The 49,656-nt window shown below is 62.9% G+C and carries 39 protein-coding genes; 14 read left to right on the top strand and 25 right to left on the bottom strand.

Annotated elements, in window-relative coordinates:
• The 3 genes from VFZ66_03275 to VFZ66_03265 form a co-directional block, all read left to right on the top strand.
• On the top strand, positions 1-1,545 hold a 1,545-nt coding region (locus VFZ66_03275; protein ID HEX6288181.1), incomplete at its 5' end, for a hypothetical protein.
• 70 nt (positions 1,546-1,615) lie between these two features.
• Positions 1,616-2,467, top strand: coding sequence for a TIR domain-containing protein (locus tag VFZ66_03270; protein ID HEX6288180.1), 852 nt, complete (start codon positions 1,616-1,618; stop codon positions 2,465-2,467).
• Positions 2,468-2,778: 311 nt separating this feature from the next.
• On the top strand, positions 2,779-3,642 hold the full coding sequence (locus VFZ66_03265; GenBank protein ID HEX6288179.1) for an MBL fold metallo-hydrolase: 864 nt from the start codon (positions 2,779-2,781) through the stop codon (positions 3,640-3,642).
• A gap of 38 nt (positions 3,643-3,680) precedes the next feature.
• Here VFZ66_03265 and VFZ66_03260 read toward each other — a convergent pair whose 3' ends face one another.
• The 11 genes from VFZ66_03260 to VFZ66_03210 form a co-directional block, all read right to left on the bottom strand.
• Positions 3,681-5,483: an ABC transporter ATP-binding protein gene (locus tag VFZ66_03260; protein HEX6288178.1), complete on the bottom strand. Its 1,803-nt coding sequence runs from the start codon at positions 5,481-5,483 to the stop codon at positions 3,681-3,683.
• A gap of 109 nt (positions 5,484-5,592) precedes the next feature.
• Positions 5,593-7,335, bottom strand: coding sequence for an ABC transporter ATP-binding protein (locus tag VFZ66_03255; protein ID HEX6288177.1), 1,743 nt, complete (start codon positions 7,333-7,335; stop codon positions 5,593-5,595).
• Positions 7,336-7,551: 216 nt separating this feature from the next.
• Positions 7,552-8,808 carry a vWA domain-containing protein gene (locus VFZ66_03250; GenBank protein ID HEX6288176.1) on the bottom strand — a complete coding sequence of 419 codons (1,257 nt, stop codon included), beginning with the start codon at positions 8,806-8,808 and terminating at the stop codon, positions 7,552-7,554.
• Between the two features lie 35 nt (positions 8,809-8,843).
• Positions 8,844-9,776: a type II secretion system F family protein gene (locus tag VFZ66_03245; protein ID HEX6288175.1), complete on the bottom strand. Its 933-nt coding sequence runs from the start codon at positions 9,774-9,776 to the stop codon at positions 8,844-8,846.
• Between the two features lie 36 nt (positions 9,777-9,812).
• On the bottom strand, positions 9,813-10,763 hold the full coding sequence (locus VFZ66_03240) for a type II secretion system F family protein (GenBank protein ID HEX6288174.1): 951 nt from the start codon (positions 10,761-10,763) through the stop codon (positions 9,813-9,815).
• Between the two features lie 144 nt (positions 10,764-10,907).
• Positions 10,908-12,296: a CpaF family protein gene (locus VFZ66_03235; GenBank protein ID HEX6288173.1), complete on the bottom strand. Its 1,389-nt coding sequence runs from the start codon at positions 12,294-12,296 to the stop codon at positions 10,908-10,910.
• A gap of 56 nt (positions 12,297-12,352) precedes the next feature.
• The gene (locus VFZ66_03230) at positions 12,353-13,636 is read right to left on the bottom strand and encodes an AAA family ATPase (GenBank protein HEX6288172.1); all 1,284 of its coding nucleotides are present in this window, start codon (positions 13,634-13,636) and stop codon (positions 12,353-12,355) included.
• Positions 13,637-13,663: 27 nt separating this feature from the next.
• The gene (gene cpaB / locus VFZ66_03225; protein HEX6288171.1) at positions 13,664-14,455 is read right to left on the bottom strand and encodes a Flp pilus assembly protein CpaB; all 792 of its coding nucleotides are present in this window, start codon (positions 14,453-14,455) and stop codon (positions 13,664-13,666) included.
• A gap of 74 nt (positions 14,456-14,529) precedes the next feature.
• On the bottom strand, positions 14,530-16,833 hold the full coding sequence (locus VFZ66_03220; protein HEX6288170.1) for a pilus assembly protein TadG-related protein: 2,304 nt from the start codon (positions 16,831-16,833) through the stop codon (positions 14,530-14,532).
• 13 nt (positions 16,834-16,846) lie between these two features.
• Positions 16,847-17,407 carry a TadE family protein gene (locus VFZ66_03215; GenBank protein HEX6288169.1) on the bottom strand — a complete coding sequence of 187 codons (561 nt, stop codon included), beginning with the start codon at positions 17,405-17,407 and terminating at the stop codon, positions 16,847-16,849.
• The gene (locus VFZ66_03210) at positions 17,404-17,883 is read right to left on the bottom strand and encodes a TadE/TadG family type IV pilus assembly protein (GenBank protein ID HEX6288168.1); all 480 of its coding nucleotides are present in this window, start codon (positions 17,881-17,883) and stop codon (positions 17,404-17,406) included. The genes VFZ66_03215 and VFZ66_03210 overlap by 4 nt, the downstream gene beginning before the upstream one ends.
• Before the next feature lie 640 nt (positions 17,884-18,523).
• On the opposite strand from VFZ66_03210, the gene VFZ66_03205 reads away from it, so the two are divergent.
• On the top strand, positions 18,524-19,306 hold the full coding sequence (locus VFZ66_03205; protein ID HEX6288167.1) for an enoyl-ACP reductase: 783 nt from the start codon (positions 18,524-18,526) through the stop codon (positions 19,304-19,306).
• 22 nt (positions 19,307-19,328) lie between these two features.
• On the opposite strand, the gene VFZ66_03200 is transcribed toward VFZ66_03205, so the two are convergent.
• A complete protein-coding gene (locus VFZ66_03200; protein HEX6288166.1) occupies positions 19,329-19,673 on the bottom strand; it encodes a hypothetical protein in 345 nt (114 codons plus the stop codon).
• Positions 19,674-19,852: 179 nt separating this feature from the next.
• Here VFZ66_03200 and VFZ66_03195 point away from each other — a divergent pair, with 179 nt between their 5' ends.
• Positions 19,853-20,917: a ParB/RepB/Spo0J family partition protein gene (locus VFZ66_03195; GenBank protein HEX6288165.1), complete on the top strand. Its 1,065-nt coding sequence runs from the start codon at positions 19,853-19,855 to the stop codon at positions 20,915-20,917.
• A gap of 259 nt (positions 20,918-21,176) precedes the next feature.
• Here VFZ66_03195 and rho read toward each other — a convergent pair whose 3' ends face one another.
• A complete protein-coding gene (gene rho / locus VFZ66_03190; GenBank protein ID HEX6288164.1) occupies positions 21,177-22,424 on the bottom strand; it encodes a transcription termination factor Rho in 1,248 nt (415 codons plus the stop codon).
• A gap of 441 nt (positions 22,425-22,865) precedes the next feature.
• Complete coding sequence (glpX, locus tag VFZ66_03185; protein HEX6288163.1) at positions 22,866-23,870, bottom strand: class II fructose-bisphosphatase; 1,005 nt, start codon at positions 23,868-23,870, stop codon at positions 22,866-22,868.
• A 214-nt stretch (positions 23,871-24,084) separates the two neighbouring features.
• On the opposite strand from glpX, the gene VFZ66_03180 reads away from it, so the two are divergent.
• The 5 genes from VFZ66_03180 to VFZ66_03160 all read left to right on the top strand — a co-directional run bounded on the left by VFZ66_03180 (position 24,085) and on the right by VFZ66_03160 (position 31,319).
• A complete protein-coding gene (locus VFZ66_03180) occupies positions 24,085-25,851 on the top strand; it encodes a right-handed parallel beta-helix repeat-containing protein (GenBank protein HEX6288162.1) in 1,767 nt (588 codons plus the stop codon).
• Between the two features lie 78 nt (positions 25,852-25,929).
• Positions 25,930-29,100 carry an N-acetylmuramoyl-L-alanine amidase gene (locus VFZ66_03175; GenBank protein ID HEX6288161.1) on the top strand — a complete coding sequence of 1,057 codons (3,171 nt, stop codon included), beginning with the start codon at positions 25,930-25,932 and terminating at the stop codon, positions 29,098-29,100.
• Positions 29,101-29,463: 363 nt separating this feature from the next.
• The gene (locus tag VFZ66_03170) at positions 29,464-29,994 is read left to right on the top strand and encodes a hypothetical protein (GenBank protein HEX6288160.1); all 531 of its coding nucleotides are present in this window, start codon (positions 29,464-29,466) and stop codon (positions 29,992-29,994) included.
• Positions 29,991-30,638 carry a glucosaminidase domain-containing protein gene (locus VFZ66_03165; protein HEX6288159.1) on the top strand — a complete coding sequence of 216 codons (648 nt, stop codon included), beginning with the start codon at positions 29,991-29,993 and terminating at the stop codon, positions 30,636-30,638. The genes VFZ66_03170 and VFZ66_03165 overlap by 4 nt, the downstream gene beginning before the upstream one ends.
• Before the next feature lie 6 nt (positions 30,639-30,644).
• On the top strand, positions 30,645-31,319 hold the full coding sequence (locus tag VFZ66_03160; GenBank protein HEX6288158.1) for a M23 family metallopeptidase: 675 nt from the start codon (positions 30,645-30,647) through the stop codon (positions 31,317-31,319).
• Positions 31,320-31,429: 110 nt separating this feature from the next.
• Here VFZ66_03160 and VFZ66_03155 read toward each other — a convergent pair whose 3' ends face one another.
• The 7 genes from VFZ66_03155 to VFZ66_03125 form a co-directional block, all read right to left on the bottom strand.
• Complete coding sequence (locus VFZ66_03155; GenBank protein HEX6288157.1) at positions 31,430-32,575, bottom strand: DUF3048 domain-containing protein; 1,146 nt, start codon at positions 32,573-32,575, stop codon at positions 31,430-31,432.
• Positions 32,575-33,999: a DUF4129 domain-containing protein gene (locus VFZ66_03150; protein HEX6288156.1), complete on the bottom strand. Its 1,425-nt coding sequence runs from the start codon at positions 33,997-33,999 to the stop codon at positions 32,575-32,577. The genes VFZ66_03155 and VFZ66_03150 overlap by 1 nt, the downstream gene beginning before the upstream one ends.
• A gap of 75 nt (positions 34,000-34,074) precedes the next feature.
• Positions 34,075-35,325: a DUF58 domain-containing protein gene (locus tag VFZ66_03145; protein ID HEX6288155.1), complete on the bottom strand. Its 1,251-nt coding sequence runs from the start codon at positions 35,323-35,325 to the stop codon at positions 34,075-34,077.
• Positions 35,326-35,550: 225 nt separating this feature from the next.
• A complete protein-coding gene (locus VFZ66_03140; GenBank protein HEX6288154.1) occupies positions 35,551-36,930 on the bottom strand; it encodes a sigma-54 dependent transcriptional regulator in 1,380 nt (459 codons plus the stop codon).
• 235 nt (positions 36,931-37,165) lie between these two features.
• Positions 37,166-38,446 (bottom strand): UDP-N-acetylglucosamine 1-carboxyvinyltransferase, encoded by a 1,281-nt coding sequence (murA, locus tag VFZ66_03135; protein ID HEX6288153.1) that lies wholly within the window; start codon positions 38,444-38,446, stop codon positions 37,166-37,168.
• A 157-nt stretch (positions 38,447-38,603) separates the two neighbouring features.
• Positions 38,604-39,680, bottom strand: a complete 1,077-nt coding sequence (locus tag VFZ66_03130; GenBank protein HEX6288152.1) for a hypothetical protein — start codon at positions 39,678-39,680, stop codon at positions 38,604-38,606.
• A 36-nt stretch (positions 39,681-39,716) separates the two neighbouring features.
• Positions 39,717-40,442, bottom strand: coding sequence for a DAK2 domain-containing protein (locus VFZ66_03125; GenBank protein HEX6288151.1), 726 nt, complete (start codon positions 40,440-40,442; stop codon positions 39,717-39,719).
• A gap of 277 nt (positions 40,443-40,719) precedes the next feature.
• Between VFZ66_03125 and rlmD the strand changes: the two genes are divergently transcribed.
• On the top strand, positions 40,720-41,979 hold the full coding sequence (gene rlmD / locus VFZ66_03120; GenBank protein HEX6288150.1) for a 23S rRNA (uracil(1939)-C(5))-methyltransferase RlmD: 1,260 nt from the start codon (positions 40,720-40,722) through the stop codon (positions 41,977-41,979).
• Positions 41,980-42,014: 35 nt separating this feature from the next.
• On the opposite strand, the gene VFZ66_03115 is transcribed toward rlmD, so the two are convergent.
• From VFZ66_03115 to VFZ66_03105, 3 genes are read right to left on the bottom strand one after another with little or no spacing between them, the layout of a single operon-like run.
• The gene (locus tag VFZ66_03115; protein HEX6288149.1) at positions 42,015-42,179 is read right to left on the bottom strand and encodes a hypothetical protein; all 165 of its coding nucleotides are present in this window, start codon (positions 42,177-42,179) and stop codon (positions 42,015-42,017) included.
• Positions 42,180-42,217: 38 nt separating this feature from the next.
• Positions 42,218-43,105 (bottom strand): hypothetical protein, encoded by an 888-nt coding sequence (locus VFZ66_03110; GenBank protein ID HEX6288148.1) that lies wholly within the window; start codon positions 43,103-43,105, stop codon positions 42,218-42,220.
• Between the two features lie 8 nt (positions 43,106-43,113).
• Positions 43,114-43,620, bottom strand: coding sequence for a PspC domain-containing protein (locus VFZ66_03105; protein ID HEX6288147.1), 507 nt, complete (start codon positions 43,618-43,620; stop codon positions 43,114-43,116).
• Positions 43,621-43,826: 206 nt separating this feature from the next.
• Here VFZ66_03105 and VFZ66_03100 point away from each other — a divergent pair, with 206 nt between their 5' ends.
• On the top strand, positions 43,827-44,564 hold the full coding sequence (locus VFZ66_03100) for an SH3 domain-containing protein (GenBank protein HEX6288146.1): 738 nt from the start codon (positions 43,827-43,829) through the stop codon (positions 44,562-44,564).
• 129 nt (positions 44,565-44,693) lie between these two features.
• Here the strand turns inward: VFZ66_03100 and lon are convergent, their stop codons facing one another.
• Positions 44,694-47,198, bottom strand: a complete 2,505-nt coding sequence (gene lon / locus VFZ66_03095; protein ID HEX6288145.1) for an endopeptidase La — start codon at positions 47,196-47,198, stop codon at positions 44,694-44,696.
• A 137-nt stretch (positions 47,199-47,335) separates the two neighbouring features.
• On the opposite strand from lon, the gene VFZ66_03090 reads away from it, so the two are divergent.
• Together VFZ66_03090 and VFZ66_03085 are read left to right on the top strand one after the other, a co-directional pair.
• On the top strand, positions 47,336-48,076 hold the full coding sequence (locus VFZ66_03090) for a response regulator transcription factor (protein HEX6288144.1): 741 nt from the start codon (positions 47,336-47,338) through the stop codon (positions 48,074-48,076).
• A gap of 56 nt (positions 48,077-48,132) precedes the next feature.
• Positions 48,133-49,335: an ATP-binding protein gene (locus VFZ66_03085; GenBank protein HEX6288143.1), complete on the top strand. Its 1,203-nt coding sequence runs from the start codon at positions 48,133-48,135 to the stop codon at positions 49,333-49,335.
• Positions 49,336-49,656 lie beyond the last annotated feature (321 nt).

The following is a 49,656-nucleotide window of genomic DNA, read 5'->3' as shown; positions in this document are numbered from 1 at the left end:
GAGACAATCGCTGAAGACGGCGTGGAAGATGTGTTCGACCTGACCGAGCCGCTTACGCACTCGTTCATCGGGAACGGAATCGTTTTACACAATTGCGGTGAGCAACCGCTTCCAGCCTTTGCGATCTGTAATCTCGGTGCAATTAATTTAAGCCGCTTCGCCTACGATGGCGAGGTGCTGTGGGACGATCTGCGCAAGGCCGTGCGCTACGCCGTGCGCTTCCTCGACAACGTGATCGACGCGACGCCCTACTTCTTCGAGGAGAATAAGCAGCAGCAGGAGAGCGAGCGGCGCGTGGGCCTCGGCATCATGGGCCTGGCCGACATGTTGATCCGCCTCAAGATCCGCTACGGCTCGCCGGAGTGCATCGCGTTCCTCGATCAGCTTGGCGAGGTGATCGCCAGCGAGGCGTACCTCGCATCAGCCGACAACGCAGTTGAGAAGGGTGCCTTCCCGATGTTCGACGCCGACAAGCTCTTGCAGAGCGGCTACATGCGGGCGATGCCTGAGCAGGTGCAGCAGACCGTGCGCGAGAAGGGGCTGCGCAACGTCACGCTGCTGACGGTCGCGCCGACGGGCACAACTGGCACGATGGTCGCCACGTCGACCGGCGTCGAGCCGTACTTCTCGTGGAGCTACTTCCGCAAGAGTCGCCTGGGCGTCCACGAGGAGCGCGTCGCGGTGGTCGAGGAGTGGGAGCGAGAGCATCCGGGGCAGCCGCTGCCGGACTACTTCGTCAATGCGATGGAGCTATCGCCCAAGGAGCACGTCAGGGTGCAGGCCGCGCTCCAGCGCTGGGTCGATAGCGCGATCTCCAAAACCTGCAACGTGCCCAACGACTACACGATCGAGCAGACGCGCGAGCTGTACGAGTACATGTACCGGCTTGGCTGCAAGGGCGGCACGATCTACCGCGACGGCTCGCGCGATGAGCAGGTGCTCAATCTCAAGAAGGAGGAGAAGAAGGCCGAGGCTCCCGCAGCCGAGAAGCCTGGGCAGAAGCTTACGGAGCTGTGGAATCAGCCCAAGATCCGCCCACGGCCCAAGCTCTCGCGCGGCGTGACGATCCAGAAGGAGAGTCCGCTCGGCTCGGTCTTCGTGACGGTCAACGACGATGACTCGGGCGAGCCGCTGGAGGTCTTTGTCACGGCGGGCAAGGCCGGCTCCGACGTGACGAGCATGGCCGAGGCGCTGGGCCGTCTCGCGTCGCTGGTGCTGCGCGTGGCCTCGCCGCTGACGCCCAAGGAGCGGCTGAGCCAGATCGTCCACCAGCTGAAGGGCATCGGCGGGGCGCGCTCGATGGGCTTCGGCAAAGATCGCGTGCGCTCGCTGCCAGACGCGGTCGCACAGGCGATCGAGGAGTGCTGCACGCCCGGCGATGGCGCTGCGGACGACGATGGCCCGGCGGTCGAGCACAAGCCCGTGCAGATACAGCTCACGCTGCCGTCGATCCGCGCCGATCTGTGCCCTGAGTGCGGCGAGGCGTCGTTTATCCACGAGGAGGGCTGTATGCACTGCAATGCGTGCGGGTTTAGCCAGTGCTAAGGTGATGTGATGGTGTGCTCCCCGCGCTCACAACGGCGTGGGCGTGGGGAGTAAATAGGAGAAGTTTATTATGTCAGTTCAGATTATCCAGAATAAGCTTGAGCAAACACAACGCGATATTAATTTACTTCAACAGAAGTTGACTGATGAGACTAAGAAAGAGTCCTTGACAAGTGAGCGCATGCTCAGAGTTAAGCAAAGCATTTCTCGAACTACCAGTCCATCTACTGTTCGAAATAAGCTAAGTGAGATCGGTCGGCTTGAACGTGATATTGTTGCTATTCAAAAGAAGAAGGCAGAAATCAGTAAACGGATCACATCAAAAACTGCTGATCTGAACAAAATGCAGCAGCAACTCCTTAACGAGCAAGGGCGTGAGTATAAAAAGCTACAAGACATGTTTAAGCAAGGAGATGAGAAGATGAGAAGAATGCAAGCTGAGCAATTACATCAAGCATCTAGTTCAACCACAAGTCGTTATAGCGGTGATAATGTACAGGATCAAGAAGAGAATCCTTTTTACGATGTCTTTATCTCACATGCTAGTGAAGACAAGGACGATTTGGTGCGACCACTTGCTGAAAAACTTCAAGAGGTAGGTTTTTCAGTTTGGTATGATGAGTTTCAACTGAAGGTAGGAGAGAATCTTCGACGTTCAATTGATAGAGGTCTTGCTAATTCACGATTTGGTATTGTTGTACTATCGCCTGCATTCTTTGAAAAGAACTGGCCTCAATACGAGCTAGATGGACTCATCGCGAGAGAAATGAGTGGCTCCAAAGTAATACTACCACTATGGCATAAGGTTTCAAAAAATGAGGTAATGAGTCGCAGCCCCTCTTTGGTCGATAAAATAGCTCTAAACACCTCTATGTACACGATTGAAGAGATTGTAGAAAAGCTGGCAGAAGCTGTCAGGTAAATGTGGTAGAATCGCATACTGATGAAAGATTCGCTGTGCGAACATAAAAGAAATTGTGGTTGTCTAGCGACAACCAAAAGGTTTCGATCATGCGTAGGCACGGCGTGCCGTGTTCTGGGCGTGATAATGATGTGAGAAACCGTCGGTAGGGGCGTATTGCAATACGCCCTGGGCGTGCGGCAGCACGCCCCTACGGTCCGGTCCAGATTCCTTTATTAATCTCCATCATCACGCCCCTACGAACGGATCGAGCCACCATCACCCCGGCACACTTCCTGCCACACCGCACACCTCCCAATCAAAGGAGGCCTATGGCACGCAAAGAGCTACACCTGCCAGCCGAGAGTCGCGGCCCCGACCTGCGGCTTGGCTCGGTCTTCTTCATCGGCACGGCGACCACGCTGATTCGCTACGCTGGATTCACGATCCTGACCGACCCCAACTTCCTGCACCGGCACGAGCAGGTCCACCTGGGCTACGGCCTGCGCGCGACACGCCTGACCGACCCGGCGCTCGACATCGCGGATCTGCCGCCCGTCGATCTCGTCGTGCTGTCGCACATGCACGAGGACCACTTCGACCGCGTGGCGGCGGAGCGGCTCGATCCCACGCTGCCGATCGTCACGACACGCCACGCCGCGAAGGATCTCAGGCGCAAAGGCTTTACCAGAACCTACCCGCTCAAAACCTGGCAGACACAGACCGTTACAAAAGGCGAAGTTCGGCTGCGGATCACCGCCATGCCGGGCACGCACGGGCCGGGAATTCTGGCCGCGCTGCTACCGCCGGTGATGGGCAGCATGCTGGAGTTCGAGTCGATCGCGACGGGCAAGCTACTGCTGCGGCTCTACATCACGGGCGACACGCTGGTCCACGATCGGCTCAAGCAGATCCCCCGGCGCTACCCCAACGTCGATCTCGCGCTACTGCACCTGGGCGGCACCCGCGTGCTGGGCATCATGGTGACGATGGACGGCAAGCAGGGCCTCGAAGTCGTCAGGCTGATCGACCCGACGATCGCGATCCCGATCCACTACAACGACTACACCGTCTTCAAATCGCCGCTTGAGGACTTTCAGCGCGAGGTGCGCGCGGCGGGAATCGAAGACAAGATCCGCTACCTGCGCCACGGCGAGACGTACCGCTTCGAGATCCCCAGAGGTCGGCGGCGCTAACGCTGGGCACGAGCGAGTCGAGCCTTGATCGCTCGGCGCTACTCCACAGGCTCGATCGCGCCCTGCTGCTCGGCATACTGCAACTGGTACAGCCGCGCGTAGTAGCCACGCCGCGCCAGCAGCTCATCGTGCGTGCCATCCTCGACCAGCTGGCCCTTGTGCAGCACGATGATCCGATCGACATGCCGGATCGTCGAGAGCCGGTGCGCGATCACGATGCTGGTGCGGCCTTCCAGCAGCCGCACCAGCGCCGTCTGGATCAGCACCTCGGTTTCGGTATCCACGCTCGATGTCGCCTCGTCGAGCACCAGCAGCACCTCAGGATTGAACGCCACGGCCCGCGCGAACGCCAGCAGTTGGCGCTGCCCCACCGACAGATTCGAGCCGCGCTCGCGCACCTCGTAGTCGTACTGCTCCGGCAGCCGCTCGATAAATGGCGCGGCGTTGGCGATCTCTGCCGCGCGGCGGACCTCCTGATCCGTAATCTCCTCGGCGTGCAGCCGAATATTCGAGGCGATCGTGCCGGAGAAGCAGACCGGATCTTGAGGCACGGCGGCGATATGCCTGCGCAGCTCGGCCTGCGGCACATCGCGAATATCGACGCCATCGAGCAGGATGCTGCCCTGCTGAATATCATAGAAGCGCGCCAGCAGCGAGATCAGCGACGTCTTACCCGCGCCGGTGGCGCCCACGACGGCCACGGCCTGCCCCGCCGGGATCGTAAACGACACATCGCGCAGCACCGGCTCGTCGGGATTGTAGCCAAAGACCACGTTGCGGAACTCGATCTCACCCCTGACATGCTCCGGCAGATGCGCCGGATCGGGCCGATCCCTGACATCCTCCGGCGTATCGAGCACATTGAAGATCCGCTCCGACGAGGCCATCGCCGCCTGCAAAATGTTGTACTTCTCGGCCAGATCGCGGATCGGCTGGAAGGCGCGCTCGGTGTACTGCACGAACGCCACCAGCATACCCAGCGTGGTCCACTGCGCCAGCACGCCGCCCCCGCCCCAGTAGAGCAGCAGCGCCATTGCCAGCGCCGACAAAAAGCCGATCGTCGGAAAGAAGAGCGAGAACGCCAGGAGCGATTGCATATTTGCGGCGCGATAGTCGCGGTTGAGATCGTCGAAGCGCGCGAAGGCTACCTGCTCGCGATTGAAGAGCTGAAGCACCAGCATGCCGCTGATATGCTCGTTCAGATAGGCGTTGATCCGCGCCAGCCGCTGCCGCACGTGCCGATACGCCTGCCGCATCACCCGCTGAAACAAAAACGTCGCGAGCGCGACCAGCGGCAGCACCAGCATGCTGACCGTCGCCAGCCGCCAGTCGAGCGCGAACATCACGACGATAATACCCACCAGCACCGCCAGATCCGCCAGGATCGCCACCATGCCCTGCGTCAAGAACTCGTTGAGCGCGTCCACGTCGTTGGTCAGCCGCGTGATCAGGCTGCCGACTGGATGCCGATCGAAGAAGGCCAGGCTCATGCGCTGCACGTGGCCGAAGATACGCATGCGCAGATCGACCATCACCTGCTGGCCCACGGTCTGCATCGCGAAGACCTGCGCGTACTTGAAGCCAAAGCTGCCCAGCGCCGCCAGCACATAGAGCACAAAATAGATCCAGACATCCTGCGGTCGGCCCTGCGTCAGCGGCCCGTCGATCGCGCGCTGCACCAGGAGCGGCGGCATACTCACGACCGCCGCCTCGCCCACCAGCAGCACGAGCGCGACATAGACTCGCCTGCGGTACGGCCAGACGAACGACCAGAGCCGCCGCATCAGCCGCGCGTCGTATGCCTTGCCCAGGGTTTCGTTATCGTCAAGCCGAACGGCCATTGCTACTCCAGAGTTTCGAGTTTCAAGTTTCAAGTTTCAAGTTTCAAGTTGCCTTGCTCCCTTGTTCCTTTGTTCTCTGTTCTTTGTTCTTTGTTTGGTTCTTGGTTCTTTATTCGCCCTCTTCCAGCTCCGCCCGCAGCAACTCGCGCCGATACATCGCCGCGTAGCGTCCGTTGCGCTGCACCAGCTCGGCATGCGTGCCCCGCTCGACGATCGCGCCGTCGTGCAGCACGATGATCTGATCGGCGTCTTTCACCGTGGCGATGCGCTGGGCGATAATGATGCTGGTGCGGTCGGTCATCACGCGCTTGAGATTGCGCAGAATCTCTGCGGCGGTGTGCGTGTCCACGCTCGACATCGCATCGTCGAGGATCAGGATCGCCGGATCGCGCAGCACCGCGCGGGCGATAGCTGTGCGCTGCTTCTGGCCGCCGGAGAGCGTCACGCCGCGCTCGCCCAGCAGCGTATCGATGCCCTGCGGAAACTGCGGCACGTCGTTGACTAGCTGCGACACCAGCAGCGCCTCGTCGATCTGCTCCTGGCTGGCATCGACCCGCCCGAAGGTCACGTTGTCGCGCAGCGGCACCGAGAACAGAAACGTATCCTGGGGCACGAATCCGATCCCGGCCCGCAGCCGGTCGAGCGGCCACTCGCGCACATCGACGCCATCCACACAGACCTGGCCCTCGGTCGGATCGTGGACTCGTCCAAGCAGATTGACCAGCGTCGTCTTGCCCACGCCGGTCGCGCCGACGATCGCCGCCGACGTGCCGCGCGGCACCCGCAGCGAGATATGGCGCAGCACCCACGTCTCGCCGTAGCGCACGCCCACATCGCGCAGCTCGATCTCGCCCTGCACCGCCGCGCGCGGCTCGACATGCGCGCGCGACTGAATCTCCGGCTCGCGGTGCAGCACCTCGGCGATCCGGCCCATCGACGCGCTGCCCTGCTGGAAGAGCGTCACCGTCCAGCCAAGCGCGATCATCGGCCACGTCAGCAGCGTCAGATAAAAATTGAAGCGCACGAACTCGCCGAGCGTAAAGCGGCCCGTCGCCACGGCCTGCCCGCCGATCAGCAGCACGACCGCCACCGCCAGGCTGAGCAGCAGCGTCATCAGCGGCCAGATCAGACTCGACAGCAGCACGTAGCGCAGATTGAGCCGCTGGTACTCGCGATTGGCCGCGCCAAAGACTTGTAGCTCGGCCTGCTCCTGGGCGTACGCCTTGATCGTGCGAATGCCGCTGAAATTTTCTTGTGCCCGCGTCGAGAGGTGGCCGAACTGATCCTGCACATGCCGAAACCGCTCGCGCATCCGCTGGCCGATCAGCACAAAGGCTACGCTGATCGACGGCAAGAGCAGCAGCGTGATCAGGCCAAGCTGCACATCGATCTGGAGCATCAGCACCGCGACGAACAGAAACGTCAGCCCGGAGCTGGCAACCGAGTTGAGGCCGGGGCCGAGCAGCTGGCGCACCGCGCTCAAGTCATTCGTCGCGCGGGCCATCAGGTCGCCGGTATGATTGTCGCCGTAGAAGTGCTGGTCGAGCCGGAGAAACTGCCTGAAGAGATCGTTGCGCAGATCGTACTCGATATAGTAGGCCGCGCCGCCCACCAGCCGCCGCATGCCGAACTTCAGCACGCCGTCGGCCAGCGTCGCAGCCAGGATCAACAGGCCGTACCAGCCCAGCGTCTCAAGCTGCACGCTGCCCAGCCGTAGCTCGTCCACGGCCCGACCCAGCAGGTAGGGCGGGATCGTGCTGAAGCCCGCGCTGACCGCCGCGACGAACAGGCCAACGCCGATCATCAGCCGGTAGCGCCGCAGATAGGGTAGCAGCGGCAACAGATTATGCATGACGAGACGCGCCTCTCTGATATTCTGCTATAACCATAGTCTCAAACCATCATACCATGATTGGTAGCAGCACGTCGGACACGGCGGGCAACCAAAAGCGGCTGGCGATCTGCCAGCCGCTTGGTGCGCCGTCAGGCCGGGGGGAGGTGGCCTTTGGGCGCGGAGGGGACCCTAACGTGCTCCTTGATTCTATGCCATGAGCACACAAAAGAACGATCAGCGTGTCTTTTCCTGAATCTCCGCCACCAGACCGCCGAAGCCCTGCCGCAGGCTGACCACGACATCGCCGCCGCTCTTGACGATCAGCTCCTTCTCGATCGCGGGGTTGGCGTTGATCTTGAGCGTGTAGGTGCCCGGCTCCAGGGCCACCGGCTCCGCGCCGACGGTGCCCGCCGCCACCTGCTCGCCCTCCGCCGTGACGATCTGGTAGCTCAGTACGATCGTCTGGCGGAGCGCCTCGGCGAGCTGCGCGCTATCGTTGGCGTCGAAGTACAGGCCCTTGCCCTGCTCGGCGATCTGCCGCAGCTTATCGCTGGCCTCCTGGTCGCCGATCGCAAACCCGATCACATGCACCTTGCGCTGGTCGGTGTCCTTGACGAAGTTGGCCGCCTCGGCCACCGGATCGCCATTGCACGACTCCAGGCCGTCCGTCACCAGGATCACCACCGTGCTGCCCTCTGCCGCTTGCAGATCCTCGCTCGCCGCGCGCAGCGACGATGCCAGGGGCGTCATGCCGCCGACAGCGGGCTTGATGCCGGAGATCACGTTGAGCAGCGCCTCGGCGTTGTAGCGGCTCAAGCCCTGCGCCACCTCAAGATCGTTGCAATCGTTGCCTCTGCGCCGCCCGTACGTGCGCACCACCACCGACGATTGATCGGAGATCGTGCCTGAGTTGACCAGCGCCGCCAGCGCTTCCTGCGCCACCTCCCAGCGCTGCCTGTCGCTATCGGCAAACTTCGCCAGCATGCTCCCCGAAGCATCGACGATAATCTCGATGTTCGCGGGCGTGTTAACAAACGTCTCGCCCTCAGCCGCCGTCACGACCACCGTTCCCGCGATCAGCGGCACGTCGGTCGGCTCCGCTGTCGGAGTGGAAGTCGGCACCGCCGTCGGGATCGTCGTTGCAGTTGGCGCTGGCGCTGGCGTCGGCGGCAGCGCTTCGGCTACCATGCGCGGCGTGCTCCAGAGATAAAAGCCGTAGGCCGCGCCGACCGTCACCAGCAGCAGCGCGGCGATCACCAGGATCGGCCTCACCACCGCGCGCGGCGGCGGCAGCGCGGGCGGCAGCTCCGAGCCCGAAAACTGAAGCTTAAGCCGCGCGTTCGCCAGCAGATCCTCGACATCGGGATATTGATCGCTGGCCGCCTGTAGCTCGGTGAATGACGCGATGGCGCCCTGCCAGTCGGCGCGATTATACTGTTGCAAGCCCTGCCGGTAGAGTTGCTCCGGGCTTAGATGATCATACGATGGCATGAGGCGCTCCGTGATCCCTTAACGAATACCGAATCTTACCGAATAATCGCACTGAGCGCCCGAACCAGCCGTGGAATACCGGGGCCAAGGATCACCGCGAACATCGCCGGGAAGATCAGAAAGACCATTGGAAACAAAATCTTGATCGGTACCTTGTTCGCCGCTTCTTGCGCGCGCTGCCGCCGCCGAATGCGCAGCTCTTGCGCCTGGACATTGAGCACCCGCGCCAGGCTCGTGCCCAGCTCCTCGGCGTGATTGACCGCAGTGACAAACGAGAGCACATCGGGAACGGCGGTGCGCGTGCTCAGCCGCTCAAGCGCCTCACGCCGCGACTTGCCCACGCCGACCTCGTACAGCACCCGCCGCAGCTCCTTCGAGAGGGCATGATCCCAGCGGGATACGATCTCGCTGACTCCTTGCTCGAAGCTGAGCCCGGCCTCGACCGAGATCGTCAGCATATCCAGCGCGTCGGGCAGCGCATTGGTAATCTCCAGCTTGCGGCTGCTGATCTTGCGCGACAGCCAGATATCCGGCAGCAAGAACCCAATGCCCACAAAGACCACGCCGAGCAGCATCGAGAGAAACGAGACTTTTCCCCCGGTGAGATAGAGGTAGGCGACGAACATCCCGGCCATGATCATCGTCGTCCAGCCCTTCAGCCCGACAAAATCCGACGTGGTCAGGCCGCCCGGACTACCCGCCATTTGCAGCCGGTCGTGGAGCGTGGCAAGCCGTTTGTTGGGCAGCAGCCAGCTAAAGATCCGCATGCCACGGAGCGCCACCGGCTTGAGCACGCGCTGCGAGAACGGCTGTTGCAGCTCGTGCTGCTCGATCGACGCCGGAGCGCTGCCGCTGTACAGCTCCATCCGCTCTTGCAGCTCGCCCTTGGGACGCAGCGCCGCCAGCCCGACGAAGACAATCAAGATGCTGATCGAAACCAGGATTGAGGCGATGACAGGAAGCATCATGGATCTATTCCTACTTCAAAAGAGCCATCTTCGGCGCTAAATCTTAATATCGACGATCCGCCGAATCACCAGAAAACCCGCGACCGTCATCAGGAACGCTCCGATCGGAATACACAGATAGATATTCCACCGGAACATCTCCATCATGTAGCCCGGATTGATCGCCATCAGGATCATGCCCAGCACGATCGGCAGCAGGCCAAGCACATAGCTCGCGTAGCGCTGCTGCGCGGTGATCACCTGCACCTCGCGTCGCAGCCGCGCCCGCTCTCGGATCGTCGAGCCGACGTTTTCGAGCACCATCGCCAGGTTGCCGCCGACCCGCGCGTGGATCTTGAACACGCTCACGATCATCTCCAGATCCTGGCTCTTGATCCGCCGGACCATCCCGTCGAGCGCCTCCTGCATCGGAACGCCAAGCTGGAGCTCCTGGCCCATGCGCATGAACTCTGTCGCGGTCGGCTCCGGCGCTTCCTTGCTCACGTTGAGCAGCGACTGTTGAAGGCTAAATCCAGCCCGCAGACCGCCGACGATCAGCGCCAGCGTATCGGGAAGCTGAGCCGTAAACTCGCGGATGCGCCTGCGCTCGCGGATGCGCAGCCAGAATTCGGGGATCAGAAAGCCGACGACCGCGAAGAGAATGCCGCTGATCATGTAGCCGGTGATCAGCCACAGCAGCAGAAACGGCAGTGCCACGGCGGTAATCTTGATCAGCAGGTACTCCGCGACGTTCAGCTTGACATCGGCCCGCGCCAGGCTGGCCCGAATGCTGCCGGCAAACGACCGATCGTTAAGATACGAGCTGACACGCTGGCCCAGGCCGTTCTGTTCATCGGCGCTCAGCCCAAACGGCGCGCTCATCGTCGCGTATGCTTCGAGCCGATCGTCAACCTCCGAGCTTGCGTTGATCAAGCTGTTGAGGCCCAGGATCGCCAGAAACACGGCCAGGCCGGTGAAGGCAGCGGCGGCGATCAACATCATCTCCATGATTCAAAGTCTCCTAGCATTGCGCGTCGATGGCTCTCTCCGAGCTTCGCGGTGATGCCCTCGCCCCCGGCCCTGTGAGCCGCCCCTCTCCCATTGCATAGGAGAGGGGTGAGAATCTGTGCCCGGCTCTCGGTTCTTTCCGCGCTACCGGCCCACAAAGCCGAAAGTGCTCGTCGGAACGGTGATGTTGAAGCGCTGAAGCTGCTCCAGAATACGCGGTCGAATGCCTGTCGGCACCAGCTTGCCCAGCACACGGCCATCGCGTACGCCTTCTTGCCGGAACACGAATAGATCGGACATGGTGACGGTATCGCCTTCCATGCCGGTCACTTCGCAGATGCGGCTGACCCGGCGCGAGCCGTCCATGTAGCGATCGACGTGGACCATGATGTTGATCGCCGACGAGATCTGCTCGCGGATCGCGCGTACCGGCAGCTCCATGCCCGACATCAGCACCATCGTCTCGATGCGGTGCAGCGCGTCGCGCGGGTTGTTGGCGTGGATCGTCGTCATCGAGCCGTCGTGGCCGGTGTTCATCGCCTGGAGCATGTCGAGCGCCTCGCCGCTGCGGCACTCGCCGACGACGATGCGGTTGGGCCGCATACGCAGCGCGTTGACCACCAGATCGCGGATCGTCACCTCGCCCTTGCCCTCGATGTTGGAGGGCCGTGATTCGAGCGTGACCACATGGCGCTGCTGCAACTGTAGCTCGGCGGCGTTCTCGATCGTGATGATGCGCTCCTGGTCGGGGATGAAGCTGGAGAGCACGTTGAGCAGCGTCGTCTTGCCCGCGCCGGTGCCGCCCGTGACCACGACGTTCATGCGCCCGTGGACGCAGGCTCGCAAGAACTCCATCGCCTCTGCCGTAACCGCGCCAAAGCGCACCAGATCGGCGGAGGTCAGCGGCACCTGCGAGAACTTGCGGATCGTGATCGTCGGGCCATTCAGCGCGATCGGCGGAATGACGATGTTGACGCGCGAGCCGTCCGGCAATCGGGCATCGACCATCGGCGTCGACTCGTTGACGCGGCGGCCCAGCGGCGCGACAATCCGGTCGATCACCCGGCGCACATGAGCATCGTCGTTGAAGCGGATCGGCGACTCGTGCAGCACGCCGTCGCGCTCGATAAAGACCTCGCTCGGCCCGTTGACCATGATCTCGGTGATCGAATCGTCGGCCAGCATCTCTTCGAGCGGCCCCAGCCCGATCACCTCGGCCTGGACCATCCGTTGCAGCCGCTTGCGCTCGCGCTCCGGCAGCACAGCGTTATCTTCTTCTAGGACCGCGTTCACGGCGTTGGCGATATGCCGCTGCAACCGCTCAACATCGCGGACCTCGGCCTCGAAGCGCGACTCGATCTGGCGTAGCAGGCGCTCCTGCACCCGCCCGACGAGCGCGCGCTCTTCTTCGCTGATCGTGCTCTGCTCGTGCGGCATTGCCCGCTTCAGCGTCGGCGGCAGCGTCGCGGTGCCATCGCCTGGTAGTTCCGGAGTATGACCATTGCCGGATTGTCTCATGCGAAAACGTGGCATAGCTGTGCTCCTGCGCTGGCGTCAGACCGCCAGCCAAAGCAGCCTGTAGCTGCGGATTAAGAATTACTCGGCTTGCGCAGCCCAAAGCGCCAGCGCAGCGGCTTCTGCTCCTCCGGCCTGACCTCGGCGGATTTGGGCGTCGTCGGAGCGTACGAGATCGTCTGCACTTTATCGCCGGCGACCCACGCCGCGAGCTTCAGGAAGCTCTGCGCTACCCAGCTCTGCGGATGGCTCTGGATCACGGGCACGCCCTTATTGGCCGCATACGTCACCGCTGGCCCGTCGCTCGGAAGGTTGGCCTGGATCGGATGCTTCAAATGCTGCTGAATATCGTTGAGCGTCACGCCTTTGACGCTGGGAAAGCGATTGAGCACCAGCGCCACGCGCTCGCGCTGCACGCCGTGCCGCGTGAAGTATTCCAGCGCCTGCTTCGTGTTTTTCAGGGCCGGAACTTCGGGCGTTGTCACCAGCAACACCTGATCGGCGGTCGTCATCAGCGTCTCGGTGATCTCGTCCATAAACGACCAGCAATCGATCACGACGTAGCTGAACTTGCCCCGCAGCGCCGCCACGACCGCCGCGATGTGCTTGCCGCTCATATCGGCGGTCAGCTCCGGCTCGTTCGGCGCGAGCAGCACCTTGATCCCGCTCTCGTGCGGCACCAGCACGCGCTCCAGCAGGCCATCGTCGAGCGTCGTGTAATGCACCGCCAGGTCGTGCAGCGTATGCTTGGACCACAGGTTGAGCAGCACCGCGACATCGCCAAACTGAAGGCTAAAATCGGCCAGCACCACATCCTGCCCGCTGACATGCCTCAGCGCCACCGCCAGATTCGTCGCCACGGTCGTCGAGCCGACGCCGCCCTTTGGTCCCATCACCACGATCACCTTCGAGCCGCTCGTGCGAGGCTCGAAGCGGGCGAGCATCGAGGGCTTGCCCGCGCGCTGGCGGCGGGCGTCTTCCATCTGCACCACCTGGCGGATGCTGGCGATCAGCTCGCGGGCATGCAGCGGCTTGGCGAGAATATCGCGCGCGCCTGCAGAGACGAGCCGCCGCACCGCCGCCATATCCTGCTGCGGCAGCACGGCGATACACAGCGTTTCGGGCGCTGCGGCATAGACCGCCTGGATCGTCTCTTCGATCTCTTCGATCGAGCGATCGATCAGCAGCACGTTCGGCTGAAGATGCTGGACCGTCTCGACGCCGCGTTGCAGCACGCCGATGCGCGCCTGGACATGTACGCTCGGATCGGACTGAAGCGTCTCGATCCACTCCTGGTTTAGCCCATCGACCGGCGCAATAATCACAATCCGAATAACCGTCGCTTGATTCTGAGCCATCATACTTCTCCTGGCACCAACCCTTGACTATTGCTGCTTGGGCCGCGAGCTTGAGCGCGGGGCGCGGAAGTTATAGTTATCGAACAGGTAATCTTGGTTGATCATCTGCGTGTTGAACGTGTCGGTATCGAGCGGCGAGCGCAGCGCCAGGTCCATCGTGCCGCCGGCGTCCTTCACGAACTTGGCGATCACGGCGTCCTGCGGCGACATCTCGAACAAGATCGACTTGATCTCCGGATCGGGATTTTCCTCGGTCGCTTCGTCGCGCACGATGCGGAAGACCCGCACGTTCTGAAGCGTGATGTTCGTCGCCTTGCCCTGGCGGGTTTCGGTTGCGCTCTCTTCCTGAATCTCGATCGTCAGCAGCAGATCGACATGATCGTCCTCGTGGATCACCTTGCTCTGGCTGAGCAGATCGCCCACGGGGAAGGCCACGACAACCTTTTCCTCGGCAATTTGGTTGCTTAGCTCGCCGGTCGCGCTGCCGATCATCTGCGAGGCGCGGAAGAACTCGCCCTCTTGCAGCGGCTCGGCCAGCAGTTGCCCCTCGATCTCCGCCGTATCGGTCAGCACGCCCACCGGCACCAGCTCCTCAGGGTATTGTTGCAGCAGAATATCGGTGTCGGAGATCGCCGTGCCAGCGCTGAGCGCTCGGCCAGCCACCGGCACGGGCTTGGTCGGCACAGGCGTGGGCGGGAGCACGGTACTGGCTGATTCAACCGGCACCGCCTGCCGCAGCAGGCTATAGACCATACCGCCTGTTCCCAGGGCCAACACGAGGCCCAGTAGTATCAAGATCCAACCACGACGACGGGGCATGAGCGTACTCCCTCTCGGCTATCAACGAACGGTCATAACAGATAACGAACAATCGGCTCTGGCGGCGACATCGCTTAGTTCCACTGAACGAGACGCGACGTGAGGCCGCTAGTGATCTGGTTCGGATCGAGGCAGCCGGAAACCGCCCGGCCCTTGATCACATTCGGTGTACTCTGCTGGTTCAGATTCGTGGTGATCCGGAAGTTCGCATAGCACAGCGCGACGACCCACGAGTCGATGCTGGCGTTGAGATCTTCTTCCACGCGCAGGTGGAAGCGGGTCGAGTGCGTGCTTCCCGCCGTCACCTGATAATCGATGTCATACTCGCCAGGCTGCACTGTTGCAGGATTAACCTGAATCCTGAGCGTCGGGCTCTGGCCGCTGTGGTCGCGCTGCGCCGAGATCCCGGCGGGAGCGCCGCTGAGGCGCGCGTCATTCTGGTAGTACGTCAGGCTCGACCCGGAGATCACGTTCCAGCTCATGGGATTCCCGCTATTCGCGTTTACCAGTTGCAACTTCGGCTCGATCGTGGTCTGCGGGTTGACGTTCTTGACCAGGCCGCTCGGATCGCCGATGAACGAGAAGTAGAAGTCGTTGGTGTCGAAGTAGGGGCTGGCCTGATACCTGCGCATGCCCAGCACGCCATAGTCGCTATGCTCGCGCGAGGTCGCCGCGCCGCCCACGGAGCGCCCAATGACCTGGATCGTATGCGCTCCGGCCACACGCTTCGGCACGATCATCGGGATCGGATTTTGCTTGAACGGATCGAGCGCCGTGAAGCAATCAATCGTCTCTTTGTCGCTCTGGATCACTTTCAGCGTCACGGTCGTGCCAGCCACCGGCATATCGACCTCCACCGGCGTCATGCCGTCCTGCCAGCCGTTCGCCGAGGGCACGGCGTGCGTACCGCCCGCAGCATCGGTCCACTCCCAGCGCACCTTCATGTGCGCGAAATCCTCAGGAGCGCCCGTGCCATTCTCGGAGCCGATGTTCTCGCCCGAAAGCCGCGCCGTCAGCCGCACCGTCGTCGCGGCGGCGGTCTGCGCCGATGAGGGCTTGAGCGTCACAAGATACTCCGCTGGCACCGGCTTCGGATTGGACAACAAAAACGCGAGGTCGTTGCCGTCGGCGATGAAATACTCCTTGCCGTTATAGCTGGTGCAGGTGGCATTGAACAGATCTGCCGGATCTGTCGGCGGCGCGTTGCGGTAGACGAACTGGTTCGAGTACGGTGCCTCGTTGCAGCGGAAGCTGCCCGGCTTGCAGACAACCGATACCAGAAAATCGGGGTCCTGATACAACTGGCCGTTATAGACCAGCGTGGTGACGATCTCGCCGCCGTTGTAGCGGTCGTCGATCGCGTCCAGAATGTTGCCGGTGTTGATTCCGTTGACCACGCCGAGCTGCTGGCCTGGGATCACATCGGGGCCGGGATACTGCGTCAGGATGTACTTGATGATCGTCTCTTTCCAGGTGTTGGTCGAGGTCGCTGCCGACTGGCCGTTGTAGAACAGACGATTGGGGAACGAGATCTGGCGCGCGTCGAGCAGCAGCGGGCCGCTGTAGGAGGTATTCCCGACGTTCGGGTTGGCGTTCAGGCCGGCCATCTCGATCTCGTAGCCCGGATTGGCGACGCTCGCGGCCTCGCACGGCTGATGGTACGAGCCCGTCTTGGAGGCGGGATCGCCCAGCGTCGGCCAGTCGAACCAGTTGCGGTGAACGCTACAGCCTGAGCCGCCGATGATGCCGTCTTGGTTGAGCACGCCGTCGCCCGCCTGCAAAATATCGCGCACCTTCAAGTATTTTGCCTTGGGGCCGTTGCCGTAGGTCTGCGGCAGCGTGATGCCCGTATTCGCCACGCCGACCCGCTCGTTGTCCTCGTCGTAGCCGGGGAAGCGCACAACCGCCACGGGCCAGATGCCGCCGCCGCTGGTCGCGTCGCAGCGCGCGCGGGCCATGACGTTGTAGGTTTCGATGCCTGCCAGCCGCATGAAGTAGGTAAACGCCGGAAACGTCACCGCGACCCGCACATCGCTGCCGCTGACCTGGATGCCGCTCGTGAGGCTCACGCCGCTCCCGACAGTCGTGCTCAGAAAGTCGATCGTCTCAGGCAGATCGAACGCGGCCTCCGCGTTCTCATCCATGTTGCTGATGATGTACTGGTTGGCCGCGACGCGCGCCTCATCGCTCGATCCGCCAAGGCTGAGCTCGGTTGTGGCGGCAAGACACGCGGCATCGGCAACATTTTGCAGATGCCGCCGCTCGACGTAGAGCATGCCGCTGTCGATGCCCAGGCCGACGAAGATGAACAAGGTGACGGCGAAGATCGCCATTGTCACCAAAGCCTGTCCCTGAGGTTTACGGCGAGACTTCTTCATACAGGCCCTCATGTTAGTTATTCTGCACGCGCATGATCACGGTCTTGTCGATCAGCACCGGGTTAATCTGGAACACGCCGCCCAGGAGCGGCATCTCATAGCGATACGTCACCTGCACCCGCAGCGGGTCCCCGACGTGCGTGCCGATCCAGGCGGGCGTGTCTGTAACCGGCACGTCGTCGATCTGCAACGGCTGAAGCACCCAGCAGTTGACCGCGTTCGCGTTCTGGCACTGATCCGGGGTGAGCAGCCCAAGGGAATGCACCGCCGTGTTGAAGGTTGCTTGCGGACAGCCGTTGTTGTTGCGGTTACGCTGCACCAGCGCATTCTCGACCCATTCCTGAAGATCCCAGCAATCGTCGCCGCCATTCGCAGCGGTGTAGTGAAACCGGCTGCCAAGATAGAGCGAGCCAGCCCGCGCGCCCTCGCGGGCCGCGTTTGTCACCTGCACATGCGCATACAGCAGAAAGCCGAACTCGGCCAGGCCATACAGCAGCAGAATCAGCAGCGGGAGAGTCAGGGCAAGCTCGACCAGCGACTGGCCGCGCGCAGCTTTGAAACGGAAGCGCATCATAGACCTCCCGGCTCCAACCGCATCTCGCTGCTCGACTGGATCGCAATGCTGGGGAAGCCAAACAGGTTGAAGAACAGGTTGTGCGTGTACGACAGCGTGACGATCACTTTATCGCCGTAGCGGTAGTTATTGTTCGTCGGCGTCGCGGGCTCGTACACATAGCTGGGGCTAAGCTGGCCGACGACGGTCACGTCCAGGATCGGGTTGAGCGTCGCCATGATCGCCGCGTTCATCGCCCCGGCGCGCGCACCGTCGACCGTCGCCGTCGCGGGAGTGCTCGTCGGATTCGTCATCTGGTATTGATAGGCCGCTCCCACGCGAGCCGCCTCGCGCGCGCTGTTGGTCAGGCCAATGTAGATGCTGAAGATGATGCCCAGCTCAACCAGCACGAACATCAAGGCCAGCAGCAGCGGCGCGACCAACGCAAACTCGACAAGGCTCTGCCCTGCGTTCGGCAGTCTATGACGACGACTCATAATGTTACCTATAAACAGATGAGGACGGTACCAGTTCAGCGACAACGAAACAGGTTGCTAGTGCCGTGAACTACTTCATGCGAAGTAGGAAGTCTGTAATTCGGCGCGGTTTCGGCTGATGCCGAAGCAGAAGTATAGTGTTCTAGTACTAGAAACGCATAGTACCCTAAAAGGATACTGCCCTGACTAAAAACAATTTTCCGGTTCGGCACGTATGCGGGCAGCCGCCGCTGTACAGTTCGAGCTGACCATATAGCCGCATGAGGCAGGGTGGTAATCGGGGACGAGCCTGTGAATCGATGTGGTGGTCAACAAGCTGCACAGCCAGGGTGTACGCTTCTAGCGTGATCATGGCCTGGCCGCATTAAGGCCGCGCCTGGGCTACGACGCCATCCTCCTTATGATTGGCTGGCATAAGGATACCTTGAGCCTCTGGGCCTGGCATCGGCGTAAGCGATAATGACCCATAGGCGCATACGACCATCTTTAGGGATACTCTATAGGAGGTTCCGCCAGGTGGTAGCGGCACTTTTGTGCCGGGTGTGTCGGCGACTCAGGTGGCTGTGCTGCGGCGCTTGTTCGATCCGTGGCTCTCGGCTATGATAGCGCGCCAGTTAGACCTAACAAAAAGGAGCATCACATGGGGCTGCTCACTGGTAAAAAAGGGCTGATCGTCGGCGTTGCCAACGATCACTCGATCGCCTGGGGTATCGCGCAGGCGCTCCACCGCGAAGGCGCGGAGCTTGGCTTCACGTACCTGGGCGAGGCGCTCGAACGCCGCGTCCGTCCGCTGGCGGAAAGCCTCGGCTCGACGCTGATCGTTCCCTGCGATCTCGGCAGCGACGAGCAGATCGCGGCGGCGATGAATCAGGTGCGTGAGAACTTCGGCCAGCTCGATATTTTGATCCACTCCGCCGCCTTCGCCAAAACCGACGAGCTGCGCGGCTCGTACCTCAACACCAGCCGAGAGGGCTTTCGCCTGGCGCTTGACATCAGCGCCTACTCGCTCACGGCGCTGATCAAGGCCGCCGATCCGATCCTGAGCTCGAACGCCTCGATCCTGACGATGACCTACCACGGCTCTCAGCAGGTGATGCCCAACTACAACGTGCAGGGCGTCGCAAAAGCAGCGCTGGAAGCGTCCGTGCGCTACCTGGCCGCCGACCTGGGACCGCGCGGCATTCGCGTCAACGCGATCAGCGCCGGGCCGATCCGCACGCTGGCCGCCAGCGCCATCTCAGGCATTCGCGACATGATCAAGGCGCAGGAGGAGATCACCCCGCTGCGCCGCAAGGTAACGATCGACGATGTTGGCAACAGCGCCGTCTGGCTCTGCTCCGATCTGTCGAGCGGTGTCACCGGCCAGATCGTGTATGTCGATGCCGGTGCCAGCATTATGGCCGTCGCGCCGATCAGCTCGTAAGCTCAGATGCCATCGGCTCGGCCTACCACGAGGTCGAGCCGCCGCTGCTGGTTCGCTCGTTCGGGTCACGATCGGTTGTCTTATCAGCATTCGGGACAGCTCCGCGCGGCTGTCCCGAACGCCGGGCATCGCCGCTGGCGATCTCGCGATCGTGAGCCTGATCCTCGCCTTCCAGATCGCCACCCGCTCCCGTCTCCTGCGCGCCGACGCCGCCGCTCTCCGGCAGCGGATCTAGTCCGGCCAGATCCAGCGGCGAGTTCGGGCTGGAAAAGCCGACGTTGCTGGTGAGTCTCTCCCCCGCCTTGGCCTGCCTGATCTGATCCAGGTCATCATTGTTTGTCGCTTCGGGCTTCATAGATCCTCGCATCTTTTCATGCTGGCTCCTGCTGCGGATCGTCTGCTGTAGCCTGAGCCAGACATCCTGATACCCAGCCACTCACGCTGCAACCTATGTGCCAATACTTCGATTACGCGCTGGCGAACGTTCGTGCGAGGTATGCTATACTCTGCAACGCGCACATGTGTATTTTTTGCAAAGGGTATCTGATGCGACTGTTATATCTTGATCCGCAGCAGCTTGAACTCGATCCTGAGGGCATTCGCGAAGACGCGGGCGACATCGTCAGCCTGGCCGAAACGATCCGCGAGCATGGCTTGCTCCAGCCGCTTGGCGTGATCGCGCTGGGCCACGAGCGCTACCGCGTGGTCTACGGCGGTCGTCGCCAGCGCGCGGCGCTCCAGCTTGGCCTCGAGCGGGTGCCGTGCATTGTGCTCGATCCCAACGACTCGGACCTGCTGATCCAGCAACTTGTTGAGAACGTCCAGCGCCAGGATCTCAACGATCTTGAGAAGGCTCGCTCCTTCAGGCGGCTGCGCGATCGGCTCAACGAGCAGGGCCAGGGCAGCGGCAGGATGTTGAGCGAAGGCGAGCTTGACGAGCAGGTCGGCGCGGCGGTCGGCCTCGCTCCTCGCACGATTCGTCGCTACCTGGGCTTGCTCGACCTGCCGACTGAGATTCAGCAGCTTATCCGCGACGGCGAGCTCACGGTGACGCAAGCGCAGCATCTACGGCGCATCAACAGCACCAAGACGCAGATCGAGCTCGCGCAGATGATCGTCGACGAGGGCCTGTCGGCGGGCGAGGTCAGCAGCCTGGCGAATTATTTTGCTGCCAATCCCAATCTGACGGTCGATGCGGCGATGCAGGCGCTGGCGCATAACCTGGGGCTGCGCACCGAGGCCACGCCTGTGAACACCGGGTCAGGCGGCCCGCTGCCCAAGGGCGGCCAGCCCGCCGCCAAGGCCGACGACGATTTCTGGGCCGACGAGCCGGAAGCTGCCGAAGATGGTCAGGCGGGCGCGCTCGCCGCATTTGCCGCCGAGGACGAAAATCCCTCCAAGAACAAAGCGCGTGTTTTCCGCATCCGCTCGCTCGATCAGATGGTCGACGAAGCCGACCGGCTGACGCGCGCCTACCACGAGGGCGATCTCCAGAAGTGGGTGCAGAAAGACGAGGGCGCTTCGTTCAAACTGCGGCTGCTGCTCAAGCAACTGCGCACACTCTCACAGGCGATCGAAGCGCTCGTTGGCGAGACGGTTGAGGTCGAGTAGCCACAACTGCGGAAATGAACGCGAGAGTCGACCGGCGAGATCAATCCAAACTGCGGAAATGAACACGAGAGTCGACCGGCGAGATCAATCCAAACTGCGGAAATGAACACGAGAGCCGACCGGCGAGATCAGCCCGAACTGCGGAAATTAACGCGAGAGCCGACCGGCGAGATCAGCCCGAACTGCGGAAATGAACACGAGGGATCAAGCTCAGCTTGATCCCTCGTTCGTTACCGGGTAGCGCCGGAAACCGCCGATGCTAGATATTCCTGCCGAGCGTTGCCAAAAACTCCTCGTTGGAGCGCGTCTTGGCAAGTCGCGTCAGCACCAGCTCGGTGCCCTCGTTGTCGTTGAGCATGCTGACCATCCGCCGCATCGTCCAGACCTGACGCATCATCTCAGGACCAAGCAGCAGCTCCTCGCGGCGCGTGCTGGAGCGGGTAATGTCGATCGCCGGGTAGATGCGCTTCTCGGCCAGGCGGCGCTCAAGCACCAGCTCGGAGTTGCCGGTACCCTTGAACTCTTCGTAGATCACGTCGTCCATGCGGCTGCCAGTATCGACCAGACAGGTCGCGATAATCGTCAGCGAGCCGCCGTGCTCGATGTTACGCGCAGCGCCGAAGAAGCGCTTGGGCGGGTACAGCGCCACCGGATCGATACCGCCCGACAGCGTACGACCAGACGGCGGCATATCCAGGTTATAGGCGCGTGCCACGCGGGTGATCGAGTCCATCAAGATCACAACATCCTGACCGCTCTCCACCAGGCGCTTCGCGCGCTCCAGCGTCATCTCGGTCACTTTGGTCTGATCCTCAACCGACTCGTCGAACGTCGATGAGATCACTTCGCCTTTGACCGAGCGGCGCATATCGGTCACTTCTTCGGGACGCTCGCCGACCAGCAGCACCATCAGGTGGACATCGGGATGATTGGTAGTGATGCCGTTGGCAATCGCCTTCAGCAGCATCGTCTTACCGGCCTTCGGCGGCGACACGATCAATCCGCGCTGCCCGCGTCCGATCGGCGCGACCAGATCGACCAGTCGGGTCGCCAAGATCTGCGGATCGGTCGCCAGCTTAAGCTGCTGGTTCGGGAAGATCGGCGTCAACTGATCGAAGTGCGGGCGATTCCGCGCGATTTCGGGATCGATCCCATTAATCAGCTCGACGCGCAGCAGGCTATAGTAGCGCTCGTTCTCTTTCGGCGGGCGCACCTGACCTGTCACGCGGTCGCCGGTACGCAGGCCAAAGCGGCGAATCTGCGACTGGGAAACGTACACATCATCCGGCCCCGGCAGCATGCGATCACTCCGCAAAAAGCCGAAGCCGTCCGACACAATATCGAGAATACCTGAGCTGAAGCTGTTGCCCACCTGCTCGGTCTGAGCATGCATCAGCTTCATAATCAGATCTTGCTTACGGAGTCGGGCATAGCTTGGAATTTCCAGCTCACGGGCCAACTCGTGCAAGTCGCTCAACGGTTTCATTTCAAGTTCAGCGATATTCACAGAGGGTCCTCCAGGGAAAACAATCTAAGACATGGGTAATAACACAAATACAGGCAGCGCCTGCGGTCGCACCTACGTCCTGTCCATACTCAACATCTAGAATCAGGGTACAGTTCGTGTCCAAATTACACAGCGTGAGGGGGGGACGAATCAGGGATACTGACTTGATTGTAGGTGCTGCTTTCGGTACGGGATCAGCCACATCGGGCCACGACTATATGATCATTGGACCTTTTTGTCCGAGGCTATAGCAACACGTTAAGATCTATACGAATACAGGCAGAAACTCATCGGGGGAGCCACGCAGCACTCGTCAAAATTCAACACGGCGGTAACGCAGCCTGAGAGGGTATCCGAGGCTGTTATTCCAGCCTCGGAGAATAGTATAGCAGGTTTTATGCATAATGCAAGCCCCAGCCTGAGCAGGACCTGCGCAAACTGCTATTCGCTCTCGGACCCGTTGCGCTGATCGAACGGCAGAGACGAGATACGCATCAGCTTATCCCAGCGATGGCTGGCCTCGATAAATCGTGAGGTGCCGCTTCGCGAGCGCATGACCATCGAGTGTGTCGTCGCGCCCCAGCCAAAATATTGTACTCCTCGTAATAATTCACCGGTGGTGATTCCGGTCGCCGCGAAATGCACATCCTCGCCCTGGCAGAGGTCGCTTGTCGTGTACACACGCGCGATGTCGATCCGCTGCTCTTCGACGATCCGGCGCTCCTGATCATTACGCGGCCAGAGCCGACATTGGATCTCACCGCCGATGCATTTGAGCGCGCACGCCGTCACGACAGCCTCAGGCGCGCCGCCGATGCCCATCAAAATATCGGCTGGCGCATGCTCCATGGAAGTCATCACCCCGGCGGCGACATCGCCGTGCAAGATCATTTTGATGCGCGCGCCCGTCTCGCGAATCTCCTGGATCATCTGCTTATGACGCGGACGATCCAGGATCACGACGGTCACGTCGTCGACATCTTTTTTTAGTGCCCTGGCGACCTGCCTGATGTTCTCTCCGACGGACGCCGTGATGTCGATCGCGCCGGCGGCGGCCTCGCCCACCGCGATCTTTTCCATGTACATGATGCCGGGTGTAGCAAAGAGCGAGCCACGCTCGGCAATCGATACGACCGCAATCGCGCCCGGCATGCCTTCCGCCAGCAGCGTCGTGCCTTCGACCGGATCAACTGCAATATCCACCCTGGGCGGCCTGCCGTTGCCGAGCTGCTCGCCGATATAGAGCATGGGCGCCTCGTCCTTCTCGCCCTCGCCGATGACGACGATGCCATCCATATCGACGTTGTCCAGGGCATAGCGCATCGCATCGACCGCAGCCTGATCGGCCTCGTTTTTCTCGCCCCGGCCCATCCAACGCCCGGCGCGCAGCGCAGCCGCTTCGGTAGCGCGCACCAATTCAAAGCCAATGTTACGCTCGATCTTCATGCTACCTCCTTGTAGCTTCCGCTCAATCTCGCGTAGAGAGCGCCATTCTAGCACACAATCGATCAGTGTCTAACGGCAACGCTGATTGTAAGCCGGTTCAAGCAAAACTCTACTCGGCTATTGTCCGTCAACATGACGATAATGTAGTTTTTCATACTTTTGTCACCTTGATAGCGTTGCAGATGGCGTGGATGCATGGTAGGATTTGGGTATTATGGATTGGCGACATAAATTTGATCCCACGCGCTTTCGCCCAGACCTTCTGCTGGCGCGAGCGCGACGTTTGAGCAATATTCGGGCACTCGGAGAGCAGGTTATATCAGTCCGGCGGCTTGGTATGCGCGGCGAGTTTATCGTGCCGCTGGCCGCGCTCGTGATCCTGGCAGGCGCGCTAATCCTCAGCGCGCTTACGCCCGATCCCGCACAAACGCCGCAGGTAGGCGAAGCTCCAAGCGCCACTGGCTCGGCGACTCCGCCGCTCACAACGACGGCAACGGCAGTGGCGGGCTATCCCTTTTCCAGCAGCAGCCCATCCGCCACAATCGGCGGCACCGAGCCGTTCGCCAGTCCCATACCAGACATTACCTCGACGGCAACGTTGAGCAACACGATTGTCGCGATCGGGCCGGATAGCGGAACGGGCTATCCCGGTCCGGGCGACGTGCCGCAGCCGATCGGCCCGCCTCCAGGCGGGGGCGTGCCGCCGTCCGATAGCAGCGGCTTCAATCCACCGCCCGGCGATCCTATTACGGTCCCGACTCCGGCGCTGATCCAGCCGACGTTTGCGCCGCCGGTTAGCTCGTATCCGTCTCCGCCCAACAACCCGCGCCCTCCGCAGCCGGCGCAGAATAATCCACAGCCGCCGCGCGGCGCGCCCAATCCGTCTCCAACGCCAGCGCCAACGGATGGCTTGGTGACGACGCCGACAACGACGGGCACCGACACGGCGCTGACACCCGGCACTACGCAGCAGCCCGTGCAGCCTACCGCCGTGCCCACGAGCCCGATAACGCCGACGCCAGAGCCGACGCCTGTTCCGCCGACGCCAACGGCGCGACCTGCGGAAGTCTTGACCGGCAACGTGCGCTGGACGGCAGCCAACAGCCCGGTTGTCCTACAAAAAGATCATGCGCTTGCGGCTGGCTCATCGCTGACGATCGATCCGGGCGTCGAAGTGCGCTTTGCGCCGGGCGTGCAGCTCACCATCGGCGGCGCGCTGCGGGCACAAGGCACTGCGTCTGCTCCCGTCCGCTTTGTCGGCACAGCAGGTCGTTGGGAAGGCATTGTCGGAACGCAGGGTAGCTCGATTATCCTCGATCAGGTTCAGGTTCGTCAAGCGGGACAATCGGGCACTGCGGTGAGCAGCACCGGCGGCGCGCTGGTAATCCGAAATGCATCGTTCGCGGATAACGGCGGCGGTATCGTCGCGCTCGGCAGTATGCTCGACCTGCGCAACACGCAGATCTTCGGCAATGCGATCGGCGGTCCCGCAGTGAATGTGCGGCTGCCAGGCCGCAGTGAGGTCAACATCGTCAATACGATCGTCGGCGGCAACGGCACACCCAGCGGCGCGCCCCAGGTGCTGCTGACGGGCGAGCAGACAGCCGGGCCGATCACGGTATCAGGGAACTTATTTGTCGGCGGTGCCGGTGCTGGCGTCACCATCAACACCAGCGCACCTCTGACAGGCTCGATCCGCTGTAATGGATTCAGCGGGGGCACAGTCGGCTTGCAGCTTGCTGCCAGACGGCCAGATACAGCCGGGTTCAATCTCGCCATTGACAACAACGCCTTCGAGCAGCAAACCACCTATGGCGCGACGGGCACGTTAGCGTTCAATCTAACCAACAACTGGTGGAGCGATCCGTCCGGCCCGCACGACGTAGGGCGTAATCCACAGGGGCGTGGTGTACCCGTGGGAGTCAATCTTCAATTCCAGCCCTGGCTAACGGGCCGTCCGGCCTGCGCGCCAACTCGATAACAAACAAACCCGTCATCCCCGTCTGCGTCCCCCTGTCGCGGTTTTTCGCAGATCGACTTCTTAGAGTGGAGTACGCTCATGATTCGTCATGCACTCCGGTCGATCAGCGCGCTCGTTTTTTTGGCCTGCGCGCTGATTCTGCTCAGTGTTGCTCATGCGGAGACAACAACGAGCGACCTGAAGCCTGCCGTGTCCATCATCGCCCAGGATGCCTTTCACCGTAGCGCCGACCAGAGCGCTGCCAGCGGTAGCGAGGTCGTCGAAACCGATCGGATTGCCACGTCGCAGACATTCATGTATATGATGCTGCGCTGGCAGGCCGCTCAGCCAGCCGCAGCGTTGCTTAAGCTCGAAGTGCGTAGCAGCGCCGACGGGAGCGGCTGGTCTGCGTGGCGCGACGTTCAAGAGAGCGATGATCCGCCCGATCCCAGCGAGCCGGCAGATACCCACTGGAGCGACATCATCTACACCGATGTTGCGCGCTTCTATCAACTGCGGATCACACGCACGCCGGGTTCGGATGGCGCACTGCCGACCTTCGGCGCGATCCAGGTTCATACCGTCGACGCCCGGATCGACAGCGCGGCGCTGGCCGTGCCCACCAGCGACGGCGCGGTCAGCCCGATGGGTATCGCCCGCCCGGCGTATATTTCGCGGACCGGATGGGGCAATCCGCAGGGGGAGTACGCGCCGAATGCGCCGCCCGCCTACTATACCGCCAACCATCTGGTCGTTCACCACACCGCCGACTCCAACACGCTGGGGCCGAACGAGCCGAACTGGGCAACGCGCGTACGAGCGATCTGGTCGTTTCACACCTACAGCCGAGGCTGGGGCGACATCGGCTATAACTGGCTGATCGATCCCAACGGCGTGATCTATGCCGGACGCGCGGGATCGACCGATCTATCGCGTGATGCGGTCGGCTTCCACGATACGGCCAACTACGGCTCGATGGGCGTCTCGATGATCGGCACCTATACCACGGTCACGCCGACTACCGCCGCACAAAATAGTCTGGTCGATCTGCTCTCGTGGAAAGCCAGCCAGCGCAACATCGATCCGCTGGGGAGTAGCTGGTACTACGGCTGCTCGCGCTCCAACTACTGCGCGCCGTTCAACAGCGGCTCGGTCGTGCTGAACATTGCCGGGCATCGCCAGGTGACGCCGGGCCATACGACCTGCCCCGGCGATAAAGGCATGGAAGTGCTGACCTCGGTTCGCCAGCGGGTCTATCAGCGGCTCCACGGCGGCGGCAGCGATAACGGCGATGCGGTGATCGATGAGCTGGAAACCTCGTTTACGTCAGCCGGCTCATGGCACGATCGGTCGTGTGGCTACGCCGGGCATACCTACTGGACCTACGCCACCAACGGCAGCGAAGGCGTCGCCAGCACAAACTGGGGCGTGTGGCGTCCGAACTTACCGCACACCGGGCAGTACAAAGTCCTGGTGCATATTCCGCAGGGCTGCGCCATCGCGTCGCCGCCGTATGCCACCACCAACGCGCGCTACGAGGTGCGCTACGCAGGCGGTACGACGACCAAAGTAGTCGATCAGAATACGGCTCAGGAATGGGTCGAGCTTGGCGTCTTCCAGTTCGACGCGGGCACCGGCGGCAGCGTGAAGCTCACTGATCTGACCAGCGAGCCATTCAGCGCGCGCAAGGTTGTCTTCTTCGACGCGGTTCAGTGGGTTTATCAACCACCGCCGCCGCCGCAGGCCTCGGCGCAGCTTCTTTCGGCCACGGTTCGTACGACGAGCGTGGGCGTGGGCGAGGTTGTGCCGGTCGAGTTTACCGTCAAAAACACGGGCACCGTGACGCTCGAAACGCAGGGGCCGGACTCCGGCGCGACCGACGATATTGCTGGCGGCTGGGTCTATGATGAGGCCGAATGTTTCGCCGGTGGTAGCTCGTATCCGGCGTATCCCAAGGAGCCGAAGCGGCTGAGGCTGACGCTGGGCTTTGCCAGCGGCTCGCCAACGGTGCCGACCGATTGCAGCACCGGCGATGGCGGGTATCCCTGGCGCTGGGGCGTTGGCTGGCCGATCCAGCCGGGCGAGACACGCACGATCATAGGCTATGTACGATTCCGCACGCCGGGCACGTACACCTTCAAGGCGAACCTTGTCAACGAGTTCGTCAAGTACTACGGCTCGGACGGCAACGGCGCAGATCGGACGACGGCTGCGGTAACGGTGACACCTGAGCGCCGCGCGCCTGAGCCGATCCGCCTCGACAATGCTTACAAGTCACAGGCCAGCGTCTACCAGCTTATTCCCACGCCCGACAGTCTGCTGGCGCGCACGGTCAATCCGCTCTCGATCATCGAGGGCTCCTACATCGGAGCGTTTACCTGGGATGGCAGCGACCAAAACTGGGCCGGTGCTGGGCCGCTCGGCCAGACCGAGCGCTTTGTGGTGCGGCAGGTGCGCGCCTTCTACGTTCCGGCTTCGGGCACCTACAGGTTCCGCGTCACCAGCGATGATGGCGCGTGGCTGTGGGTCGATGGGCGCGAAGTCGTGCGCAACGAAGGATTGCATCCCACATCCTCCAAGGAAGGATCGGTCTATCTGGCGACTGGGCTGCACACGCTGGCGGTCAAATTCTTTGAAAACGCGGGCGAGGCATACGCTGGCTATAGCTGGCAGCCGCCCGGTGCCGCCGAATTTACCACCGTGCCAGCGCCGAGCGGCGCGATCTACGATGGCACGCGCTTCGGCGGCGGGCAGCAGCTTGTGCTGGCAGCGGATGACCTGGGCGGTAGCGGCATACGTACCATGCGCTACTGGATCGACGGCGGCGGCGAGCAGCAGAGCGCGTCGGGCCGTGTGCCGATCAGCCTTGGCGACGGCAGCCATACGATCGTGTACCAGGCCGAGGACAACAACGGCAATAGCGGCTATCAGCGAACCATGACGATGACGGTCGACGCGACGCCGCCGGATAGCGCGGTGGACACATCGGCGCGCAGCACCGGCATCGTCGAGGTGTACCTCAGCAGCAATGCCTCGGATCTGGCTCAATTCGAGCTACAGGTGCGAGATCGAACCGACGGCACAACGCGGCTGTACAAAACGGGGCAGCGGCAGATGCTCTTCTTTGGCATGAGCGGGCATACCTATGAGTTCCGCGTACGCGCCAGCGACGGCCTGAACTGGTCGGCGTTCCCCAGCAGCCCCCAGGCGACGGAGACAATCGCCGAGGCGAGCTATCCGATGATCTACACGCCGAGCATCTCGCGCTAGCCAGCACCGCGCCACAATACGGCACCACCCATCACGAGCAGAGGGCCAAGCCCTCTGCTCGTTCTTGATCGCCGACACCCTACAGCACCGATCGGGCATCTACCTTGGTGCTGGACCGTTCAGGACTCCTTAACCTTGATTTGATCCCTCTAGTTCGCTACAATACGCTTGACATATGTCGAGAACACGGAGAACGCCGGTCATCGCCAGCAGAATACGCGCTTGACGTAGAACACCCGTTCTATTATAATAGTTCTACTTCAATCGAGCATCAGGGCATACCACGTCGTGTGCTGTATCCCCAACAGAATGCTCGAAGTACGCGCGACCGAGTTTTGAGAAAATGGGTAGAGGAGGACGGCGATGGCGGTAACAAGCCGTGATCTGCATCAGCAGCCGACACGGAAGAGCATGCCTGCCGCACCAGTGCGGTGGCCGCAGGTTCAAGCTACTCGTCAACATATTCAGGTGGGTATAGTTGTTGTACTGGGGTTCATTGTTCTGAATCTGCTGATCGGTCGAGGCCAGACATGGCTCGACGACATGCGCTACGGTCGGCCACGAACAATGCAACTAAGCGCGTACGTCGGGCATAACGAGCAGGCCGGGCAGCCCTCACATTTCGTCGCGATGAATCTCAATCGCCGCGTGATTGTGATCGAGCTGCCGGGCGGGGACAGCGCCAAGGCGCAAACGCTGCAAGGCCCGTATCTCTTTGGGGCGCATGAAGACCTGACACCCGTCACGCTGCGGGTCAAAGATCTGAATAGCGATCAGAAAGGCGACCTTGTGATTGCCGTGAAAAACGAAGAAATTATCTATATCAATACCGGCGAGACATTCCGGCTGATCACCGACGACGAACGTCGTCAACTGGCTGAGGCGCATCCATGACACGCCTTCAGCAGATCGTGATCGGCTTTGTAGCGCTCACCGTCATCTTTTGGCTGATGCCTGCGGCTCCTGGCAGTGTCATATCCACCGCCAGCGGCCTGCCTGATGCATTTAACCCGGTCGGTAAATCCCAGTCGATTCTCGCCGCCGCTGCCCTGCCGATCACGAGCAATAGAGGCGGCCTGTCGGTGCTGGGAGCGCCAACGATAACCGTGGAGCAGATCGAGGCTGTTCTGGCCGAGTATAACTCTCCGGCGCGCGGCCACGGCCAGGAGATCTACGATCTGGGCGTCAAGTACGGCATCAATCCCGCGATCTGTCTCGCCTTCTTCATCCACGAATCCAGCGCGGGCACCAATCCGGCGTGGGCCGGTCGGAAGCCAGACGGCAGCACCACTCATAACATTGGCAATATTATTTGTACCGAGGGGTGGCGCTGCTACGGGCGTTTCCGCGATTATGACAACTGGAGCCAGGGCATCGAAGACTGGTATAAGCTGATCCGGGGGCTGTATATCGATGAGTGGAAGCGCTCAACCGTCGAAGACATCATCCCCAAGTACGCGCCTGCCGCCGACAACAACAACGAGGGCGCGTACATCCAGAGCGTCAAGAACCTGGTGCAAAGCTGGCAGGGAAAGTAGGCAGCGATGAACTTTGAACTTGGTAGCGGGCATCGTATACCGTCGTGGCTAGCTATCGCTGCCGCGCTGCTGGCGATCTGGTTCTTCTTTGGAAGCAGCTCCTCCGGCACCGTAATCAGCAGTTGGAGCGGCGACGGCAATGTTGCCGCCCAAAGCGCGGTCGGCGCGCTCAAAGCGCAGCAACCAGGGCTGACGGGTCTTTTCAGCAAGCAAGCCGCGCAAGGTGCCGGCTTAGCAGCAGACTCGCATCCGCAGGATATGCCCTGGGGCAATCCCACCGACACAAAAAGCGCGGTCATGACCCAGGGCTACGGCGTCGGGTCGCACGCGCCGGCTGCGGTGTGGGGCGGCGTCGATATCGCGATCGACGGCAACGGCGATGGAGATGCCGATCCACAGGGATCGATGGGCGCGCCACTCTACGCGACGATGAGCGGCGTGATCGAGCTTAATCCCAACTCGATGCCCGCCGGAAATCACCTGTGGATCAAGAACGAGCACTACAAAGTGGGCTACGGCCACCTCAGAGACTTTGCAGTACAGGACGGTCAGACCGTCAAGCGCGGCGACCTGATTGGCTACATGGGCTCGACCGGACAGTCGAGCGGTCCGCACCTGCACTACCACGTCTGGAAAGATGGCGTTAATGTCAATCCGCTTGAGTACGGCGCGCTGCCATAGTCGTCGCCGCCAGCCTACCGACAAAGCATAGCGCCTCGGCCCAAGCCGAGGCGCTTGTTTGTGCGCAGGGTTTGCGTGCTACTCGTTCGGAGCGCTGCCGACACGCGCCGTTACTCGAAGCTGAGCCGAGCCATCGACGGGATTGCCGCGACCCAGATCGGACCGGCGTTGAAGACCACCTCGCTGCCGCCGGCATCGTAGAAGCGGAGCGGAGCAGCCTCGCTCTCCTTGCGCCACGTCGCCTCGATGCTCTTGCCCGCCATGAAGATCCGCGCCGCGCCGCTGCCGACGACCTCCTGATCGATCCGGCGCTTGGCATCACCCGACCGCGCGGCCTCGTTGACCTGCATCACCACGACGTTGCGCGTCCAGAGCTGCTGGCCCGTCACCCGATCGATGTGCGCCCGACCGCGCATGGTGCGGTGGTAGCCATTCGAGGCGACATCATAGGTGAAACCGGCGCGGAACGACTGATCGAGGAAGAAATATTTGATCCGGCTGACTTCGGGAGGGTTGGTCGCTGGCATGGTGCTGAACAAATATCCAACCCTGGGATCATCAAAGGCGCTCGCGTTCTTCGCTTCGGCAAAGGCCCGCAGCAGGTCCGAGCTGGTGTACAGATTATGCGGCGCGATGCGCTGCGGATCGCGCCAGGTATACTTGGGTAGATTCAGCGCCTCGAAGTTGACGAACTGGTCGGTCGTCTCGGAGAGACGCACGCCATCGGGGCTGCCGCCGGCATGGGCATAGATCGGATGGAAGCCCATCGCCCACTGCGCAAAGTAGAGCCGCGTCGAGCGCACCGGCCCGATCTCTTTCACCTCCGGCGTAATCCCATCGGTGTAAAGCGCGATAAAGCGCGTAATTCCGTACTCGGCCAGCCCTTCAAAGACCATCGCGGCTTTGTTCATGCCCGACTGAGGATAGGCGTCGGGATGATTGTCGATCATCACCATCCAGGGCCGCCTGGTAATCGCGCCGCGCGCAAAGATGCTCTCGCCGGTGACAAAGCTCACATCGGGCGTGGGCGTCGGCTCGGCGGTAGCCGTGGGCTCGACGGTAGCGGTAGGAGCGCTGGTCGGCGTCTGCGTCGGCTCGGTGGTAGCGGTCGGCACTGCGGTGGGGATCGTCGTAGCAGCGGGCCTGGGCGGCTCGATCTGCGCCACCGGCACGGCGGGAGCGCCGCCACAGGCCGCAAGCCCGGTCGCGAGGAGCGATAGCAACGTTAAACGACGAAGAGCAAAGAACTGAGGCATTAAGGATTCTCCTTGGGCGACTGAGCCTGGATCGCGGCCCAGGCAGCATCGGCGGCAGCGACATCAGCCGCCGTTATCGTGTCGGGCGCATAGCGCGCCCGGTCATAGACATCGGTGAGATGTTGTAGCTCATCGGCGGCGCTCGGCACCAGCGGCGCGAGCACTGGCGAGTATTCGAGCGGAGTCTGCTGCGGCTGACGCGAACGTTCTGCACGCTCTCCCATCAGCAGCAGCTCCACGTAGCGCCGTCGAATACGCTCCGCCGGATCGTCAGGCCGCAGCCGCGCCAGGGCATCGCGCAGCCCATGCGTGCGCGGCGGCAGACGCAGCCCTTGCAGCAGATCGAGCAGATCCGCGCCGAGCCGCTGCCAGCTCCACAGCGACTCGTGCAGCACGCCGTCGGCGGTGCGCCGCGAATGCCGTTGCCGCCGCATCGTCATGATCAACAGGATCAGCACGACCAGCGGCAGCAGGTACAGCAGCAGGCTCAGCGCAACCTGGAGCGCCTGCACGATCTGGATCTGAAGATCGGAGGGCGTTTGCGGCAACAGATCGGCGCTGGGCGATGGCGACGGCGACGGGCCGGACTCAGCCATCGACCGCTGAAGCTGGGCCTTCAGCCAGAGCCAGACCTGAGCGATCAGCCAGACGAGCGGAGCCATCACCAGCGCAAAAACGCCGACGATCACCGCCACTACCGTGCGTAGCGCCTCCGTAGCCGTGCTGGAAACGAGCGTCAGCAGCAGCGTCCCCAGCAGGAGCACGCCAACCGAGGCCAGGAGACTCGACCGCAGCCAGTACCAGCCGCCGCCGACCTGCCCTGCCTCCTGCTCATCCACGATCCGCGCCAGAGACAGGCCGAACAGCCCCAGGCCGACGACGATCAGCGCCTCGACAGCAAGACGCGGACCCCACGGCGGCGCGCCCAGGTTGACCGCAGAGAGCGGCGTCACCAGGATCGTCAGGAGCACCAGCACCAGCACGCCACGCTGGAGCACCGCCAGCACACGCGCATGATCGTAATCGACCAGGCCCATGCCGCGCCACCAGCTCCACAGCGAAACCATCAGCAGCCCAAACAGGCTGAGCGTATCGGGGCTGCCCGCGCCGAACGGCCACAGCCTACCCCAGCCGCCGAGCAAGCTCCAGCCGCCGCCCGCCTGCACCTTGACGGCGTACGCCATCGTCAGCGCACAGACCACCAGGGTCGGCCTGCTGACCCAGCCGCCCGGCTCGTCCTGCGCCGTCTCGAAGCGCAGCATGGTCCACGCCGCGATCAGGCAGGCCAGGAACAAGATCGGCCAGCTCAGGCTCGGCGTCCGCTGAAACGCCAGCGCCAGCAGCGTCACGCCAAGATGCAGCAGCAGCACTTCGAGCGCGGCGGCGGTCAGGTACAGCAGCAGTTTTAAAGGCTGAAACGGCATGAGGCTATCAGTACGTGGAGGTGCGGCATACCCTGCACCCGGACCAGCCGATACGTCGCGGCTGGGGTGTGTATTCTACCATACGCGCCGCGCCTGGGCTGCCGGAGCGGTCATAATGTTTGCGCGCCGTTCGGCCCATTGCGCCACGCCACCATCGATCGGCAGGATCTCGACGCCCGGCAGACGCGGCAGGGCATCGTCGCCGCCGTAGAGCCAGACCACCCGGCGCCCGTGGCGCTTCAGGCGCAGCACCGCGCTTTGCAGCGCATCCGAGGGCACCGCGCTGATCATGACGATCGTCGCGCCCCACCCCAGCGACGGCCCGATATGACGCAGCAGGATCGGAAAGGGCGTGACCGAGTAGGGCACCACCTTCGCCAGCGCCTCCAAAACAATCTCAAGCTGCGCTGGCGAGCGGCTCGGCGGAATGCGGATCAGTTGCCCGCTGTCGGCTGGCGCGCCGTTGGTGTACAGCCCGAAGCGCAAGCGCTCCTGCGCCGCCTGCGTGGCTACGGTCGCCGCCGCGCTGATCATCCGCTCGATCAGATCGTAGCGCATGCCCTGCCAGTAGTGCTCGAACGTATCGAGGTTGAGCATAATCGCGATGTCCAGGCTGGTCGTCGGCTCGAAGACGCGCGTCTGAAGCTCGCCGCGCCGGGCGGTCGCCCCCCAGTGGATGGTTTTGAAGGGATCTTCACGCCGGTAATCGCGCACGCCGACGGTACGAGCGGGATCGGTCAGCAGGTGCCGGAGCGTGCGCGTCTCGCCGATCGGATGCTGGGCGCGGAGATACAGATCGGGGAGCGCGATCAGCTCAGGGTAGACCACAATGCTGGTCCGCGCCGGAAGCTCCAGCTCGCGCACCTGCAAGCCGAAGGCGTCGGTCGCCTCCAGATGGACCGGCCCGAAGGTGAAGAAGCCACGCTGCGGACAACGCAGCGGGAGCGACCACGAGACGGCTTCGTAGGGCCGCAGCCCGATCCGGCGTCGCCAGATCTGCAAATGGGACTGTGGATGCGGCAGCATGCGCTGCTCATAGTAGTCCAGCTTCGCGGGCACGGTATCGTCGAGCTTGAGGCCGGGCAGACCAAGCAGCTTGGAGTTACTCAGCCGCACGGTCAGCGTCACCTCATCGCCGACGAAGACCCGATCGCTGCTGAGCGCGCGGGTATAAGCCACACGGTGGAACGCCCAGCGGCCCCAGAGATGCGCCAGCAGCAGCGCCAGACCGAGCAGCCCCAGGAGCAGGACGGCAAGGCCCTGGCGCAGCAGCAGCGCAATGCCCAGGAGCGAGATCAGGAGCCAGCGGAACTGCGGCTTGAACATACGAGATCTTTTCGAGTTTCAAGTTTCGAGTTGGACATCCAGAGGACAAGGGGCGGGGATGAGAAAGCTCAACATTTGGAGTTCGGAGTTGAGGCCCTCACCCCCGGCCCCCTTCCCCACGCGCAGGCGGGCTTCCGCCTGCGCGACCTCCGGCAGAGGAGAGGGGAAGTAGATCGTTCTTGGTGCTTGGTTCGCTTGTTTCCTTATTCCTTTGTTCTATCGTCCCTAAGCGATGCCAAGCTCTTTGAGCTTCGTATCAAAGACCTTGACGGTCAGCCCGATCCGCTCCGCCGCCTCGGTGTGGTCGCCCGCGCTCTGGCGCAGTGCCTCCGAGAGCATACGCTGCTCGACATCCCGTAGCAGCGTCGGCAGCGGCGTGCGCTCGCGCACAGCCTGAACAATATCGACCTCATGCACCGCGCGCCCGGCCTCCAGCGACAAGAACTCGCTGGTGATGACCTTGCCCTGCGTATAGACCACCGCGCGCTCGATCTCGTTTTCGAGCTGGCGCACGTTGCCGGGCCACTCGTACTCGATCAGCTTGTTCAGCGCCTCCTCCGAGATGCGCGTGGGCGGCGATGTGGGGCTGTAGCGGTACTTATCAAGGAAGTGCTCGACCAGCAGCGAAATATCCTCTTTGCGCTCGCGCAGCGGCGGCATGTGAACGTTGATCACATTCAGCCGATAGAAGAGGTCTTCGCGGAAATTGCCCTTACGCACCTCCTCCTCCAGATCGCGGTTGGTCGCCGTCACCACGCGCACATCGACTTTGACCGTCGTGGTGCCGCCGACGCGCTCGAACTCGCCCTCCTGAAGCACGCGCAGCAGCTTTTTCTGCGCTGTCAGCGACAGCTCGCCGACCTCGTCGAGGAAGATAGTGCCTTTGTTGGCGAGCTCGAAGCGACCTTTACGCTGCGCGACGGCGCTAGTGAACGCGCCCTTCTCATGCCCGAACAGCTCGCTCTCCAGCAGTGTGTCGGGCAGCGCTGCGCAGTTGACTTTGATCATCGGCCCGGTGCGGCGATTCGAGTTGGCGTGGATCACATTCGCCACCAGCTCTTTGCCGGTGCCCGTCTCGCCCGTCACCAGCACGGTTGCTTCGCTGGCCGCGATCCGCCCGATCAGCTTGTAGATGCGCTGCATTGCCGGGCCGGAGCCGATCATTCGGTCGCGCGGATCGGACGACTGACCCTCAAGCGTTTTGACCTTCGAGGCCAGATCTTGATGCTCGAAGAAGCGCTCGACCAATACCAGCACCTCGTCCACGGAGAAGGGCTTGAGCAGATAGTCGAACGCCCCCATCTGCATCGCGCGGATCGCCACCGACGAGGTTGCATGGGCGGTAATCATGATCACGCCAATATCGCTGCCATTTTTATGGAGGCGCTCCAGCACTTCCAGGCCATCGATGCCCGGCATGCGCACATCCATCAGCAACAGATTATATTCATTCCCGCTCGCAATTTGCGTCAGGACCTCAGTACCGCTACGCGCCTCGGTAACTTGATAGCCTTCCCCTGCGAGCAGATCATGGAGCATGGTCCGCACGCCGTCATCGTCATCGGCTATCAGAATATGGCGTTGATTAATCTGCTCTTTTGCCACGATTACGTGTGCTCCTTCTTGATGACGCACGCAGATAGCGGCTACAGTCTGCCGTACAATAACGACAAACACGCCGCGATGCGTCTTCGGTGTGTGGATACCAGGATAGACGAAAGTTCCACACTTAAATTATAGCCTACCCATACACGTGGTGCAACAAAGAGGAGACATAGACCGATGAAGTCGGCACGTCGTTGTGCCGACCTGGCCGCGAGAGGCAGATTGGATCAGCGGCCTACTGCCGCCGCTCGATGCGGGCACCCAGGCCGCGCAGCCGCTCTTCGATGCGCTCATAGCCGCGATCGATCTGGCCGATGTTCTGGATGGTGCTGGTGCCCTCCGCCGCCAGCGCCGCGATCAGCAGCGCCATACCCGCGCGAATATCGGGGCTGGTCAGCGTATCGCCGTGCAGCTTGGACGGGCCGACGACAACCGCGCGATGCGGATCGCAGAGGACGATGCCCGCGCCCATGCTGATCAGCCGATCCACGAAAAAGAGCCGGTTCTCAAACATCCACTCATGGATCAGCACCGTGCCCCGCGCCTGAGTCGCCACCACCAGCGCGATGCTCATCAGATCCGTAGGAAAGCCCGGCCACGGACGATCGTCGATCTTCGGGATCGCGCCATGCAGATCGGCGCGCACCACCAGCTCTTGCTCGGCGGGTACGACGATGTCGTCGCCCTCGACGCGCCAGTCGACGCCCAGCTTATTAAAGGTGATGCGCGTGATGCGATGCTCGAGCGGTCGCGCGTTTTTGATCCGAAGCTCGCTGCCGGTCGCCGCCGCCAGCCCGATCAGCGAGCCGACCTCCATAAAGTCGGGTCCGATCGTGTACTCCGCGCCGCGCAGACTTGCCACGCCCTCGATCGTCAGCGTGTCGGTGCCAATGCCGCTGATCCGAGCGCCCATCGCATTCAAACAGCGGCAGACATCCTGCACGTGCGGCTCGGACGCGGCATTTTGAATCACCGTCGTGCCGTTTGCCAGCACCGCCGCCAGCACTGCCTGCTCGGTGCCTGTGACGCTCATCTCGTCCAGAAACATATCCGCGCCGCTCAGCTCGTTCGCGCGCAGGATGTAGCACTCATTGCTGACCTCGATTTCCGCACCCAGCGCCTGAAGTGCCTGGAAGTGCGTATCCAGCCGCCGCCGCCCGATCCGATCGCCACCGGGCCGTGGGATCGTCACAAAGCCGCGCCGGGCCAGCAGCGGACCCGCCAGCAGCGGCGCGGTGCGGATGCGCCGCCCCAGCTCGACATCGGGCTGCCGATCGCCCACGTCGCGCGTCTGCAAGCGCCAGCTGCCGCCGCCGAGATCGGTACACTCGACGCCAAGCCGCTGGATCAGCTCGCGCTTGATGCGCACATCGCCGATGTTCGGCACGTTATGCAAAACCAGCGGCTCGTCCGTGAGCAGCGCGACCGCCAGCAGCGGCAGCGCCGCGTTTTTATTGCCTACAGGCGTGATCGTCCCGCCAAGCCGGTGGCCCCCTTCGATCACGAAATAGTCCATGCTTCGACTCCTTCAGGCGCTCGACGACTCATGGAGGCGGCACATCCGACTCCAGCGGCCCTGCGCGGCGCGCAGCCACGCGCAGAACGATCGATCGATCGCCTGTCACTTCTTCAAATTATCGAAGGGCATTATAGACCAGATTGGCGCGCGACGATCATTTGCGACCGAAGGGCCAGAGCCGTCGCCACTTGCTCGGCGGCGACATCGGATTGGTCTTGCCGGTTGTCGGCGGCAGATCCGCTTTGCGGCGGCGAATCAGATCCCGCGCCCGCTCGCGACCGATCTCGATCGCCTGCTTGTACAGCCCTCGCAGCGCGTCGCCCGACAGCACCTCGCCGCTGCGATACCAGACCGCCGCCGCCTGCCCGGTGGCGTACGTCCCGGCGTAGGCGACGGCAACCTTGGGCAGGATGCCGAAGCCGGGGATCAGGCCGACCAGCTGACGCGCGACCTGCCGCCACAAAAAGCCGGAGCCGATCACCGGCATCACCTCGCGCATCTGCGCCTGAAAATCGGCGGGAGCGCCAAAGGCCAGCGCCAGCTTATAGACCAGCAGCGCCTGATTTTTGGTCAGCACCAGCATGTCCGCCGCGTTGAGCGGAATATTCAGCACCGGCACCATCTCCGACAGGCCAGACGTGAAGGCGTAGCTCGCGTTGGAGAACGACGAGTCCCCGACCAGCGCGCGGGCGACGGCATCGCGCAGGCCAGGCAGTTGGCGTGCCGCCGCAACGCGCAGCTCATCGGGCAACTGCTCGACGACCGCCGGAGCCAGCAGCCTGATCAGCGTAGCCGTCTCGGCGTCTGGCGCGAAGACCGTCAGCGCGCCGGGCAGGTACCACATGCCGCCGCCGTCGGTGCGCGGCATCTGCTCAGCGCCGATCAGCAGCACCACGCGCGGGATCGCCAGAATCGCCAGCTTATCGGCGACCGACTCGGCGTCTACGCTGACCTCGGCGCGCGCGTCGACCACCAGCAGCGCCAGATCGCTGCGGCCCACCTCGCTCTGCCGATCGCGCGGCAGCGGCACGTCATACTCGCGGATCACCGCCCGCTCGGCTGGCCCGTAGCGGCTGGGACCCGCGTAGAGCGCGCGGATCACGGCGCTGCGGTCCTCTGGCACACCGATGATCGCAAGATGCACGGGCTGCTCCGCGCGCTCACGAATATCGCCGACGTTGATTTCTCGAATGGTGTTCCAAACGTTGCTAAGACCGCCAATGCTGGGCACGCTACACTCCTTGTCGTACGAATGCCGATACGCCCGCTACATCTCGACGCCGCCGAACGATCCCGACTCACGCGCGCGGCGCGGCGTCTCCGGCAGATCCGGCTGCTGCGGGGACCCGCTACCCGTCGGCATCTGCTGCTGCAAAAAGCCGCGCAGCAGCCCCTCGAACAGCGAGCCGACGCCTGCCGCGCCCGGATCGAGCTGGCCGCGTGTATCGCGCTGCCCAAACGATTCGACCGGCGGCGACGCGCGGCGAGTACTATACGTGCCACGTCGGGCGTTTGTCAATGCCTCCATCAGCGCATCCATATCGGAAGCGCCGCGCTGCTTCGCGCCAAGATAGCCCAGCACGCCCGGCACCAGCGCGTCGAGCAGGCCGCCGCCGCCCTGCGGGATCGCGCTGCTGCCCTGAGCGCCGCGCAGCAGCCCTTCGAGCAGCGGCAGTAGATCCGTCGCGCTCAGACCGCTCCGGCCCAGCAGACGTTTTCCGGCATCGGCCAGACCCGCCGCATAGACCGGCGCGGTCGCGCCCCGCCCATCGTCGCGCAGCGTTTCCGCCGCTGTGAGCAGCGCCCGCCCGACATCGCCCTGGCCGCCCTGAAGCTCGCGCTCCAGCGTATCTGCGACAAGCTGCATATTGGCCTGGTAATTATCGCCCGCGTTGCCGTTGCCGATGTCGTCCAGCTCATTGAGATAGGGCTGATCCTCGGCGGCATTCCTTGCGATGGTGCGCCAAAGCTGCGCAATATCAACTTGAGACACAGGGATCTCCTCCAATCATGCTCAGCACAATTCTTGCTTGGTCCATAGTCCGGCGTGTATCGCATGCGCGATCGTCGAGGGCCGCTACACGCGCAGAGCACCATGCCCGGCACGTCCGGCCTACAAGCAGTACTGCCGTTGTAGCACGAAACATGCCAATCGCCGGATCTGGCGCGGGCGTGTCAAGGCCGCTACAATACTCATATCGACGCGCCGATTCATTGACCTCGTAGGAGCGTATCGCCTACGCCCCGCACCAGAGAAAAGGAAGCATGCAATGCACTGGCCGGACGAACTTGAGCTAGAGCTGACAGCCATCGCGCAGGGCGGCGACGCGGTAGGCCGCTACGAGGGCCGCCCCGTGTTTGCCAGCGGCGGCCTGCCCGGCGAGCATGTTCGCGTCCGGCTCTATGATCGGCAAAAAGCGTTCGCGCGCGGTCGCGTGATCGAGGTGCTGCGCGCGGCTCCCGAGCGGATCGCGTCGCCCTGCCCGCTCGAAAGCGTCTGCGGCGCGGCGGACTGGCGCTGGATCGCGCCGGAGGCGCAGCGCGCGTTCAAGCGCACGATCCTTGAGGAGCAGCTACGGCATATCGGCGGGCTAGAGGTCGCGGCGCAGCCGGACGAACCGCCCCCGGACGAGGGCGCTACCTGGGCCTATCGCACGACCGCCGAGCTGCATGTCTCAGGCGCTCGGATCGGCTACTTCTTGCCGGGCAGCCGCCGCGTGTCCGATATTCCGGCCTGCTGTCTGCATCATCCGCTGATCGATGCCGCGCTGGCAGCGCTCCGACCGCTGCTCGGCGACGAGGCTGCGCTGCGCGACCTGACGCTGCGGTGTAGCCCCGGCAGCGGCGAGGTGATCGCGCTGCTGGACGGGCGCGGGCCGCTGCGCGAGCTTGCACGGCGCTGGCGTACCGCCCATCCGCCGCTGGTCGGCGTGGTCCATGCCACGCAGCGCCGCGCGCTGGATGGCCGCGACTGGATCGAGCGGGTCGTTGGCGATACATGCTTTCGGCTGTCGGCCAGCTCATTCTTTCAGGTCAATGCCTACCAGACCGAGCGGCTGGTGCGGCGCGTGCGGACGCTGCTGGATACGCAGCCGGACACGCGGCTGCTCGATCTCTACTGCGGCGTGGGCTTATTCGCGCTGTCGCTCGCGCCGGAGGTAGCCGAGGTAGTGGGTGTCGAGGAGTGGGCACCCGCGATCGAGGATGCGCGGCGCAGCGCCCAGCTCAACCGCCTGAGCAACGTCACCTTCGAGGTCGGCGCTGCCGAGCGGACGATCGCGAAGCTAGCGGGAGGGTTCGACCGTGTGGTGCTCGATCCGCCGCGCCGGGGCTGCGCGCCTGAGGTGCTCGACGCCGTGATCCAGCGCGCGCCGCAGCGGATCGTGTATGTCTCTTGCCATCCGGGGACGCTGGCGCGCGATTGCAAGCAGCTTGCGGCGGCGGGCTACCACATTGCCAGCGCCGAGGTCATCGATATGTTTCCGCACACGCATCATGTCGAAAGCATCGTGCGGCTGGAGCGCGGCTGATTACTCCTTTTGCCATGCAGTAGAACAGCGGGATATTAGAATAGGAGCCAGGTGAGCGCAACAGCCAGCACAGCTCCTAGCGCGCCAATAGCGAGCAGCCCAACCCAGCCATCGCGCGATGCTTTATCGTTCCTCGTCCAGATGAGCATCTCGATCAAGGGTTGGCCGAAGACCTCCAACAATCCTTCGAGCAGCTCCATCGTCGTGCTTCCTCGAACGCAAACGCTGCCTCCGGGACCTAGCGAATCCTGACGTTGCCCGCCGTGGCATCGACGCGAATCGTCACGCGATTCGGCGCGTCGGGATTGTAATCCTCGCTGACGTAGGCATCGTCCTGCTGCTCAAAGCGATCGTCAAGATCGATGTGGCTCCAACTGGAAGGCACCTCGATGCGCGCCGCCAGATCGTCGGGCACGTCAATCGCGACATTTCCGGCGGTGCTGGCGATGTCGACCTCGATCAGGCCCTCGTTGGGCAGCTTGATCTCCGCGTCGCCGCCGCCGTTGATCATCAGATTGAGGCGCTCAAGCTTCAGGTCCTCGAAGTCAAGCGGCGAGGCATCACCTGCATGCAGATCGATCGTGAGGTCGAGCGGCAGATCGCGCTTGAAGCGGAGATCGAGATCGCGCGAGCGCCAGTCGTTGGTGCCGAGATCGAGTACGCCGGTGCGGCCTTCCTTGGAATAGCTGTTGATTGCGCCCGCCGCGCCCGTGACGACCTGATCCTCGTCGCTGTGATCGCGGATGCTGAGCTTTCCAGCGGTCAGCGCGATCGTCGCTCGCAGCCGGTCGATGCCCTCAAAGCTGGGCAGCGCCTGCTCGACACGCTCCTCTGCCACATCAACGTGTTCGCCACCGAACCAGCGCGCCGCGCTGACGATCGGAATGCAGATCAGCGCGGCGATGAGCGCCCCGACCACGATGCGGCGACGCTGGCGGCCCTCCGTCACCAGATCCAGGCCAACGCCGATCAACGCCAGCGGCCACAGCACGCTCCACGCGGCGGAGCTAAACACCCCGCTGGAGCTGAGGCCGATCACCGCACCCGCTCCGATCAGCAGCAGCGCTACGATCCGGCGCGACTGTTTCGGCGGCGCTGGTGTAGCCGTTTCGACTCGTTCAGACATGTTCGGCCTCATACGGTCTTTTTGCGCAACAAATACATGCCAAGACCAACCAGGAGCACCGGCACAACAAATCCTGATATATCAATCCCAAATCCGAAAATACGGCTCAGCGCCTCGCCCATATTATTCATCAGCACAATGACGCCGATGCCCAACAGCAGCAGCCCAAGCGTGCGATTACGACCACTGGCGGGTGCGGCTGGCTGCGGCGCGCTGCGCTCCTGCGCGCTGAACATCTGATCGACGACCGGCTGGCGCGGCGGGAGCGGCTGTCCGGACAGCGGATCGAAGCGCGCGTCGGGGGGCAGCGCCGATGGATGCGGCGGTACCGCGCCTGCTTCGGGCATGACCAGCCAGAGGATCGGATAGACGATCAGCGTAATGCCCGTGGTGAGGGCCAGTACCACAAAGATCAGCCGGACAATCACCGGATCGACGCTGAAATAGTAGCCCAACCCGCCGCACACACCGCCGATCATGCGGTCGGTATGTGAACGAGTGAGTCGTGCTTGCATAGATCTGTGCTCCTTAATCTCCATGGGCCATACGACGTTTAGGCGCGGGCCGATGTTGCAGAAAGTTAAGGGATCGGCAAAACTAAAGTACAATCCACTGCACTTGTGTTGAATCCGGCACACATGGTATGATCGCATCAGAGACAGCAATTTTCAGACGCGCCAGCAATCATATCTGTTCAGATCACCGCGAAAGGAGCGCCCTCATGGGATGGTCACGCCGACCAAACCTGCCACCCAACGATCCCGATGCAGGCGACGAGAACGATCCGCTCGCCGATAACATGCGCCTGCGCCCACGGCGAGCGTCCGGTGGCGCACAGTCGCTCAAGCCAGATGCTAACGATTCGATCCACGATCAGCATACGATCGTCGATAACAACTTTGCCAGCCGCACGCGCGCGCGGCGGGAGCGGCAGATCGCCTCGCCCTTCAGCACGCAGCGCTTAGGAACCTGGGCGGCCAACCCCGACAACTCGCGCACACTGCTGATGATCGGCGCTGCGGTCATCGGCTTTCTGCTGCTGATCGCCATCTTCAACCTCGCCAATCGCTGGTACAACTCGGGTGCTACCGCCGAGGACACCGCCGAGCCGACGGCGTCGGTGGCTCCGGACTTCAGCGGAGTGACCACGGGGCCGCTCGCCAGCGCGGAACCGGGCGTGATCGTGCAGCCGGCGACCAACGTGCCCGGCACCGATCCGGGCCAGCAGCCGCCCAGCCCCGCCGGTGGAGCCTTCGCCGTCACAGGAACCGGGACAGAGGGGCTGTTCTTGCGGCAAGAGCACTCGACCTCAGCGCAAATTCTGGGGACGCTTCCCGAAGGCACGCGGGTTGAGTCATTGGGCGAGACGTTTAACGATGGCACCCGCGACTGGCTGAAAGTGCGCACGCCGCTCGGCGAGGGCTGGGTTGCCCAGCAGTTCCTTCAGCCAGCGCAGTAGCGCGAAGGGAAGAACAGAGAACAAAGAACAAGGGAAGAACCAAGAACCGGGAGAAGATTCTCCCCCTCTCTATTGCAATGGGCGAGGGGCGGCAGCGCCGGGGTGAGGGCCTTGAACTCGGAATTAGGGCTAGAGATCCTCGGCAGACGTAGCGCTGATCACCACGGGCAGCACGACGGTCGGGTGTGGGGCGGCATGAGTCTCATCGCCGCTTGACGTTGCTTTTTTCCTGGTACGTTTGCGCGGCTGATAGGGAAAGTCGAGCGGATTCTGGACGAACGCCAGCGGAAGGATCTGATCCATCTGCTCGACGAACTCAAAGCGCAGCTTGCGCCGCACATGACGCGGCACGTCCGTCAGATCGCGCTGGTTCTTCTTGGGCAGGATCACCTGCGTGATCCCCGCGCGATACGCGCCGAGCACTTTTTCCTTGACACCGCCCACGGAGAGCACTCGTCCACGCAGGGTAATCTCGCCGGTCATGGCAACGGCCCGACGGAGCGCGCGGTTTGCCAGCGCCGAGATCAGCGCGCAGGCAATCGTCACACCCGCAGAAGGCCCGTCCTTGGGTACCGCGCCTTCGGGCACGTGGACATGAATATCGACCTTGTCGAAGCGCTTGGGATCGATGCCCAGGCGCTTCGCGTTGGCGCGGGTATAGCTGAGCGCCGCCTGCGCCGACTCCTGCATCACATCGCCGAGCTGGCCGGTCAGCGTCAGATTGCCCTTGCCCTCGACCACGCTGATCTCGACCGGCATCACATCGCCGCCGTTCTCGGTCCAGACCATGCCGGTTGCCACGCCAACCTCGTCGCGCTCCTCGGCCAGGCCGTAATCGTAGCGATCGGGTCCGAGCAGCGCTGGCAGCATCCTGGGCACGATCCGGCGCGGATAGGGGCGCTCCTCGGCCACCCGCCGCGCGATCTTGCGATAGACCGCGCCGATCTGCCGCTCAAGCTCGCGCACGCCCGCCTCATAGGTGTAGAGCCGGATCAGGTTGCGCAGCGCATCGTCGGTGAAGCGGACCGCAACGCCGCTCAGGCCGTTGGCTTCGAGCTGCTGCGGGATCAAGAACTGGCGGGCGATCTCTAGCTTTTCTTCCTCGGTATAGCCCGCCAGCTCGATCACCTCCAGCCGGTCGACCAGCGCGTCGGGCACGGGATCGAGGATATTGGCCGTCGTGATAAACATGACCCGCGACAGATCGTAGGGCACGTCGAGGTAATGATCCAGAAACGCATGGTGCTGCTCAGGGTCGAGCACTTCCAGCAGCGCCGAGGCCGGATCGCCGCGAAAGTCACGACCCAGCTTATCGATCTCGTCCAGCATCAGCACGGGATTGATCGTGCCCGCATCTTTCATCACCTTGAGCACACGTCCGGGCATCGCCCCGATGTACGTCCGCCGATGGCCGCGAATCTCGGCCTCGTCGTGAACGCCGCCCAGCGAGATCCGCACGAATCTGCGGCCCAGCGCCTCGGCAATCGAGCGGCCCAGGCTGGTCTTGCCGACGCCGGGTGGCCCGACGAAGCAGAGGATCGGCGAGCGACCGTGCGCTCCGGCCAGCTTACGAACCGCGAGATGCTCCAGAATGCGATCCTTGATTTTGCTCAGACCGTAGTGGTTGCGGTCGAGGATTCGTGCCGCCGCCCGCAGATCGCCGTTGTCGACGGTCACGACGTGCCACGGCAGCGCGAGCAGCCAGTCGAGATAGGTGCGTACCAGCGTGTACTCCGGCGACGCGGGCGTCATCGCCTCGAGCCGGCTCAGCTCTTCGAGCGCGCGCGCCTGAATCGGTTCGGGCATCGCCGCCGCCTCGATGCGCTCCTTCAGGTAGCTCAGCTCGTGGACAAACGGATCGGACTGGCCGAGCTGGCGCTGAATCGCCTTGAGCTGCTCGCGCAAAAAGATCTCGCGCTGGACACGATCGACCTCCTGCTCGACCTCGATCCGGAGCTGGTGCTCAAGCTGCAACACATCCAGCTCATGCATCAGCAGCGTGGACACGGTATGCAGCCGGTGCTCGACATCCAGCGCCTCGAGCACCTCCTGGCGCTGCGACACATCCAGCGGCAGGTGTGAGGCGATCAGATCGGCCAGCGCGCCCGGCGTTTCGACGTTAAGCGCCGCGACGTAGGCGTTTTCGGGAAGCGTGCGGCTGAAGCTAGCGACCTTCTCGAACAGCGCCAGCACCGCCCGCTGCGACGCCTCCAGGGCCAGCGAGCTGCCGGGATCGTCCAGCACAGGCGTGACCCGCGCCCGCAGCAGCGGCTGCTCCTGAACGATGGCGTTGATCGCCACGCGCCACAGCCCTTGCAGCAGAATATTGATCGTGCCGTCCGGCAGCCGTACGACGCGGCTAATCCGCGCCTGCACGCCGATCGTGTAGAGATCGGCGGAGCTGACTGTCTCGACATCCTCGTTACGCTGCGCGACCGTGACTACCATGCGATCCGCCGCCAGCGCTGCTTCGAGCGCAACCTGCGCCTGCTGACGGCTGACGAACAGCGGCACGACAACCTGGGGGAAGACAACAGTATTGACCAGCGGCAACACGGGCAACTCGCATGGGATCGGGTGTGGCACACTAATACGCTCTTCGAGCAATACCGATAGGTCGAGATCATCCGTCATAAGCCGCACCTGTCAGGCAAGAGATCATCGCCGCGAGTGTAGCATAAGCGTCAAATCGGAGAGTGAAGTGCCGCTGTTCCATGCTCCTTAAAGCAACTTTAACATTCGCCGGGGCAGCGTCGTGCTACAATGTGGCTATGGCGACGATTTTGCTGGTTGAAGATGAGGTGATCCTGGCGGATACCCTGCGCTACAATCTGGAGCGCGAGGGCTACAGCGTGCTCGTGGCCGGAGATGGCGTGCAGGCGCTAGAGCTGGTGCGGCAAAAGCAGCCCGACCTGCTGGTTTTGGACGTGATGCTGCCTCGTCTCGACGGCTTCTCCGTGTGCCGCATCCTGCGCGGCGAGTCCGATGTGCCGATCATTATGTTGACGGCGCGGCAGGATGAGATCGACCGGATCGCGGGACTGGAGCTGGGTGCCGATGATTATGTCATCAAGCCGTTCAGCCTGGGCGAGCTGCTGGCGCGGGTGCGCGCTATCCTGCGACGTGGGCGGCGCGAGGCGGAGCCGATGCAGCGCGAGATTCTCCAGGCGGGCACGCTCAAGGTCGATACGGGGTCGCGCCGGGTGTGGAGCGGAGAGCACGAGACGATGCTCTCGGCCAAAGAGTTCGATCTGCTGGTCTGCCTGATGCGCAACCGAGGGCTCGCGCTCTCGCGCGACCTGCTGCTGGAGCGGGTCTGGGGCTACGATTTCCTCGGCGACTCGCGCACGGTCGATGTGCATATTCGCTGGCTGCGCGAGAAGGTCGAGCCCGATCCGTCGCAGCCGGTCTATATTCGGACTGTACGCGGCACCGGCTACCGCTTCGAGTCACCCGCCGAGAACATGGCGCAGCGCGCGGCGATGAGCCAGACCGAAGCAGGCGCGAAATAGCCGGTGCCCGACGTCATGGCTCGCACTAGCGCTCGCGGCTGCCCGCAACGAAACCGATGATTGCCCTAACCGCCACGCTGACTGTCCTGCTGGTGATGGCTTTGATCTGGGGCTGGCACCAGCATCGGGAGCTGATCGCCGAGCGCGCCTACTGGCAGCGCCGCCGTGCTGGCCTCACCAGCCGCGCGCTGCCGCCGCTCTTTCTGGCGACCGCCGCCGCCTTAGAGTCGGGGCTGCTGCTGATCGATCGCAACCACCGCGTCCACTTCGCCAACCAGTCGCTCACCCGCATCTTCAACACCGACCTGAAAACGATCCAGGGCCAGGGCTTGATCACGCTGCTCCGCGATTACCAGGCCGACGCGCTGATCGAAGCGGCGATCGAGAGCGGCGAGGTCCAGTCCACGACGATCCAGCCGATCCTCTCGTCGCAGACGCTGCATATCACCTGCTACCCGCTGGAGCAGACACAGGAGTACAGCGCGATCGTGCTGCTGCGCGACATCACGCACGTGGCCCAGCTTGAGCGCGCGCGCCGCGAGATGGTCGCCAACGTATCGCATGAGCTGCGCACGCCGCTGGCCTCGATCAAGCTGCTGGTCGAGACGCTCCAGGCCGCGCCGCCGCCCGACGTCACCGCGCGCATGCTGGGGCAGATCGCCGACGAGCTTGAGTCGATGACCCATCTGGTAGAGGAACTGCGCGAGCTATCACAGATCGAGTCGGGGCGCATGGTGATGTCGATGCGGCCAACCGACATCGACACGATCATCGAGCGGGCGGTCACGCGCCTGCAGCCACAGGCCCGGCGACGTAACCTTGAGTTGGTCATCGAGCCGCATACAGAGCTACCGCCCGCCCTGATCGACGGCGAGCGCATCGGCCAGGTCTTGCTCAACCTGATCAACAACGCGCTGAAATTCACGCCCGCAGGCGGCACGATCACCGTGAGCACCAGGACCGTCGAGGCGACACAGAGCGAGCAGCAGCGCTGGAGCGGCGAACTGCGGCAGGCCGGGCTGGAGCAGGCACTCCTCGTCTCGGTTCAGGATAGCGGCATCGGCATTCCGGCCAGCGAAACCGACCGTGTCTTCGAGCGCTTTTACAAGGTCGATCGGGCGCGGACGCGCAACAGCGGCGGCACCGGCCTGGGCCTGGCAATCGCCAAACACCTGATCGAGGGACACGGCGGGCGCATCTGGGCGGAGTCGAACGAGGGCACGGGCAGCACCTTCTCGTTCCTGCTGCCGGTCGCGTAGAGCGCCACGGAGCACGGAGAATCAAGAATCAAGAACCAAGAACCGAGAACTAAACCGCCCCTCTCCTGTCGCAACGGGAGAGGGGGTGGCGGGGTGCCCTCCGGGCGGCGATTGGGGGTGAGGGCCTCAACTCAGAACTCGACCCGTGTAACGCTTCATCAACGGTGCCCGATCTCATTGTGGTTGTGAGCCTAACACAGCCACCCCCAGCCGCCCCAGCAGCACCTTATACTCGTCTGGCTGATGGGGATGCCACTCAAAGTGTGCTCGCTCAAACCATTGAGTCAACACTTTCTGTCCGTCGCTATTCGTCTCAAGGCG

This window comes from Herpetosiphonaceae bacterium (assembly GCA_036374795.1).
Classification (GTDB): domain Bacteria; phylum Chloroflexota; class Chloroflexia; order Chloroflexales; family Kallotenuaceae; genus LB3-1.
This window is presented reverse-complemented; position numbering and strand designations above follow the sequence as displayed.

Excerpts from the sequence above, each read along its gene's own strand:
- VFZ66_03270 (HEX6288180.1), top strand. The coding sequence starts at position 1,616 with ATGTCAGTTCAGATTATCCAGAATAAGCTTGAGCAAACACAACGCGAT.
- VFZ66_03265 (HEX6288179.1), top strand. The coding sequence starts at position 2,779 with ATGGCACGCAAAGAGCTACACCTGCCAGCCGAGAGTCGCGGCCCCGAC.
- VFZ66_03260 (HEX6288178.1), bottom strand. The coding sequence starts at position 5,483 with ATGGCCGTTCGGCTTGACGATAACGAAACCCTGGGCAAGGCATACGAC.
- VFZ66_03255 (HEX6288177.1), bottom strand. The coding sequence starts at position 7,335 with ATGCATAATCTGTTGCCGCTGCTACCCTATCTGCGGCGCTACCGGCTG.
- VFZ66_03250 (HEX6288176.1), bottom strand. The coding sequence starts at position 8,808 with ATGCCATCGTATGATCATCTAAGCCCGGAGCAACTCTACCGGCAGGGC.
- VFZ66_03245 (HEX6288175.1), bottom strand. The coding sequence starts at position 9,776 with ATGATGCTTCCTGTCATCGCCTCAATCCTGGTTTCGATCAGCATCTTG.
- VFZ66_03240 (HEX6288174.1), bottom strand. The coding sequence starts at position 10,763 with ATGGAGATGATGTTGATCGCCGCCGCTGCCTTCACCGGCCTGGCCGTG.
- VFZ66_03235 (HEX6288173.1), bottom strand. The coding sequence starts at position 12,296 with ATGCCACGTTTTCGCATGAGACAATCCGGCAATGGTCATACTCCGGAA.
- VFZ66_03230 (HEX6288172.1), bottom strand. The coding sequence starts at position 13,636 with ATGGCTCAGAATCAAGCGACGGTTATTCGGATTGTGATTATTGCGCCG.
- cpaB (HEX6288171.1), bottom strand. The coding sequence starts at position 14,455 with ATGCCCCGTCGTCGTGGTTGGATCTTGATACTACTGGGCCTCGTGTTG.
- VFZ66_03220 (HEX6288170.1), bottom strand. The coding sequence starts at position 16,833 with ATGAAGAAGTCTCGCCGTAAACCTCAGGGACAGGCTTTGGTGACAATG.
- VFZ66_03215 (HEX6288169.1), bottom strand. The coding sequence starts at position 17,407 with ATGATGCGCTTCCGTTTCAAAGCTGCGCGCGGCCAGTCGCTGGTCGAG.
- VFZ66_03210 (HEX6288168.1), bottom strand. The coding sequence starts at position 17,883 with ATGAGTCGTCGTCATAGACTGCCGAACGCAGGGCAGAGCCTTGTCGAG.
- VFZ66_03205 (HEX6288167.1), top strand. The coding sequence starts at position 18,524 with ATGGGGCTGCTCACTGGTAAAAAAGGGCTGATCGTCGGCGTTGCCAAC.
- VFZ66_03200 (HEX6288166.1), bottom strand. The coding sequence starts at position 19,673 with ATGCGAGGATCTATGAAGCCCGAAGCGACAAACAATGATGACCTGGAT.
- VFZ66_03195 (HEX6288165.1), top strand. The coding sequence starts at position 19,853 with ATGCGACTGTTATATCTTGATCCGCAGCAGCTTGAACTCGATCCTGAG.
- glpX (HEX6288163.1), bottom strand. The coding sequence starts at position 23,870 with ATGAAGATCGAGCGTAACATTGGCTTTGAATTGGTGCGCGCTACCGAA.
- VFZ66_03180 (HEX6288162.1), top strand. The coding sequence starts at position 24,085 with ATGGATTGGCGACATAAATTTGATCCCACGCGCTTTCGCCCAGACCTT.
- VFZ66_03175 (HEX6288161.1), top strand. The coding sequence starts at position 25,930 with ATGATTCGTCATGCACTCCGGTCGATCAGCGCGCTCGTTTTTTTGGCC.
- VFZ66_03170 (HEX6288160.1), top strand. The coding sequence starts at position 29,464 with ATGGCGGTAACAAGCCGTGATCTGCATCAGCAGCCGACACGGAAGAGC.
- VFZ66_03165 (HEX6288159.1), top strand. The coding sequence starts at position 29,991 with ATGACACGCCTTCAGCAGATCGTGATCGGCTTTGTAGCGCTCACCGTC.
- VFZ66_03160 (HEX6288158.1), top strand. The coding sequence starts at position 30,645 with ATGAACTTTGAACTTGGTAGCGGGCATCGTATACCGTCGTGGCTAGCT.
- VFZ66_03155 (HEX6288157.1), bottom strand. The coding sequence starts at position 32,575 with ATGCCTCAGTTCTTTGCTCTTCGTCGTTTAACGTTGCTATCGCTCCTC.
- VFZ66_03150 (HEX6288156.1), bottom strand. The coding sequence starts at position 33,999 with ATGCCGTTTCAGCCTTTAAAACTGCTGCTGTACCTGACCGCCGCCGCG.
- VFZ66_03145 (HEX6288155.1), bottom strand. The coding sequence starts at position 35,325 with ATGTTCAAGCCGCAGTTCCGCTGGCTCCTGATCTCGCTCCTGGGCATT.
- murA (HEX6288153.1), bottom strand. The coding sequence starts at position 38,446 with ATGGACTATTTCGTGATCGAAGGGGGCCACCGGCTTGGCGGGACGATC.
- rlmD (HEX6288150.1), top strand. The coding sequence starts at position 40,720 with ATGCACTGGCCGGACGAACTTGAGCTAGAGCTGACAGCCATCGCGCAG.
- VFZ66_03115 (HEX6288149.1), bottom strand. The coding sequence starts at position 42,179 with ATGGAGCTGCTCGAAGGATTGTTGGAGGTCTTCGGCCAACCCTTGATC.
- VFZ66_03110 (HEX6288148.1), bottom strand. The coding sequence starts at position 43,105 with ATGTCTGAACGAGTCGAAACGGCTACACCAGCGCCGCCGAAACAGTCG.
- VFZ66_03105 (HEX6288147.1), bottom strand. The coding sequence starts at position 43,620 with ATGCAAGCACGACTCACTCGTTCACATACCGACCGCATGATCGGCGGT.
- VFZ66_03100 (HEX6288146.1), top strand. The coding sequence starts at position 43,827 with ATGGGATGGTCACGCCGACCAAACCTGCCACCCAACGATCCCGATGCA.
- lon (HEX6288145.1), bottom strand. The coding sequence starts at position 47,198 with ATGACGGATGATCTCGACCTATCGGTATTGCTCGAAGAGCGTATTAGT.
- VFZ66_03090 (HEX6288144.1), top strand. The coding sequence starts at position 47,336 with ATGGCGACGATTTTGCTGGTTGAAGATGAGGTGATCCTGGCGGATACC.
- VFZ66_03085 (HEX6288143.1), top strand. The coding sequence starts at position 48,133 with ATGATTGCCCTAACCGCCACGCTGACTGTCCTGCTGGTGATGGCTTTG.